Annotated in this window: 58 protein-coding genes, 1 tRNA gene and 1 pseudogene (2 of these 60 only partly in view); 37 read left to right on the top strand and 23 right to left on the bottom strand. The window is 63.2% G+C overall.

All coding sequences use genetic code 11. The annotated features are described in order from the left end of the window. From JJC00_RS04760 to JJC00_RS04750, 3 genes are all read right to left on the bottom strand, one after another. Positions 1-543 carry the 5' portion of an ABC transporter permease gene (locus tag JJC00_RS04760; protein ID WP_200471589.1) on the bottom strand. Its footprint begins 417 nt before the window's first position, so only the first 543 of its 960 coding nucleotides appear in the window; its start codon is at positions 541-543; the stop codon falls past the left edge of the window. Positions 544-572: 29 nt separating this feature from the next. Further along, on the bottom strand, positions 573-2363 hold the full coding sequence (locus tag JJC00_RS04755; protein WP_200471588.1) for a peptide ABC transporter substrate-binding protein: 1791 nt from the start codon (positions 2361-2363) through the stop codon (positions 573-575). 260 nt (positions 2364-2623) lie between these two features. Beyond that, positions 2624-4042, bottom strand: coding sequence for a M20 family metallopeptidase (locus JJC00_RS04750; protein WP_200473979.1), 1419 nt, complete (start codon positions 4040-4042; stop codon positions 2624-2626). Positions 4043-4328: 286 nt separating this feature from the next. On the opposite strand from JJC00_RS04750, the gene JJC00_RS04745 reads away from it, so the two are divergent. From JJC00_RS04745 to JJC00_RS04735, 3 genes are all read left to right on the top strand, one after another. Beyond that, a complete protein-coding gene (locus JJC00_RS04745; protein ID WP_200471587.1) occupies positions 4329-5300 on the top strand; it encodes a S1C family serine protease in 972 nt (323 codons plus the stop codon). A gap of 21 nt (positions 5301-5321) precedes the next feature. Then, positions 5322-6392, top strand: coding sequence for a phospholipase (locus JJC00_RS04740; RefSeq protein ID WP_200471586.1), 1071 nt, complete (start codon positions 5322-5324; stop codon positions 6390-6392). 82 nt (positions 6393-6474) lie between these two features. Then, positions 6475-6681 carry a hypothetical protein gene (locus JJC00_RS04735; protein ID WP_027530639.1) on the top strand — a complete coding sequence of 69 codons (207 nt, stop codon included), beginning with the start codon at positions 6475-6477 and terminating at the stop codon, positions 6679-6681. An 84-nt stretch (positions 6682-6765) separates the two neighbouring features. Here the strand turns inward: JJC00_RS04735 and JJC00_RS04730 are convergent, their stop codons facing one another. After that, complete coding sequence (locus JJC00_RS04730; RefSeq protein WP_200471585.1) at positions 6766-7425, bottom strand: DsbA family protein; 660 nt, start codon at positions 7423-7425, stop codon at positions 6766-6768. 183 nt (positions 7426-7608) lie between these two features. Next, a complete protein-coding gene (locus tag JJC00_RS04725) occupies positions 7609-8085 on the bottom strand; it encodes a PaaI family thioesterase (RefSeq protein ID WP_200471584.1) in 477 nt (158 codons plus the stop codon). Positions 8086-8194: 109 nt separating this feature from the next. Here JJC00_RS04725 and JJC00_RS04720 point away from each other — a divergent pair, with 109 nt between their 5' ends. Then, positions 8195-8743 carry a TetR/AcrR family transcriptional regulator gene (locus JJC00_RS04720; RefSeq protein WP_200471583.1) on the top strand — a complete coding sequence of 183 codons (549 nt, stop codon included), beginning with the start codon at positions 8195-8197 and terminating at the stop codon, positions 8741-8743. A gap of 48 nt (positions 8744-8791) precedes the next feature. Here the strand turns inward: JJC00_RS04720 and JJC00_RS04715 are convergent, their stop codons facing one another. Next, complete coding sequence (locus tag JJC00_RS04715) at positions 8792-9289, bottom strand: hypothetical protein (RefSeq protein ID WP_188104093.1); 498 nt, start codon at positions 9287-9289, stop codon at positions 8792-8794. A gap of 187 nt (positions 9290-9476) precedes the next feature. Here JJC00_RS04715 and JJC00_RS04710 point away from each other — a divergent pair, with 187 nt between their 5' ends. Beyond that, positions 9477-9752 (top strand): PsiF family protein, encoded by a 276-nt coding sequence (locus tag JJC00_RS04710; protein ID WP_200471582.1) that lies wholly within the window; start codon positions 9477-9479, stop codon positions 9750-9752. A gap of 100 nt (positions 9753-9852) precedes the next feature. Then, positions 9853-10938: an AbrB family transcriptional regulator gene (locus JJC00_RS04705; RefSeq protein WP_200471581.1), complete on the top strand. Its 1086-nt coding sequence runs from the start codon at positions 9853-9855 to the stop codon at positions 10936-10938. Here JJC00_RS04705 and JJC00_RS04700 read toward each other — a convergent pair. After that, the gene (locus JJC00_RS04700) at positions 10935-11564 is read right to left on the bottom strand and encodes a pyridoxamine 5'-phosphate oxidase family protein (protein ID WP_200471580.1); all 630 of its coding nucleotides are present in this window, start codon (positions 11562-11564) and stop codon (positions 10935-10937) included. The genes JJC00_RS04705 and JJC00_RS04700 overlap by 4 nt on opposite strands. Positions 11565-11688: 124 nt before the next feature. Here JJC00_RS04700 and JJC00_RS04695 point away from each other — a divergent pair, with 124 nt between their 5' ends. Continuing rightward, a complete protein-coding gene (locus tag JJC00_RS04695; RefSeq protein ID WP_200471579.1) occupies positions 11689-12573 on the top strand; it encodes a LysR family transcriptional regulator in 885 nt (294 codons plus the stop codon). Here JJC00_RS04695 and JJC00_RS04690 read toward each other — a convergent pair. Beyond that, positions 12530-12985 carry a PaaI family thioesterase gene (locus JJC00_RS04690; protein ID WP_200471578.1) on the bottom strand — a complete coding sequence of 152 codons (456 nt, stop codon included), beginning with the start codon at positions 12983-12985 and terminating at the stop codon, positions 12530-12532. The two genes, JJC00_RS04695 and JJC00_RS04690, sit on opposite strands and share 44 nt — an antisense overlap. 217 nt (positions 12986-13202) lie before the next feature. Next, complete coding sequence (gene pobA / locus JJC00_RS04685; RefSeq protein WP_200471577.1) at positions 13203-14372, bottom strand: 4-hydroxybenzoate 3-monooxygenase; 1170 nt, start codon at positions 14370-14372, stop codon at positions 13203-13205. A gap of 255 nt (positions 14373-14627) precedes the next feature. On the opposite strand from pobA, the gene JJC00_RS04680 reads away from it, so the two are divergent. The 11 genes from JJC00_RS04680 to JJC00_RS04630 all read left to right on the top strand — a co-directional run bounded on the left by JJC00_RS04680 (position 14628) and on the right by JJC00_RS04630 (position 24086). Continuing rightward, positions 14628-15644, top strand: coding sequence for a TRAP transporter substrate-binding protein (locus JJC00_RS04680; protein WP_200471576.1), 1017 nt, complete (start codon positions 14628-14630; stop codon positions 15642-15644). A 227-nt stretch (positions 15645-15871) separates the two neighbouring features. After that, positions 15872-16381 (top strand): TRAP transporter small permease, encoded by a 510-nt coding sequence (locus JJC00_RS04675; RefSeq protein WP_200473978.1) that lies wholly within the window; start codon positions 15872-15874, stop codon positions 16379-16381. A gap of 2 nt (positions 16382-16383) precedes the next feature. Further along, on the top strand, positions 16384-17703 hold the full coding sequence (locus JJC00_RS04670) for a TRAP transporter large permease (protein WP_200471575.1): 1320 nt from the start codon (positions 16384-16386) through the stop codon (positions 17701-17703). 12 nt (positions 17704-17715) lie between these two features. Continuing rightward, entirely contained in the window at positions 17716-18177 is a 462-nt protein-coding gene (locus JJC00_RS04665; protein ID WP_200471574.1) for a DUF3237 domain-containing protein, read from the top strand. 44 nt (positions 18178-18221) lie between these two features. Next, entirely contained in the window at positions 18222-18410 is a 189-nt protein-coding gene (locus JJC00_RS04660) for a type II toxin-antitoxin system HicA family toxin (RefSeq protein ID WP_200471573.1), read from the top strand. A gap of 5 nt (positions 18411-18415) precedes the next feature. Next, entirely contained in the window at positions 18416-18814 is a 399-nt protein-coding gene (locus JJC00_RS04655; protein ID WP_200473977.1) for a type II toxin-antitoxin system HicB family antitoxin, read from the top strand. Between the two features lie 125 nt (positions 18815-18939). Further along, the gene (locus JJC00_RS04650; protein ID WP_200471572.1) at positions 18940-19749 is read left to right on the top strand and encodes a crotonase/enoyl-CoA hydratase family protein; all 810 of its coding nucleotides are present in this window, start codon (positions 18940-18942) and stop codon (positions 19747-19749) included. Continuing rightward, the gene (locus tag JJC00_RS04645) at positions 19746-21629 is read left to right on the top strand and encodes a feruloyl-CoA synthase (RefSeq protein WP_200471571.1); all 1884 of its coding nucleotides are present in this window, start codon (positions 19746-19748) and stop codon (positions 21627-21629) included. The genes JJC00_RS04650 and JJC00_RS04645 overlap by 4 nt, the downstream gene beginning before the upstream one ends. Positions 21630-21651: 22 nt before the next feature. After that, a complete protein-coding gene (locus tag JJC00_RS04640) occupies positions 21652-22413 on the top strand; it encodes an SDR family NAD(P)-dependent oxidoreductase (RefSeq protein ID WP_200471570.1) in 762 nt (253 codons plus the stop codon). 11 nt (positions 22414-22424) lie between these two features. Then, positions 22425-22844 (top strand): acyl-CoA thioesterase, encoded by a 420-nt coding sequence (locus tag JJC00_RS04635; protein WP_200471569.1) that lies wholly within the window; start codon positions 22425-22427, stop codon positions 22842-22844. A 90-nt stretch (positions 22845-22934) separates the two neighbouring features. Beyond that, positions 22935-24086 carry an ABC transporter substrate-binding protein gene (locus JJC00_RS04630; protein ID WP_200471568.1) on the top strand — a complete coding sequence of 384 codons (1152 nt, stop codon included), beginning with the start codon at positions 22935-22937 and terminating at the stop codon, positions 24084-24086. 77 nt (positions 24087-24163) lie between these two features. On the opposite strand, the gene JJC00_RS04625 is transcribed toward JJC00_RS04630, so the two are convergent. Next, entirely contained in the window at positions 24164-24892 is a 729-nt protein-coding gene (locus JJC00_RS04625; protein ID WP_200471567.1) for a glutathione S-transferase family protein, read from the bottom strand. 38 nt (positions 24893-24930) lie between these two features. Then, complete coding sequence (locus JJC00_RS04620) at positions 24931-25206, bottom strand: hypothetical protein (RefSeq protein WP_200471566.1); 276 nt, start codon at positions 25204-25206, stop codon at positions 24931-24933. Positions 25207-25318: 112 nt separating this feature from the next. Between JJC00_RS04620 and JJC00_RS04615 the strand changes: the two genes are divergently transcribed. Together JJC00_RS04615 and JJC00_RS04610 are read left to right on the top strand one after the other, a co-directional pair. Next, positions 25319-26017: a helix-turn-helix transcriptional regulator gene (locus JJC00_RS04615; protein WP_027530661.1), complete on the top strand. Its 699-nt coding sequence runs from the start codon at positions 25319-25321 to the stop codon at positions 26015-26017. Positions 26018-26033: 16 nt separating this feature from the next. Then, positions 26034-26348: a YkgJ family cysteine cluster protein gene (locus JJC00_RS04610; RefSeq protein WP_200471565.1), complete on the top strand. Its 315-nt coding sequence runs from the start codon at positions 26034-26036 to the stop codon at positions 26346-26348. Here JJC00_RS04610 and JJC00_RS04605 read toward each other — a convergent pair. Further along, positions 26345-26743: a hypothetical protein gene (locus JJC00_RS04605; RefSeq protein WP_200471564.1), complete on the bottom strand. Its 399-nt coding sequence runs from the start codon at positions 26741-26743 to the stop codon at positions 26345-26347. The two genes, JJC00_RS04610 and JJC00_RS04605, sit on opposite strands and share 4 nt — an antisense overlap. Before the next feature lie 143 nt (positions 26744-26886). Then, entirely contained in the window at positions 26887-27234 is a 348-nt protein-coding gene (locus JJC00_RS04600; RefSeq protein WP_246774329.1) for a DUF3307 domain-containing protein, read from the bottom strand. A gap of 404 nt (positions 27235-27638) precedes the next feature. Here JJC00_RS04600 and JJC00_RS04595 point away from each other — a divergent pair, with 404 nt between their 5' ends. From JJC00_RS04595 to JJC00_RS04580, 4 genes are all read left to right on the top strand, one after another. Next, positions 27639-29087 carry a TAXI family TRAP transporter solute-binding subunit gene (locus JJC00_RS04595; protein ID WP_200471562.1) on the top strand — a complete coding sequence of 483 codons (1449 nt, stop codon included), beginning with the start codon at positions 27639-27641 and terminating at the stop codon, positions 29085-29087. Between the two features lie 120 nt (positions 29088-29207). Further along, positions 29208-29426, top strand: a complete 219-nt coding sequence (locus JJC00_RS04590; protein ID WP_200471561.1) for a hypothetical protein — start codon at positions 29208-29210, stop codon at positions 29424-29426. 131 nt (positions 29427-29557) lie between these two features. After that, positions 29558-30667 carry a cyclic nucleotide-gated ion channel gene (locus JJC00_RS04585; RefSeq protein ID WP_200471560.1) on the top strand — a complete coding sequence of 370 codons (1110 nt, stop codon included), beginning with the start codon at positions 29558-29560 and terminating at the stop codon, positions 30665-30667. A gap of 12 nt (positions 30668-30679) precedes the next feature. Beyond that, positions 30680-31465, top strand: a complete 786-nt coding sequence (locus tag JJC00_RS04580; RefSeq protein ID WP_200471559.1) for an enoyl-CoA hydratase/isomerase family protein — start codon at positions 30680-30682, stop codon at positions 31463-31465. A gap of 65 nt (positions 31466-31530) precedes the next feature. Here the strand turns inward: JJC00_RS04580 and JJC00_RS04575 are convergent, their stop codons facing one another. Then, positions 31531-32184 carry a glutathione S-transferase family protein gene (locus JJC00_RS04575; protein WP_200471558.1) on the bottom strand — a complete coding sequence of 218 codons (654 nt, stop codon included), beginning with the start codon at positions 32182-32184 and terminating at the stop codon, positions 31531-31533. Between the two features lie 87 nt (positions 32185-32271). Here JJC00_RS04575 and JJC00_RS04570 point away from each other — a divergent pair, with 87 nt between their 5' ends. Further along, entirely contained in the window at positions 32272-33252 is a 981-nt protein-coding gene (locus JJC00_RS04570; RefSeq protein ID WP_200471557.1) for a helix-turn-helix transcriptional regulator, read from the top strand. Positions 33253-33389: 137 nt separating this feature from the next. Next, complete coding sequence (locus JJC00_RS04565) at positions 33390-33623, top strand: hypothetical protein (protein WP_200471556.1); 234 nt, start codon at positions 33390-33392, stop codon at positions 33621-33623. A gap of 57 nt (positions 33624-33680) precedes the next feature. Here the strand turns inward: JJC00_RS04565 and JJC00_RS04560 are convergent. Both JJC00_RS04560 and JJC00_RS04555 read right to left on the bottom strand, forming a co-directional pair. Next, positions 33681-34310 (bottom strand): annotated as a pseudogene (locus JJC00_RS04560) (fatty acid desaturase); the annotation flags it as partial. A 119-nt stretch (positions 34311-34429) separates the two neighbouring features. Continuing rightward, a complete protein-coding gene (locus JJC00_RS04555) occupies positions 34430-35233 on the bottom strand; it encodes an MBL fold metallo-hydrolase (protein WP_200471555.1) in 804 nt (267 codons plus the stop codon). A 178-nt stretch (positions 35234-35411) separates the two neighbouring features. Between JJC00_RS04555 and JJC00_RS04550 the strand changes: the two genes are divergently transcribed. Next, positions 35412-36611, top strand: coding sequence for an MFS transporter (locus JJC00_RS04550; RefSeq protein ID WP_200471554.1), 1200 nt, complete (start codon positions 35412-35414; stop codon positions 36609-36611). 23 nt (positions 36612-36634) lie between these two features. Here the strand turns inward: JJC00_RS04550 and JJC00_RS04545 are convergent, their stop codons facing one another. Next, the gene (locus JJC00_RS04545; RefSeq protein WP_200471553.1) at positions 36635-38230 is read right to left on the bottom strand and encodes an acyl-CoA synthetase; all 1596 of its coding nucleotides are present in this window, start codon (positions 38228-38230) and stop codon (positions 36635-36637) included. A gap of 730 nt (positions 38231-38960) precedes the next feature. Here JJC00_RS04545 and JJC00_RS04540 point away from each other — a divergent pair. The 5 genes from JJC00_RS04540 (at position 38961) to JJC00_RS04520 (ending at position 45779) form a co-directional block, all read left to right on the top strand. After that, positions 38961-39932, top strand: a complete 972-nt coding sequence (locus tag JJC00_RS04540; RefSeq protein WP_200471552.1) for an ABC transporter permease — start codon at positions 38961-38963, stop codon at positions 39930-39932. Positions 39933-39972: 40 nt separating this feature from the next. Beyond that, entirely contained in the window at positions 39973-40989 is a 1017-nt protein-coding gene (locus tag JJC00_RS04535) for a sugar ABC transporter substrate-binding protein (protein WP_200471551.1), read from the top strand. Positions 40990-41068: 79 nt separating this feature from the next. Then, complete coding sequence (locus JJC00_RS04530; protein WP_200471550.1) at positions 41069-43192, top strand: ABC transporter permease; 2124 nt, start codon at positions 41069-41071, stop codon at positions 43190-43192. After that, positions 43189-44286 (top strand): hypothetical protein, encoded by a 1098-nt coding sequence (locus tag JJC00_RS04525; RefSeq protein WP_200471549.1) that lies wholly within the window; start codon positions 43189-43191, stop codon positions 44284-44286. Before JJC00_RS04530 ends, JJC00_RS04525 begins: the two co-directional genes overlap by 4 nt. After that, a complete protein-coding gene (locus JJC00_RS04520) occupies positions 44283-45779 on the top strand; it encodes a sugar ABC transporter ATP-binding protein (RefSeq protein WP_200471548.1) in 1497 nt (498 codons plus the stop codon). The genes JJC00_RS04525 and JJC00_RS04520 overlap by 4 nt, the downstream gene beginning before the upstream one ends. A 9-nt stretch (positions 45780-45788) precedes the next feature. Here JJC00_RS04520 and JJC00_RS04515 read toward each other — a convergent pair whose 3' ends face one another. The 3 genes from JJC00_RS04515 to JJC00_RS04505 all read right to left on the bottom strand — a co-directional run bounded on the left by JJC00_RS04515 (position 45789) and on the right by JJC00_RS04505 (position 47954). Next, positions 45789-46277 (bottom strand): DUF2059 domain-containing protein, encoded by a 489-nt coding sequence (locus JJC00_RS04515; protein ID WP_200471547.1) that lies wholly within the window; start codon positions 46275-46277, stop codon positions 45789-45791. Between the two features lie 12 nt (positions 46278-46289). Further along, complete coding sequence (locus JJC00_RS04510) at positions 46290-47492, bottom strand: OpgC domain-containing protein (protein ID WP_200471546.1); 1203 nt, start codon at positions 47490-47492, stop codon at positions 46290-46292. A 273-nt stretch (positions 47493-47765) separates the two neighbouring features. Beyond that, positions 47766-47954 (bottom strand): hypothetical protein, encoded by a 189-nt coding sequence (locus JJC00_RS04505; protein ID WP_200471545.1) that lies wholly within the window; start codon positions 47952-47954, stop codon positions 47766-47768. Between the two features lie 283 nt (positions 47955-48237). Here JJC00_RS04505 and JJC00_RS04500 point away from each other — a divergent pair, with 283 nt between their 5' ends. Continuing rightward, the gene (locus JJC00_RS04500) at positions 48238-48795 is read left to right on the top strand and encodes a hypothetical protein (RefSeq protein WP_246774085.1); all 558 of its coding nucleotides are present in this window, start codon (positions 48238-48240) and stop codon (positions 48793-48795) included. A 213-nt stretch (positions 48796-49008) separates the two neighbouring features. Then, positions 49009-50046, top strand: a complete 1038-nt coding sequence (locus JJC00_RS04495) for a thermonuclease family protein (RefSeq protein ID WP_200471544.1) — start codon at positions 49009-49011, stop codon at positions 50044-50046. A 97-nt stretch (positions 50047-50143) separates the two neighbouring features. Here the strand turns inward: JJC00_RS04495 and JJC00_RS04490 are convergent, their stop codons facing one another. The 3 genes from JJC00_RS04490 to JJC00_RS04480 form a co-directional block, all read right to left on the bottom strand. After that, positions 50144-50446 (bottom strand): HepT-like ribonuclease domain-containing protein, encoded by a 303-nt coding sequence (locus JJC00_RS04490; RefSeq protein WP_200473976.1) that lies wholly within the window; start codon positions 50444-50446, stop codon positions 50144-50146. A gap of 42 nt (positions 50447-50488) precedes the next feature. Next, a complete protein-coding gene (locus tag JJC00_RS04485) occupies positions 50489-50800 on the bottom strand; it encodes a nucleotidyltransferase family protein (protein WP_200471543.1) in 312 nt (103 codons plus the stop codon). 188 nt (positions 50801-50988) lie between these two features. Beyond that, positions 50989-51065, bottom strand: a tRNA-Val gene (locus JJC00_RS04480). A gap of 210 nt (positions 51066-51275) precedes the next feature. Between JJC00_RS04480 and JJC00_RS04475 the strand changes: the two genes are divergently transcribed. The 3 genes from JJC00_RS04475 to JJC00_RS04465 all read left to right on the top strand — a co-directional run. Further along, positions 51276-51794, top strand: coding sequence for a DUF6650 family protein (locus JJC00_RS04475; protein ID WP_200471542.1), 519 nt, complete (start codon positions 51276-51278; stop codon positions 51792-51794). Positions 51795-52191: 397 nt separating this feature from the next. Beyond that, entirely contained in the window at positions 52192-54156 is a 1965-nt protein-coding gene (gene goxA, locus JJC00_RS04470) for a CTQ-dependent glycine oxidase GoxA (RefSeq protein WP_200471541.1), read from the top strand. Between the two features lie 34 nt (positions 54157-54190). Beyond that, positions 54191-54235, top strand: partial view of an NAD(P)/FAD-dependent oxidoreductase gene (locus JJC00_RS04465; RefSeq protein ID WP_210347354.1) — the start only. Its footprint extends 1032 nt past the window's final position; only the first 45 of its 1077 coding nucleotides appear in the window; it begins with the start codon at positions 54191-54193; its stop codon lies off the right edge, out of view.

The raw sequence follows: 54235 nt of genomic DNA, 5'->3' as shown, positions 1-54235 counted from the left end.
TTCCAGCGCATAGTGGATGCCGGTGGCCTTGATGTCGGTCGTGTAGACGAAGGGCAGCCAGTCCAGCGTGACCGAGAAGATCAGGATGAACAGGATGCCGGTGAAGAAGGTCGGCAGCGAGAAGCCGACGAAGGCGAGCGTGTTCGCGATTCGGTCGAACAGCGAATAGGGCTTCGTCGCCGCATAAACGCCGACGGGAATCGCGATGAGGAGCGCCAGAATCTGCGCCGAGCCGATCACGTAGAGCGTGGTCGGCAAGCGTTGGAGGATGAGCGTATCGACGTTCATCCGGCTGACAAAGGAAAAGCCCCAGTCGCCATGCAGCATGGCGTTGAGCCAGTGCAGATAGCGAAGGTAGATCGGATCGTCGAGGCCGAACCTGGCCCGAAGCGCGGCTTGCACTTCGGGCGGCACGTTCGGGTTGGTCGCAAGCTCGCTAAAGGGATCGCCTGGCGCAAGCGCCAGGACGACGAACAGGACGAGCGAGATTCCGAGCAGGCTCGGAATCGCGATCATCAGACGACGCAGGACGTACTGACTCATGAGCGAAGAATCCGCTTAAACGTCCGTGCTCAGCCCTCCCGATACCAGTCCTGGATATTGTCGGTTTGGTTGGCCCAGCCTGACAGCGCCGGCCGGAGCGAGTTGCTGCTGGCCTCCACCGCGAGACGGTGCATCACGGGAATGAAGACCGTGTCCTGCCACATCAGATCGTTGCCCTTGATGTAGAGCGCCGCCCGCTTGACCGGATCGATCTCGACATCGGCGGCGTCGATCGCCGCATCGAACTCCTTGTTGATCCAGCGCGGGAAGTTCTGCCCCTGCCACTTGTTCTCCTTGGTGGCCACATTGCGCGAATGGTAGCGGCGCATGTGGAGGCCCGGGTCGGGCTGCGTCATCGGGATCTGGAACATCTCGATATCGGCGTAGAACTTGGAATAGGTATCGGGGTTGGCGACGTCGGATGAGAAGAACACCGAGGCGACCACCGATTTCAGCTCGACGTCGATGCCGGCCTTCTGGCAGGCCTGCTTGACGATCGCCTGGGTCTTCTGGCGCGGGCCATTGATCGAGGTCTGGTAAACGAACTTCAGCTTCTTGCCGTCCTTCTCGCGAATGCCGTCGGCACCGGCCTTCCACCCGGCCTGCTCGAGCAGCGCGATCGCCTTCTCGACGCTGAACTCCCACTTGGTGTTCTTGGACACGAAGTCGTCGGGACCATTGAGGTAGTTCGCGGTGGTGCGGCCGGCGCGCCCGTAGATCGCCTTCTTGATGGAGTCGCGATCAACCAGCAGCGCGAGCGCCTTGCGGACCGCGGGATCCGACAGGGTCGGATGCTTGGTCTTCATCGACGAACGCTCACCATCGACCTCGGTATTGGGATCAGTGAAGTTGATGGCGATGAACTCGATGTCGCCGCCCACGGCGTAGAGGGTCTTGCCCTTGCCGCCCTTCTCCAGGCGCAGCAGGACCTCGTCCTCCACCTGCATGTTCCAGGCGAAATCATATTCGCCGGTCTGGATGACGGCGCGCGCCGCCGAGACCGCGTCACCGCCGCCCTTCATTTCGATGGTGTCGAAGTACGGCCGGTTGGCCATATGATAGTCGGGATTGATCTCGCCGCGCACGAGATCGCCGGGCTTGAACTCGACGAATTTGTAGGGGCCGGTGCCGACCGGCTTCAGATTGTTCGGCGCCTCGCGGGATTTGCTTCCCTTGTACCCGGCGAACAGATGCTTTGGAATGATGCAGCCGTAAGCGCCAACGAAGGCATTGGCCCAGAACGGCGTCGGCTCTTTGAACGCGATGCGGATCGTGAGGTCATCGACCTTCTCGACGGTGAGACCGCTGTAGGTGCTGATCGAGACGCATGCGGTGGCGGCGTCGCTGGCATATTCCCAGTTGAACACGAGATCGTCGGCGGTGACGGGCTTGCCGTCGTGCCATTTAATGCCGGGCTTGAGCTTCCAGGTTACCGTCTTCGCATCGGCGGACAGGCCGCCATTCTTGATCGACGGAATTTCGGCGGCGAGGATCGGATTGAGATGACCGTCGACGTCCCAGCTTGCGAGCGGCTCGTAGAACAGGCGCGATCCGTCCTGATCCTTGGTGCCGGTGGCGAAATGCGGATTGAGCAGCGTCGGTCCCTGCCACCACAACAGCTTGAGCGGGCCGCCACCACCGCGCTTGGTCGGCGGATACGGGTTCGGGCTCTGCGCCATGGCGACGCCGCCGATGGCGAGGATCTGGTTTGCCATGGGCGCGGTGAGGCCGACGGCGGCCAGGCGCTGGATGAAGGCGCGGCGATCCATCCGCCCGTCCTTCACGTCACCGATCATCGAACGCAGTTCTTTATCCAGCATGGTTGTCCCCGTCTGGTTCCCGTATGGATGCAGGCGGCCGCGGGACGGCCGCCGGGTTTTGGCTGGCGGTAGATGGCACACTGAATAGGCCGCGCGTCAACTGCGACCGTGTGTGTGCAAACGGTGTTCTGGCTGTCTGTTGAGCAAAACTTCGCTCTGCAGCCCAACGGTTCGGCATTCCAGCGACAAAATCCGCTGGAAACCAAGTTGCACTGCGAAAAATTTGTTCGCAGGATCAGACGAAGTATCGAGACGGAATTCTACGCCACGGACATATCGAGCGGCGGCTCGACGTGATCCGGCAGCGGGCAGACGTAAGGCGTCTTGGTCGTACGCTTCGTCAGGTCAGCCTTCGCGGCCTTGATCAGTTCCGGTTCTATCAACGCCTTGATGCCGAGGCCTGCCATGGCCTTGGCCGCCTGCACCATCGCCTTATGGGCATGCGGGCTCTTGCCCTGCGCGACCACCTGCCAGGTGTGGAAAGGCGTGCCAATTGCAACCGTCGGTGCGTGAACTTGCACGGTCGGAACCACCCAGCTCACATCGCCGACATCGGTCGAGCCGACCAGCGGGTTGCGCTTGGCGTCGAGCGGCACCAGGAAGTCGGCCAGCGGTCGATCGGTCGGCTCCATGCCGATCGCGTAATAGACCGACGCGATAGCCTTGTCGCTCAGCGTGCCGCGAATCTGGCTGGCAAAGCTCTTGTCTGCATCGTCGAAATGCGGCGGTCCGAGATCTTCCATGATCCGATGCAGCGCCTGCTCCAGCGGCGTGTTCGGCAGGATGTTGGAGACCGCGGAGATAATCTTCATCTCGACCTTGGTCTCGGTCATCAAGGCCGCCCCGTCTGCGATCTTGCTGACGCGCCCGACCAGCTCGTTCATGCCGGGGAGATCACGGGCGCGAATGGAATAGCGCACGCGGGCATGGGCCTGCACCACGTTGGGTGCAATGCCGCCGGTATCGAGCAGCGCGTAGTGCACGCGCGCATCGCTCGGCATGTGCTCGCGCATGTAGTTCACGCCGACATTCATCAGCTCCACTGCGTCGAGCGCGGAGCGGCCGAGATGGGGCGAAGCCGCCGCGTGCGAGGCGCGGCCGGTGAAGATGAAGTCGGCACGGGTGTTGGCGAGCGACGGCGTCACCGCGACTTCCCAGAAACTATGCGGATGCCAGGTGATGGCGATATCGGCGTCCTCGAACGCGCCGGAGCGCACCATGAAGGCCTTGGCCGCGCCGCCCTCTTCCGCCGGGCAGCCGTAATAGCGCACGCGGCCGGACACCTTGTTCTCGGCGAGCCAGTCCTTCACTGCGGTTGCGGCAAGAAGTGCGGCGGAGCCGAGCAGATTGTGACCGCAACCATGGCCGTGACCACCGGTCTCGACCGGACGATGCTCGGCAATTCCGGCCTCCTGGCTCAGGCCCGGCAGGGCGTCATATTCACCCATGAAGGCGATGACCGGACCGCCCTCGCCCCATTCGCCCATCACCGCGGTCGGAATGCCCGCCACCTTCTCGGTGATGCGGAAACCCTGGTGACGCAGCTCGGTGAGATGCTCGGCGGCGGAACGCGCCTCGGTGTAGCAGACTTCGGGCATTCCCCAGATCTTGTCGCTGAGGTCAATGAAACGTCCCTTGATCGTGTCGATGCCACGCCAGATGTCGCTGCGATTGTCCATGGTTTGGTCCGTGATCCCTTGGTCGAACGAAGCGGCAATGGTTAGCAGCTTCATTGAACCCCGCCTAGCATCTCGCGGGACACCAGCCATGCGACCGATGCCGGATTGAGCAGCCGTCGACCGGCTTTAGGCGAACAATTCCTGTCATCTTCGGAAATCGGTGGCGCGACATCTGGAATAGTTGCGGTCAAGCCTTTCAAGATGGCCTCCTCCGGCCTAAATTATGCTTGCTTCGCGCGTTGTTCCGCAGCCATGGCGGAGCGATGCTCTCAGCCAGGAGAACTCCATGCCCGCCTTGACCGAATGGAGAGTGCCGCCGGCCAATCAGCCGCGTGCGAGCGATTACGGCTTCGATCTCGAACGCGCGCTCGCCTCCGTCGTCGGCCTGCACGCCATCATCCCGCCGGACGCCTCCAGTGCCGAAACGCTCGGCACCGAGCGTGCCGGCAACGGCGTCGTCATCGATGACGGGCTGGTGCTCACCATCGGCTATCTCATTACCGAAGCGGAATCTGTCTGGCTTCACCTCGGCGACGGGCGGGTGGTGGAGGGGCATGTGCTCGGCTTCGATACCGTCACCGGCTTCGGCCTGGTGCAGGCGCTCGGCCGGCTCGACATCGCGCCGCTGCCGCTCGGCTCGTCGGCGGACACCCGGCTCGGCGACCGCGTCGTGGTCGGTGGCGCCGGGGGGCGCACGCGATCGGTCGCGAGCCAGATCGTCGCAAAGCAGGAATTCGCCGGTTATTGGGAGTATCTGCTCGACGAGGCCTTGTTCACCTATCCCGCCCACCCGAACTGGGGCGGCACCGGACTGATCAACGCGCGCGGCGAATTGATCGGCATCGGCTCGCTCCAGCTCAAGCGTGAACGCGACGATAAGGACGAGCATGTCAACATGATCGTGCCGATCGATCTACTGAAGCCGATCCTCGACGACCTCCGCAAGTTCGGCCGCGTCAACAAGCCGGCGCGGCCGTGGCTCGGGCTGTATTCGACCGAGATCGACGACCGCTTGGTGGTGATCGGGATCTCTGCCAACGGTCCCGCCGCGCGCGCGGAGCTCAAGACCGGCGACGTCATTCTTGCCGTGGATGGCGACGAGGTCACGAGCCAGACGGCGTTCTACAAGAAGATGTGGGGGCTCGGCGCTGCCGGCGTCGACGTACCGCTCACCGTGCATCATGAAGGCGTCACCTTCGACGTCACGGTCACATCGACCGACCGCTTCAAGCTGTTGAAGGCGCCGCAGCTGCACTAATTCCACATAGAGGAAGCAGCAATGACCGAGGCCGTCGTCGACGACATCGTGGCCATGCTGCCGCCGTTGCTCAACGCGCTGGAAGCGCTTGGATATTTCGGACGGCATTTGCATCCGCCGGCCTTCGGCTCGGTCATGAATGCAATCGGCGCGCCGGACGAAGCGCTACAGTCGGCACATGCAGCGATCGGCGCATGGCCGGAGCAGTTCGCCGGATTGCGTGAGCGGCTCGATCTTGCCTGCAATGAGACGCTCGCCGCCTTTGCCGGCATCCGCGACGTCGAGCGCGGCAATGGCGATCTCGTCGCGGTGTTCCGTGCGCTTCGCCATGTGCCGCGCGCGCAGGAGGCGCTTTATCCGCTGTCGCTGCAATTTCCGCCGGTCAGCAACTTCTTCCTCAACACCGCCAATCGCGAGAATGCAGAGCTGCTATCACGGTTGGAGATCGGCGCAAGTGAGCACACCGGCATCTTCCACGATCACAACGAGCCCGGCAGCCGCGGCGGCTTCTCGGTTTATGTGCCCGAGTACTACACACCCGATCGCACCTGGCCTCTGGTGATGGCGCTGCATGGCGGCAGCGGCAACGGACGCGGCTTTCTGTGGAGCTGGCTGCGCGATTCCCGCAGCCTTGGCGCGATCCTGGTGGCGCCGACCGCGACCGGACAGACCTGGGCGCTGATGGGCGATGACACCGACACGCCCAACCTGATGCGCATGCTCGAAACCGTGTGCCGCCGCTGGACGATTGACGCCTCACGCATGCTGCTGACCGGCATGAGCGATGGCGGCACCTTCTGCTACGTCAGTGGCCTCGATGGCGCCTCGCCCTTCACTCATCTCGCACCGGTGTCGGCGACCTTCCATCCGCTGATGGCGGAGATGGCCGACGCCACGCGTCTGCAGGGCCTGCCGATCTTCATCACCCACGGCAAGCTCGACTGGATGTTTCCGGTGCAGACCGCGCGGCAGACGCAAGCGGCACTTGCCGCCGCGGGCGCCGATGTCACCTACCGCGAGATCGACGATCTCAGCCACACCTATCCGCGCGAGATCAACGCGGAGCTGCTGCAATGGCTGAATGGAGGGTGAACGAACTGTCCTTACCTGCGCCGCACAGTCGCGGAACCATCGCTTTGGGCCGACGTTATCCGCCCGTCACCGGAGGTTCGCCATGCAGACTTTTTTCGGAATGATTTTAGGCGCGCTGCTGCTCGGCTGCGGTGTCTATGTCTATGACTCCATGCAGACGTCGTCCGTCGCCAATGGCGAGGTCGCGACTGCCAATCGCACCATCGTGAACTGGGATGTCGCGAAGGCCGACTGGAATGCGCTGCAAGATCGCGCGCACAAGGGCTGGGTCCGGATTTCGTCGAAGTAACTTCGATCGACCAGACATGAACAAGGCGCCGTCGCGAGTCCGCGGTGGCGCCTTTGTCTTGGCCAGTGTCAGCGCAACGATACGTCAGTTCATCTTGGCCTTGCGGGCGTCGGCGATGACTTGCTCGAACTCGGCCATGCTGAGCACACCCGGCACGCGGTACTTGCCGACAATGAACGACGGCGTGCCGCGGAAGCCGAAAGCTTCGGCCTGCTCGTTGTTGCGCTTGAGGATACCGTCGATGTCCTTGGCGTGCGCGGTGAGGTCGCTCTTGAGGCGGTCCATGTCGACGCCGGCAGCCGCGAGCAGCTCGTTGATGCGCGACTCGGTCAGGCGCGAGCTGACGCCCATCATGGCGTCATGGGCCTGGTGGTACTTGTCCTGGAATTTCGCGGCGAGCGCGATCCGGGCCGCCGTCACCGAGACGGGCCCGAGGATCGGCCAGTCCTTCAAAACCAGCCGGACCTTGCCGTCGTCCTGGATGACCTGGCGCAACTCCGGTTCGAGCTTGCGGCAATAGGGGCAATTGTAGTCGGACCACTCGATGATGCTGATATTGCCATCGGGATTGCCGGCAACGGGAACGGCGGGATCGCGCAGCACCTTGGCTTCGGTCAGCACTTCGTCATCATCGGTGGCCGCGCGCGTCACGGTAATCCCGCCAGCCGCGAGGGCGCCCGCTCCGATCAACGTCAGCGCGGCGCGCCGAGTCGGCACAAGGCCTTTAGTCCTGAATCCAGCCATATCTCGTCCCGTTTCGGTCCCATCGCAGCAGTTACGGCTCAGGACCAGGAATTGTTACAGGTCATATAGAGTGTCGCGGCCGTGATGTCATCGCACCCAGCGTGACCACCGAGGGGACAGCAACGAAGTCGCCAGAGCGTTCAGGCTCATGGCGATGCCGGAGACTGTTGCTCCAGCAAGCAGCTAGGCGCGGGATGCACGCTGTTCGTGCGAAGCCGCAACACGGGGCAGCATTGCCATCAGCGTGCCGGTCATCGTCGCAATCAGCGTGGTCTTGCCCTCGTGCTCGGCAAACGCCTTCGCCTCGCAGAAGGTCAGCGTACGGCCAGGCTTGACAACGTCGGCCTTGAACACAATACGCTCGCCGCGGGCGGGGGCGAGCAGCGTCGTCTTGAACTCGACCGTGAGGATATCGGCCTCGGTCGGCATCAGCGTAAAGGCGGCGACGCCGCAGGCGTTGTCGAGCCCGGCGGTAATGATGCCGGCATGGACAAAACCATTCTGCTGCGTCAATTCTGGCGAGTGCAGCATGGCCAGCTCGGCTTCGCCGGGCGCGAGGCGGACGATCACAATGCCAAGCGTGCGCATCGCCGGCTGTCTCTCGAACATCGCGATGGCCGCCGCACGATAGCCCGGGTTTTTCGGCTCGAACGCAGCCATCGCACTTCCCCTGCCCTGCCCCTGCCCTGCGATCCTGATACGGTAGCGTATCAAGCGCGAGACGCGTTAGCAATACGGCACCGTATCAAGAACCGGTGAGGCTTCCTTCATGAACGACGGCAAGGGCGATGTCTGGGTCGAGGCGGGGTTTACCGAGCTCGCCCGCGCTGGTGTCGAGGGGGTGCGGGTGGAGGTGCTCGCCAAGAATCTGGGCGTCACCAAGGGCGGCTTCTACCGCCGCTTCGCCGATCGCGCCGCGCTGCTCGATGCGATGCTTGTGCACTGGCGCGAGGGACGCTCGGCATCAATCGCACAGCAGACCAGCCTCGACGGGCAAGCGCCCCGCGAGCGGCTGAAGGCGGTGATCCAGCTCTATTCCGAGCGGCTCAATCCGGAGGGCATGGCCATCGAGCTCGCGATCCGGCAGTGGGCGCGCTCCGACGAGAGCGCCGCTGCGGCGGTGGCGAGCGTGGATGCGGCGCGGCTCAAGCACGTTGCCGAGCTCTATCGCGCGACCGGCCTCGAGGCCGAGGAGGCCGAGGCGCAGGCTTTCCTGTTCTACTGCTTCATCTTCGGCCAGAGCCTGTTGTTCGTCGAGCGTGGCCCGCGCAAGCGGTCGCAGCTCGTGGCGAAATCGGCCGATAAATTGCTGGGCTAACGCAAGAGGCCGGAGCTCGGGCTCCGGCCTCGGCGTCATCTTGAAACCTCAGGCGGCGCCCTTCAGCTTCTTGTTGCATTCGCTGTAATAGCCGCCGCCCTTCTCGATCCACTTCATGCCGCCATTGCCGTTGGTGGTCTTGTTGGCGTTGTACTGGTCGACGCAGGTATGGAGGCGAGCCTTACCGGCGGTCTCCTTGGCATATTTCGGATCGACCGCGTTCGGGAAGATCGCAGGGCCGGCCGGCAGGGTCGGCGCCGGAGCGGCAGCGGGGGCTGCCTCCTTCTTGGCCTGCTTCGGCTCGGCAGCAGGCGGAGGCGCAGCCGGGGCAGCCGCAGTCGGCGCCGCGGCGGGCGTTGCATCGGCGCCGCACTGGGCCTTGCGGAAGTCATTCCACTTCATGGTGCCGAGCGAGCCGTCCTTCTTGGCTGCCTGGTATTTCGCGCTGCACTCCTGCGAGGTCAGCGCCTGGGCCGGCGCGCTCGCCACCAGCGCGGCTACGCCCGACACCGCAATCGCACACAACAATTTGGCTTGAATGGTCATCCTTGGTCTCCCTCAGGGAAGCAAAACGAGGACCGCTATCCTAGCGTGCTCGAGACATCCGACAAGGAAGTGATGGCGCCCGGCGCCAAAATATAGTGATAGCAGTGGCCAGGATTATTCATGTGGCGTTCAGCAAGGTGGGCCGACGTTCGCGATCCTCCGCCATTCTCGCAAGAAGAGCCACACCATGACCCTCGCCTCCCGTCTCGCCGTCGTTGCGATCGCCTCCCTCTTCGCCGCCGGCACCGCCTTCGCGCAGACCGCCGCGCCGGCCGCCAAGACCGATGCTGCTGCCACCACCGACAAGAAGGCGCCGAAGGAGCATTCGGCCGAGTCGCTCGAATGCTCCAAGCAGGCGGATACCAAGGGCCTGCATGGCAAGGAGCGCAAGAAATTCCGCTCCGAGTGCATCAAGACCGCCAAGGGCGGAATGGCTGCTCCGGCCGCCGCCGACAAGAAGTAAATCCGTCACAAATCTTCCCTCGCTTTTGGCGGGAGGTGCACGCATTGCGGCATGACGTAGCCGCAATTGTGCGGCTCCCGCCGATTTGCGATAAGGCGGCGTGAAGCAAATCACCGCCTCCCTTCCGTTCGAATGGCCGAGCCGTGCCAAGGTTTTGAGCACTGTGGAGACGCTCGTCATCGGCGCCGCCGGTGGACTTGCGTTCCTGGCCGTAGGCCTTCCGGGCGGCTTGATCTCGGGGTCGATGATCGCGGTCGGGATCGCCGCGATTGCCGGGCGCCGGCTTTCAGTGCCGCCGCTCCTGACCCAGACCGTGCTGGTGCTGCTCGGCATTTCACTTGGCTCCGTCGTCTCGCGCCATCTGATCCAGCAGGTCAGCGCCTATCCGCTGACCATCGGGCTCCTGGCGCTCGCCACTTTCTGCTCGACCTTCGGATCGAGCTATTACCTCCAGCGCATCCATGGCTGGGACCGCACCTCGGCCTTCCTCGCCGGCAGCCCCGGCGCGCTGTCACAGATCACGATTTTGGCGGTCGAGCGCGGCGCCGACCTGCCGGGCATCGCGGTGGTGCAGACCATGCGCGTCATCATTCTCACCGCGGCACTGCCGATGGTGCTGGCGATTGCGGGCGTCGCGCCCTCCGTCGCGCCGTCGCTGACGACGGCGATTGCCTCGCCGCTCGATCTTCTGGAGCTGGTCGCAGCTTCGCTGGCGGCATCGCTCCTGTTGCGGCTGATCAAGTTTCCGGCGAGCTGGATGTTCGGCGCGATGATCGCCTCCAGCGTGCTGCATGGCGCGGGCTGGGTCGAGGGCGGACTCCCGAACTGGGTGCGCGGCGTCGCGCTGGTCGGCATCGGCGCGCTGATCGGCAGCCGCTTTGCCCGAATGCGGATCAAGACGCTCGCCGGCCACATCAACGCCGCGCTGGGCTCGTTCGCCGTGGCGATCGCCGTTTCCTCGATCTTCGTCGGCATCGTCGCGCTCACCACACAGGTAAAATTCTCCGACGTCGTCGTTGCGTTTGCACCCGGCGCGATGGACGCGATGCTGGCGCTGGCGCTGACGCTGCACATCGACCCGATCTTCGTCGGCGCCCATCACCTCTCGCGCTTCGTGTTCGTCACGATCGCGACGCCGGGCATCGTGCATCTGTTCGGCCGCACCCAGGACGACGTCGACGATTAAGCCTTTTCTTCCGTCCCTTGCCCCTTCAGCGCCGCGAGCTGCGCCTCCAGATCCGCAATCCGCTGGTCTCTTGCTGCTAATGCCGCTGCGACATCCGGAGCGTCGAACTTCTGCGGGATGTGCTGCGGGCAGTTGGTGTCCCAGGCAGCGATCTTGAACACGATCACCTGCTCGGGCCGCGCGCGATAGCCTTTCGGCATCAGCGAATCCGTCAGCGCATCGTCGTCCTCGACCACGCGTGCCTCGCCCCAGATCTTCACCCGGCGGCGATGAGCATAGTCCATCACGAAGATGTAGGCCTTGGGATTCTCGGAGAGATTGCCTTGCGTCAGATATTGCTGGTTGCCGGCATAGTCGGCAAAGGCGAGCGTCTGCTTGTCCAGCACCTTCAGAAAGCCCTTCGGACCACCACGGTGCTGGATATAGGGCTGGCCGTCCGCCGAGGCAGTGGAGAAATAGAAGCTGTTGGCATCGGCGAGGAAGGCCTCGAGGTTTTCATCGACCTCGGTGCGCCAGCCGCGCTGCTCGACCCGGCCATAAGCCTCTCGCGAACCCTTGCGCGCCTGGATCGCCTTCACCGCGGGGGTAAAAGCGACGTCGCTGCCATAGGTATGGGCTGCGGTCATCGGACCATCTCCTGAAAATTCCGGCGCTTCTCTGCGTCTTTTCGTCGATTGAAATGGCCCCTCCGGCGATCAAAACAATCGGCCCCCTTGACACTTCATCGTTGCAATATATGCAATAATTACGATGGACCGTCTCGAAGCCATGCATGTCTTCGTCACCGTCGCCGATCTGCGCGGCTTTGCGCCGGCGGCACGAAAACTGCGGCTGTCGCCATCAGCTGTAACCCGATTGATCGCGGCACTTGAGGAGCATCTCGGCGCCCGGTTGCTGCAGCGGACCACGCGGCAGGTGAGGTTGACCGACGTCGGCACGCGCTATCTGGAGCGCGCCCGGCGGATCCTCGCCGATGTCGAGGAGGCCGACGGCTCGGCGCGGGAGGAGCGCAATCGGCCGGCCGGACGGCTGGTGGTGTCGGCCCCGGTCGGCTTCGGCCGGCTGCATGTCGGCCCGGTCATGACCGAATATCTCAAGCGCTACCCAGAGGTCGCCTGCGAACTCAGACTGTCGGACAACCTCGTCAACCTCGTGGAGGACGCCGTCGATGCCGCCGTCCGCATCGGCCACCTCGCCGACTCCTCGCTGGTCGCACGCCAGGTCGGCGAGATGCGGCGGATCACGGTGGCGACATCAAGCTATTTGAAGCGCCACGGCGAGCCGAGGACGCCTGAGGCACTGACCAGCCACCAGACCATCCTGTTCGGACCCGCGACGGCGTGGCGCTTCGCGCAGGACGGCCGCGACATCGAGGTGACGCCGTCGCCGCGCTTCACCAGCAACAGCGCCGACGCCGCCCTGCAATATGCTGAGGCCGGCGGCGGCATCACGCGCGTGCTGGCCTATCAGGCTGCCGAGGGCCTGAAGCGCGGGCGGCTGAAAATCCTGCTGGCGAAATACGAGCAGCCGGCGCTGCCGATTCACATCGTCTATCCGACCTCGCGCCTGCTCTCGGCCAAGGTGCGCGCGTTCATCGATCTCGTGGTGGAGACGGCGGATTGGAAGTTTGGGTAGGCTTCGACACCACCCGGAACGTGCCGCTGGCCCGCGCGATCACGACACTGTCGGCCTTGATCAGGCTCTGCGCGAAGCAGATTGTCTTCCCGGTCTCGATCACGTCGCTCTCGATCGAGCACCACTGGCCGATTTCGGCGGAGCCGACGAAATCGATCGACAGCGAGACCGTCACGAACGAGGTAGTCCAGTTCGTCGCCTGCGCGCAGCTATAGCCCATGGCGTTGTCGGCGAGTGCGGTGATCAGGCCGCCATGTATCAGGCCGCGGCCATTGGTGTGCGGCCGCGCCAGCCGCAGGCCGACGATGACGGCCCTCTCCGTTTTCTTTGCGTAGATCGGCTCCCAGGGTTCGGTGAGGGGGCTCTTGCGGGACAACCGCTCGAAGCCGTCGGGGATGGTGGTGTCGGTCATGCGGGTCTCGCGTCTATTGCAATGATTGTCGCCATTGAACGCGATGGACGTGACGGACGCATCAATTACAAAGTTTTAAACGGGATTTGCGCGGGTGTTTGAAATGCGTGCTTTCGTCATTGCGAGGAGCGCAGCGACGAAGCAATCCAGACTGTCTCCGCGGAGACATTCCTGGATTGCTTCGCTTCGCTCGCAATGACGGTGTGGAGGCACCGCTCTAAAACGGCAACCCCACATAATTTTCCGACAGCGACGTCATCGCGGCCTGCGATTGCGTGACGTAGTCGAGCTCGGCAACCTGGATGCGCGCGCCGATGCTGCCGTTGTCAGGGAATTTGTGCAGCATCGAGGTCATCCACCAGGAGAAGCGCACGGCCTTCCAGACCCGGGCCAGCGCCTTGGCCGAATAGGCGTCGATGCCGGCGCTCGATTTCTCGTCATAGAACTCGCGGAGCGCGCACGACAGATAATGCGCATCGCTTGCGGCCAGGTTCAACCCCTTGGCGCCGGTCGGCGGCACAATGTGGGCGGCATCTCCGCACAGAAACAATTTGCCGAAGCGCATCGGTTCGGCGACGAAGCTGCGCAACGGTGCGATGCTCTTCTCGATCGAGGGACCGGTGATCAGGCTGTCCGCCGCCTCCTGGTCGAGTCGGCTCTTCAATTCGTCCCAGAAGCGATCGTCCGGCCATTGATCAACATGGTCGTCGAGCGAACACTGCACGTAGTGCCGGCTGCGCTTCATCGAGCGCATGGTGCAAAGCGCAAAGCCTCGTGCATGGTTGGAATAGACCAGTTCGTGGCTGACCGGCGGCGTCTCGGACAGAATGCCGAGCCAGCCGAACGGATAGACCCGCTCGAACTCCTCGATCGCCGAGGCCGGGACGCTGGCGCGGCTGACGCCGTGAAAGCCGTCGCATCCGGCGATGAAGTCGCAGTCGAGCGTATGAGTCACGCCGTCCTTCACCCAGGTTACGCGCGGGTGACTGCCGTCGAAATCGTGCGGCTTTACATCCTTGGCTTCGTAGACGGTGGTGAGGCCGGCGGCATTCCGCGCATTCATCAGGTCGAGCGTGACCTCGGTCTGGCCGTAGATCATGACCGTCTTGCCGGTCGCACCCTTCATGTCGATGCGATGACGGCGGCCTGCGAAGGCGAGCTCGATGCCTTCATGCACCAGGCCTTCGGCATGCGCCCGGGCGCCGGCGCCGATCTGGTCGAGCAACCCGACCGTTCCCTCCTCCAGGAGGCCTGCACGGATGCGCCCGAGGACGTAGTCCGGGCTCTGCCGCTCCAGAATGAAATTCTCGATGCCGTATTGGTGCAGAAGTTGCCCAAGCAACAATCCAGCCGGCCCGGCTCCGATGATTGCGACTTTTGTCCGCAATACTTGCTCCTCCCGATCCTGTAGGCTTTCGTCGCGGCTCGCTTGTCGCGGTCGTCCGCGCGCGATAATTATATCATATAACGGTTGGGCAAAAGGGGCCCGGGCAGCGACAAATCCATGCAACATGGCTGACGTAGATGACGCGGCGGCACGTCGCGGCAGTTCCGGCTTGAACGGGCCAGCCATTTAGATAACATGTTAATTAATGAGACCGGGCCATCGAAGCCCGCCGTCACAAAGAGGGAGAGACGCGTGATGAGGAAAGCCTGTCTGGCTTTGCTGCTGGCAGCAAGCGTGACGCCTGCGTTCGCGCAGGACAAGACCGTTGACCTGAAGGTCTCGCACTGGGTGCCGGCGTCGCACCCCCTACAGAAATCTTTGGAAGACTGGGTGGCCGCGGTGAACAAGGATTCCGGCGGCACCATCACGGGCAAGGTGTTTCCGGCCCAACAGCTCGGCAAGGCGTTTGACCATTACGACATGGCGCGCGACGGCATCGCCGACGTCACTTACGTCAATCCCGGCTATCAGCCCGGCCGCTTTCCGATCATCGGTGCCGGCGAATTGCCGTTCCTGATCTCGGACGCCAAGGGCGGTTCGGAGGGCCTGGATGCCTGGTATCGCAAATATGCCGCGAAGGAGATGAAGGACGTCAAATACTGCCTCGCCTTCGTCCACTCGCCCTCCTCCTTCCACTCCCGCACCAAGAAGATCGTGATGCCGGAGGACGTGAAGGGCATGAAGATTCGCCCGGCTCACGCCACCATGGCGAATTTCGTCACCGCACTCGGCGGCACCAACGTACAGTCCTCGGCACCTGAAGTGCGCGACATCATCGAGCGCGGCGTCGCCGACGGCGTCACCTTCCCCTGGGGCTCGCTGGTGCTGTTCGGCATCGACAAGGTGACGAAGTACGACATGGAAGCGCCGCTCTACACGACGACGTTCGTGTTCGTGATGAACAAGGACAAGTACGATTCGATGTCCGACAAGCAGAAGGCCGCGATCGACAAGAACTGCTCGACCGAAATGGCCGGCGTGGTCGGCGAACACTGGGGCAAGTTCGAGGATGCCGGCATCGACAAGGTGAAGGCGGAAGAAGGTCACGAGGTCTACAAGCTGACACCGGACCAGACCGCCGCCTGGAAGAAGGCGGCCGAGCCGCTGGTCAAGACCTGGGGCGATGGCGCCAAGAAGGCCGGTATCGATCCCGACGCCGCGCTGGCGGATTTGAAGGCGTCGCTGAAGAAATACAACGCGCTCGCGGAGTGACGCCGCGACGCGATCGGTCCTTCCTCCCCCTCTCCCCGTCCTTACGGGGAGAGGGTTGGGGGTGAAGGGCTGCTTCCACAGAGATGGTGACAGCTCGACTCGCCGAGAGTCCCCCTCACCCGAATTCGAGCTGCGCTCGAATTCGACCTCTCCCCGCAAGCGGGGCGAGGTGAAGTCCGCGGCGAGACCGAGATCAAACAATGAGCTCACACGACGACACACTTCCCATGAAGCGCTCCTGGATGGACCGCATCATCGACACGATCGAATGGATCGCAGCCGCCTTCGTCGGCATCGTCGCGCTGGACATCTTCGTGTCGGTCCTGCTGCGCAACACGCTGAACTATTCGATTCCCGATAGCTTCGACATCGGCCGCATGTTGCTCGGCATCCTTATTTTCTGGGGCATCGCGGCGACCTCGTATCGCGGCACGCACATCACCGTCGACCTGGTCTGGGGCAACGTCACCCCGCGCTACCAGCGCTGGATCGACGTGTTCGCAACGCTGGTGCTGCTGTTCGTCGTCACCGTGCAGACCTGGACGCTGTTCGACAAGGTGCGCGGCACCTACGGGGACAACGTCCAGACCTTCGACATGCACATGCCGACATGGCCGTTCTTCGCGATCGCCTGGATCGGCGACGTCTCGGCCGTGCTGCTGATCGCGATCCGCACTTACCGATTGATCTTCCATCCCGAAGAGATGCATGACCCCAAGCTGAAGGCGACGGAGTAATCATGAGCACCGATGCCGTCGCCGTTCTCGGCTTCGTTTCCCTGTTCGCGCTGATGTTGTTGCGCGTGCCCGTCGGCATGGCCATGGGTCTCGTCGGCGTCTCTGGCTTCTCCTATCTGGTCGGCGCAACGCCGGCGCTGAAGCTGGTCGGCCAGACCTCGATGCGCACGGTCACCGACTACACCTTCGGCGTCATCCCGATGTTTCTGCTGATGGGCTCCTTCGTCAGCAATTCCGGCATGAGCCGCGAGCTGTTCCGCGCCGCCAACGGCTTTGTCGGGCACTTACGCGGCGGCCTCGGCATTGCCACCGTCGGCGCCTGCGGCGGCTTTGCCGCGATCTGTGGCTCGTCGGTCGCAACCGCGGCGACCTTCTCCGCGGTCGCCTACCCCGAGATGCGCCGCTTCGGCTATCCGCAATCCTTTGCGACCGGTGTGATTGCGGCCGGCGGCACGCTGGGTGCGATGCTGCCGCCCTCCACCGTGCTTGCCGTCTACGGCATCATCACCGAGCAGGACATCGGAAAACTCTTCATCGCCGGCATCATTCCGGGCCTGCTGGCGATGACCATGTACATGATCACGATCTTTCTGATCGGCTATTTCCGCCCCGACTTCCTGCCCAAGGGCAAGGTACTGCCATGGCGCGAGCGCTTCGCGGGCCTGAAAGACATCTGGGCGCCCGTGCTGCTGTTCGTGTTCGTGATCGGCGGCCTCTACGGCCTGCCGTTCCTGCCGCGCTTCACGCCGACGGAGGCCGGCGGCGTCGGCGCTGCCGGCGCCTTCATCATCGGCATCGTCACGGGACGGCTCGATCGCGAGAAGGTGCTGGCTTCGCTGCTCCAGGCGACCCGCACGGCAGCGGCCGTGTTCACCGTACTGATCGGCGCGCTGATCTTCGGCTATTTCCTCACGGTGACGCAGACACCGCAGAAGGTGACGGAGTTCCTCACTGGTCTGGGCCTCGGCCCCTACGGCGTGCTGGCGCTGATTATGGTGATGTATCTCGTGCTCGGCTGCCTGATGGACGCTATGGCGATGATCATCCTGACCGTGCCGATCATCTTCCCCGTCATCACGCATCTCGGCTTCGATCCGGTCTGGTTTGGTGTCATCATCGTGATGACCGTCGAGCTCGGCCTGATCCATCCGCCTGTGGGCATGAACGTCTTTGTCATCAAGAGCGTGGTGAAGGATGTCTCCTTCGCCACCATCTTCAAGGGCGTCATCCCGTTCGTGGCAACCGATCTCGTGCGCCTCGTGATCCTGATCGCCTTCCCGTTGCTGGCGACGTGGCTGCCGACGCGGATGATGGCGCACTGAGAGAGGCGAACGATGATCGCACCGATGCTTGAGACAAAATACGTCTTCACCATCACCGCAAAAATCGGCGACGTCGTCACCGCCGGCGAGACCGGCATCGGCGTCCGCCGCATCATCCCGATCATCGGCGGCGAGGTGAAGGGTGCGGTGACCGGCAAGGTGGTGACGTTCGGCGCCGACTTCCAGACCATCCGCCCGAGCGAGCTGATCGATCTCGAGGCGAAATACGCCTTCGAGACCGACGACGGCGCCGTCGTCTATGTCGAGAACAAGGGCATGCGCTTCGGCCCGGTCGAGCTCTTGCAAAAGCTCAAGCGTGGCGAGCCGGTCGATCCCAAGCTGATCTATTTCCGCACCGTGCCGAAATTCGAGACGGGGCACGAAAAGTACCGCTGGCTGATGGAGCGCATTTTTGTGGGCTCGGCGGCGCGGCATGGGGACCGCGTGGTGATCGACGTGCATCAGGTGATGTGAGCCGCTCGTTGACAAATGCATTCCGATGTGTATAAATACACACTATGAATAGCCGAGAGATTATCTCGGCCTTACAAAGGGATGGCTGGGTCCAAGTGGCTCAAAAAGGCAGCCACGTCCAATTCAAGCACCCGACGAAAACGGGCCGCGTCACCGTCCCTCATCCGAAGCGCGACATCCCGCTCGGGACGCTGAAGAGTATCGAAAAGCAATCAGACCTGAAGTTGAGGTGAGCGTCATGCGTCATTACATCGGTCTGATCCATAAGGATGCCGACAGCGATTTCGGGGTATCGTTTCCCGATCTGCCAGGCGTCGTGACCGCGGGCACCACGCTCGACGATGCACGCGACATGGCCGAAGAGGCGCTGGCGCTTCATCTTGAAGGCATGGCGGAAGATGGAGAAGCGATTCCCGAGCCTTCGTCGCTCGAGGAGATCATGTCGGATCCGAAGAACCGATCGGGCGTTGCCATTCTGGTTTCGGTGAAGAATGACCAGCCAAAAATCGTGCGCGTCAATGTCACCTTGCCCGGTGACGTCCTTGAGCAGATCGACAAATACGCCGAGACGCACGGGTACACGCGTTCCGGTCTACTCACTCAGGCCGCCAAGAAGATGATTACGGAAACGGCCTGAGCAGTTCTCGCACCCCATCGGTCTATTTCGCGTGTCGGCGCGGCCTTCGCAAACATCATTACGAAGGCCCATATTGACTCCTCCAGAATTCGTTATACAACATAACTATTCTGATAAGGACGCAAATGACACAGGGAAACGCCGAGACCGCTGCCCCGGGCGCCTCCGGGCTGCTTCAGATCGAGAGGGTGGACCGGGTTTTGACCGTGGGTCTGAACCGGCCGGCCAAGCGCAATGCCCTCAACGACGGCATCATCCTTGAAATCGGCGAATGCTTTGCGTCCCTGCCCGAGGACATCGGCGCGGTCGTCATTCACGGCATCGGCGATCATTTCTCCAGCGGCCTCGACCTCTCAGAGCTTCAGGATCACGACGCCACGGGCGGCCTGTTGCATTCGCAGATGTGGCACCGGGTGTTCGACCGTATCCAGTACAGCCGCGTGCCCGTGATCGCGGCGCTGAAGGGCGCAGTGATCGGCGGGGGGCTCGAGCTTGCCTGCTCCGCCCACATTCGCGTCGCCGAGCCCACAACCTACTTCGCGCTGCCTGAGGGTCAGCGCGGTATCTTCGTCGGCGGCGGCGGCTCAGTGCGGCTTCCGAGGCTGATCGGCGTCGCGCGTATGATGGACATGATGCTGACCGGGCGCGTCTATAGCGCGACCGAGGGCGCGTCCTACGGCTTTGCGCAATATGTCACCGAAGCCGGCAACGGCCTCACCAAGGCGCTGGAACTCGCAACCAAGATCGCCTCCAACGCGCCGCTGACCAATTTCGCGGTGCTGCAGGCGCTGCCGATGATCGCCGAAGCCAATCCGCAGACTGGTCTCCTGATGGAATCGCTGATGGCCACCGTTGCACAGAGCGACAAAGAGGCAAAACGCAGGATCCGCGAATTCCTCGAGCACAAGACCGCCAAGGTAAAGCCGAAGCCATGAGTACGGAGCCGTCCTCTTCCAGCACAGAGCGCGGCGCGAGCAATTCTCCGCTGCGGCCGATCTCGTTCGGCGATCCCGTCATCGACATCGAGCGTCGCGCCGATGGCACGATCTATTTGCGGCCGAAGCGGCCGCTCGGCGACTATCCCGTCCGCATCACCGATCGCCTGCATCACTGGGCGACGACTACCCCGGATCGCGTGTTCATGGCGGAGCGCGAAGGCGGCCGGGGCTGGCGCAAAATCACCTATGCCGAGCTGCTCCCGGCGAGCCGGCACATCGCATCAAGCCTGATCCAACGCGGCCTGTCGGCGGAGCGGCCGGTCGTCATCCTCTCCGGCAATTCGATCGATCATGCGCTGCTGGCGTTCGGCGCATTCTATGCGGGCATTCCGTTCTGTCCGGTATCGCCGGCCTATTCGCTGGTCTCAAAGGATTACGGCAAGCTCTCTTACCTGCTGAAGCTGCTGACGCCCGGCCTGGTCTTCGCCGAGGACGCTGACAAGTTCGCGGATGCGCTTGCCGCCAACGTCTCGCTCGGCACCGAGATCGCCGCGTCCTATGGCCATGTGCCCGGCCGCGACGTCACCTTGCTCGCCGATCTCATGGCAACGCCGATCCGCAGCGATCTCGACGCGGTGCACGGCAAGATCGGCCCCGACACGATCGCAAAATTTCTGCTGACGTCGGGCTCGACCGGAAATCCCAAGGCTGTCATCAACACCCAGCGCATGATCTGCGCCAACCAGGTGATGCTGCGCGAGACGCTCGCCTTCCTCAAGGACGAACCGCCCGTCATCATCGACTGGCTGCCCTGGAATCACACCTTTGGCGGCAACCACAATATCGGGCTGACGCTCTACAATGGCGGCTCGATGTATCTCGACGCCGGCAAGCCGATGCCGGGCGGCATCGAGGAGACCGTGCGCAATCTCCAGGAGATCTCGCCGACGGTCTATTTCAACGTGCCCAAGGGCTATGAATCGCTGCTGCCTTATTTGCGCGACGACCCAGGCCTGCGTGCAAAGTTCTTCGACCGGCTGCACGCGATGTTCTTCTCGGGCGCGGCGCTGTCACCCTTCGTCTGGAACAGCCTCGACGAGCTCGCCGTGAAGGAAAAAGGCTATCGCGTGCCGATGCTGACCGGCCTCGGCGCGACCGAGACCGCGCCGTTCTTCATGTCGGTCAATCCGCGTACCAGCCGCTCGGGCCACGTCGGACTGCCGGTCTCGGGGAATGACGCAAAACTGGTGCCCAACAACGGCAAGATGGAAGTTCGTGCCAAGGGCCCGAACGTGATGCCCGGCTATTGGCGCCAGCCCGACATCACCGCGAAATCCTTCGACGAGGAAGGATTTTACAAGATGGGCGACGCGCTCAAGCCCGCCGATCCCGATGATCTCAACGCCGGCTTCGATTTCGACGGCCGCGTCAGCGAGGATTTCAAGCTCGCGAGCGGCACCTGGGTCAGCGTCGGTCCGCTGCGTGCGCGCTTCGTCGCTGCCTGTGCGCCGCTGGTACGCGACGTGGTCATCGCCGGCATCAACCGCGACGAGGTCTCCGCCCTGGTGCTTCTCGATCTCGACGGCTGCCGCCTGGTCAACCCGACGCTGCCGGCCGACAATCTCACCGTCACCGCCCGCGACCAGCTGGTCCGTGAAGCTTTCCGCGAGCGCCTGATCCAGTTCCTTTCTTCGGCCACCGGCTCCTCGACGCGGATCACGCGCGCCATCCTGCTGGATGCGCCGCTGTCGATCGACAAGGGCGAGGTCACCGACAAGGGCTCGATCAACCAGCGTGTCGTGCTCGAGCATCGCGGCGCGCTGATCGAGGAGCTCTACGCTGCCAATCCATCGGACCGTGTGATATCGGTCGGCTAAGAATTCATCGAAGGAGAACGCCATGTTGTTGAAGGATCAGGCAGCCATCGTCACCGGCGGCGCATCGGGACTGGGCGCCGCCACCGCGCGAAAGCTGGCGGCGCAGGGCGCCAGGGTCGCGGTGTGCGATCTCAATGCCAAGCTCGCCGAGACCGTTGCCGCCGAGATCAAGGGCGTGGCCGTGACCTGCGACGTCTCCGATGCGGCCTCCGCCGAAGCCGCGATCGCGCAGGCGACCAAGGCCCATGGCCCGGCCCGCGTGCTGGTCAACTGCGCCGGCATCGGCGTGGCGAAGCGCGTCGTCGGCCGCGACGGCCCGATGGCGCTCGCCGATTTCGACAAGGTGATCAAGGTCAATTTGATCGGCACCTTCAACATGCTGCGCCTCGCCGCGACCGAGATGTCCAAGCTCGAGCCGCAGGCGACCGGCGAGCGCGGCGTCATCATCAACACGGCGTCCGTCGCCGCCTATGACGGCCAGATCGGCCAATCGGCTTATTCGGCGTCCAAGGGCGGCATCGTCGGCATGACGCTGCCGATCGCCCGCGAGCTCGCCCAGTTCGGCGTTCGCGTGCTGACGATCGCGCCCGGCCTGTTCCTGACGCCCCTGCTGGCCAATCTGCCGCAAGAAGCGCAGGACTCGCTTGCCGCTGCCATTCCCTTCCCGCGCCGGCTCGGCCATGCCGACGAGTTCGCCGCGCTCGCCCTGCACATGGTCGAGAATTCCTACCTCAACGGCGAAGTGGTGCGCCTTGACGGCTCGCTGCGCATGGCGCCCAAGTAAGAGCATCACGCATGTTCGTGAACCGGCGCGACGTCCAGATCCAGTGGGGCGACTGCGACCCCGCCAACATCGTCTACTACCCGCGCTATTTCGCGATGTTCGACGATTCGACGTCGACCCTGTTCGAGGTCGCCGGTTTCTCCAAGCAGGATCTGGTCCGCAAATACGGCCTGGTGGGCATCCCCATGGTCGATACGCGGTCCAAGTTCTACATCCCCTCGACCTATGGCGACTGGATCACCATCGAAACGAAGATCGAGAGCATCAAGCGCTCGAGCTTCGAGGTGAAGCACAATGTCTACAAGGGCGAGGCACTTGCTATCGAAGGTTTTGAGACCCGCGTCCTGGTCGGCCGCGATCCCGTTAACCCCGACAAGCTGAAATCGGCACCATTCCCTCCGGAAATGGTAGCCAAATTCACAGGAAGCTAGGTCCGGAGCTAAATCGCCGCATCGCCAAAAGACGGGGCTGAATTCATCCCCGATTTCTGCTTTCAAAGAAAAACGTCAAGGGAGGAATCAATGAAACGCTTTTACCTGACCGCTGCCATCGCGGCGGCCACGCTGGCGCTGCCGGCCCTGCCCGGGCTGGCCCAGACCAACGAAATCACCATCGGCATCAGCGTGACCACCACAGGTCCTGCCGCCGCCCTCGGCATTCCCGAGCGCAATGCGCTGGAATTCGTGCCGAAGGAAATCGGCGGCGTGCCGCTGAAGGTGATCGTGCTCGACGACGGCGGCGACCCGACGACGGCAACCACGAACGCACGCCGCTTCGTCACGGAGTCCAAGGCCGACATCATCATGGGCTCCTCGACGACACCGCCATCCATCGCGATCTCCAACGTCGCCAACGAAGCCGGCATTCCGCATTTCGGCCTTGCGCCGTTCCCGATCACGCCCGAGCGTGCCAAGTGGTCGGTGTCGATGCCGCAACCGATTCCGATCATGGGCAAGGTGCTCTATGAGCACATGAAGGCCCACAACGTGAAGACGGTCGGCTATATCGGCTATTCCGACTCCTACGGCGACCTCTGGTTCAACGACTTCAAGGCCCAGGGCGTGCCGATGGGCATGACCATGGTCGACGAGGAGCGCTTCGCGCGGCCCGACACGTCTGTCACCGGACAGGTTCTGAAGCTCGTCGCAGCCAATCCCGACGCGATCCTGATCGGCGCCTCCGGTACCGCAGCCGCATTGCCGCAGACCGAGTTGCGCGAGCGCGGTTATCAGGGCCTGATCTACCAGACCCACGGCGCCGCCAGCATGGACTTCATCCGCATCGCCGGCAAAGCTGCCGAAGGCGTGCTGATGGCGTCCGGTCCCGTCATGGATCCCGAGGACCAGCCGGACGAGGCCGCGACCAAGAAGCCGGGTCTAGCACTCAACGCCGCCTATGAAGGCAAGTACGGCCCGAACAGCCGCAGCCAGTTCGCCGGTCACTCGTATGACGCTTTCGAGGTCCTGAAGCGCATCATTCCGACCGCATTGAAGACGGCGAAGCCCGGCACGCCGGAATTCCGCGAGGCCATCCGCCAAGCCTGGCTGACCGAAAGGGAGATCCCGGCGAGCCAAGGCGTCTACAACTTCACCGAAAAGGATCGCTACGGTCTCGACGACCGCTCGCGCATCCTGCTCACGGTCAAGAACGGCAAATACACGCTCGCGAAGTAAGCGGCGATAGTTTCCGAGATGGCGAGAGCCGGCCCGATGGGCCGGCTCTTTTCTTTTGCGCTTTCCGGGCGATTGCGTCAGGCCGCTTGCCGCAGTGGCGTCCAGGCGAACTCTGGATAGTAGCTATCCATCATCCGGTCGACATAGGCGGTGAGGTTCGGAAATCCTTCCGCACGCTCGCGCAGCCGGGATTCGAAGAACGGTGTGAGAATTCCGGCGAGCGCGCCGAACGCGGTCGCGTCGACCCCGCTGGGCTTGTTGCCCATCAGATAGGATTTGTCGCCAAGCTGCACCGACAGCGCGAACAGCGAGCGAACCGCGAGTTCGACGTCGTCATCGGGAGCGTGGCGGCCGAGGCCAGAGAGCAGGTAATTCTCGGCGACACGGAACTGGGCGTCCTCGCGCAGCTTCTCGCGGCTGTGCTCGGGCGCCCCGTCGAAGAAATGCGCAGGACCCTTGGCGAAATTGGCAGCATCGACCCAGCGCGCGCCGACCAGCGACCAATAGACGTGGTGCTCGATCATGCGCTCGAACGCCCAGGCCTGGGCGCGTTCGTGCAGGGAAAGGCCGGCGTCGAAGTCGAAGCCGTAGCGGCGCTCGATATGGGCGCGGATGAAAGTGGAATCGGCCACCGCCTCGCCGCCGTCATCGATGAAAGGCAGCTGCCCCTTCGGTGAAGCCGGCGGCATCGCGCGCTCCTTCCGGTAGGGCAGTCCCGCCATCTTGAGCTGCACCTCGGTCTTGGTGACAAAGGGGCTGATTTCCGGCAGGCCGAAGCCGGTGCCAAAGCCATAAAGCGTGATCATTGGAGCTCTCCTGAACCTGCCGAAAGAGTTGACGGAACCTAGTGCCGGGCTGCTGCCACCATGGTGGCAGCAGCCGTGATATCTTCTGCGAAACGGGCCCCCCGCCAGGCGCGGCCCATGACATGGCGGACCAGCGCGTCCGCAGCCTGGATCAGCGAGCGTGTCAGCATGGTCGCGAGCGCCACGCGGAGGTCGACGACGGTGAGATCGAAAAGGGTGAGGCGGCTGAAGGCCCAGGCATACAGCGAGGCATGCAACGAGGCCTGGCTCCGCCACAACGGACCGGCCGGACCGAAATGGGTTGGAATGATCATGGACAAATCCTCTTCAGTCGATGTGTTGTCCCGGTATAGAACTCCCCTGCTGCCAGCATCCTGTCAGCAGCCACGCACCTTTTTCTGATCCGTCCCCGATGAGAGAATTGCCATGAGACGCGCCGACCGGCTGTTTCAGATCATCCAGGTGCTGAGGCGCACCCGCAAGCCGCTGACGGCGGACGCGATTGCGGCCGAGCTCGAGACTTCGAAGCGAACGATCTATCGCGACATCGCAACGCTGATGGGCCAGCGCGTGCCGATCCGTGGCGAAGCCGGCATGGGCTACATTCTCGAGAAGGGTTTCGACCTGCCACCCCTAATGCTGACACCCGACGAGATCGAGGCGGCGGTGCTGGGCGCGCAATGGGTCGCGGGCCATGCCGATTCCACGCTGGCGCGCGCGGCTGAAGATCTGATGGCCAAGATCGCCGACACCGTGCCCGAGCGCCTGCGTCCCTTCGTGCTGGAGCCTGCGAGCCGCGCGCGGCCGAGCTGGAACAGGGAGCCGGACCGCCTGGACATGGCGCGCACGCGCACCCAGATTCACGAGGGCAAGAAGATCATGCTGCGCTATCGCGACGAGCAGGGCCGCCCCAGCGAGCGCATGATCTGGCCGATCTCGGTCGGCTATCTCGAAGCCGTGCGCCTGCTCGCGGCCTGGTGCGAGCTGCGTAGCGATTTTCGCAGCTTCCGCACCGACCGTGTCGTGGATGCGACCTATCTCGACGAAAGATATCCGGAGCGGCGCGACGTGTTGCGCGCCAAATGGCGGCAGAGCCTGGTCTGGGGTCCGCCCAAAGATACCTGAAGGACACGTGACGACGATGGAAGAAATCGATCTGTCGAGCTGTTGCCAGAGCTGCGGCGCCTGCTGCGGCTACTCGCAGAACTGGCCGCGCTTCTCGATCGAGAGCGACGAGGAGCTTGCAGCTATTCCGGAGACGCTCGTCAACGCGCGTCAATCCGGCATGCGCTGCGAGGGCGATCGCTGTTCGGCGTTGCAGGGCGAGATCGGCAAGGTGACCGCATGCGGCATCTATGCGGTCCGGCCGGAGGTGTGCCGCACCTGCATGCCCGGCGACGCCGAATGCGCGATGGCGCGGCGGAAGTTCGGGCTGCCCGTAATTGTGACCGCTTAAGCCGGAACCGCTTCGCTGATCTCGTCGTCGATCTCGTCGTCCAGCGGTGCGAGGACCGAGAGCGGCTTGGTCGACAGCGTGATCGGCTTGCGGCCACCCGACAGCGACGGGGACGCTTTGGCCGAGCCCCCGCGCGACAGCGCATAGAGCGTCGAGCCGACACGGCCGCCGTTCTCGATCAGGTTGCGCTCGCTGCAGCTGGCTGCGATCGCGACGGCCAGCGAATGAAGATGGCTGCGGCGATAGCAGAACAGCGCCAGCCTGGCGCGCGCGTCAGGGGAAACACTCTCAACCAGCCTCGGCAGGCCACTCTCGCTGGCGCGGTACATCTCGCCAAGGAGCTCGTCGCGAACCGGGCAGAAATCGCTTTCATAAGCGTCGCGGCTTGAAAACATTGCAGTTCTCCCTCGTGTGGGGAAGATGCAGCGCAATTCTCTAATGAAAGGTTAACCACCCGGAACGGTAGTCACCCGGGGTCCTTGCGCCCTGGACGCGAATAAGTCGGCCCAGACGGGCCGAGGATCGGAAACAACCGACCTCAGTTCGCCGCCATGAAGATGGAGAGGCCGAAGCCGGTCAGGTGGTGCAGCGCCTGGTCGACGCCGATCAGGGTCCAGAACCAGGGGTGCTCCTGATTGACGCCGAAATTCGCCGAGACCAGTCCCTTGGCGCGGTCGATCGTGATGTGAATAAAGAAGTCGATCAGCGCCACGAACCAGAACTTCGGCGCCACGATCAGGATCAGCGGCAACGCAACCGCAAGGTGAATCAGGCAATGCACCAGAAGCGGCAAAGCCCAGCCGTGCTTCTGGTCCTTGCCATGCGCCATCCAGGCGGTCTGCAGCACGAAATCGGCAATGATGTGCTTGAAGGTGAGCAGCAACATCCAGCCAATGAGCGCTTCGACCGGAACCGCCGATGACAGGGGTGGAAACGACAAAGCTGACGCCCTCGTTGACTCGAAAAGAAAAAATGGAGCGTTCAGCGCAACTTCTTTTTGGACCCGCCAGAACATCGGGACCGCTGATTTATGACATCTCCCGCGACGGAATGCAGCCGGGGGAAACTGGAAAATCGCCAACTGTGGCTAAACGGTGATAGCATGACCAAACGACGCGGATCGGTCGGGTAAGGTTACCTTCGGCGCGGAATTTGCATTCTTTTGCTGGAGCGCTATCATCCTCAGGTAGAGGATTATCGTTCTTTTTTCAGACGCTTACGAAATTTTCGAGCGTGCCGCCGGCGATCGTCGTGCCGCGCGCCACCCAGAAATAAGGCCAGAGTGCTGCCATGAGTGCTGAAGGCCCGACCTCGTCAGCCGAGCTCCCGCCGCGACGGCGTCCCAAGGTGATCAAGACCAATCAGCAGCAGGTCCTGCTCTATGTCGTGCTGACCCTGCTGCTGTCGCTTGCCACCGTCTGGGCCGGCCGCGCCTGGTTGCACAATTCGGAGACGCTGACCTTTGCCGTCGGCGCTCCCAACAGCGACGAAGCCCTGTTCGCGACCAAGCTCGCCACACTGCTGAAGAACAACGCCTCGCGCTTCCGGATCAAGATCGTCAACAGCGCCGACAACGCCAAGGCGCTCGCGCAGTTCGATCGCAAGCAGGCCGATCTTGCCGTCCTGCGCACCGACGCCAAGGTGCCGCTGCGGGCGCGCACGCTCGCGATCCTCGAGCACGATCTCGTGCTCCTGCTCGGCCCCGGCAACAAGAAGATCAAGTCGCTCGTCGAGCTCAAGAAGAAGAAGGTCGCCATTCTCGCCGAGAATGATTCCTCTCTCGCCTTCGTCCGCAGCATCCTCGACATTCCCGCCGACAGCCCCGACGCCGCGAAAATCCAGATGGCGCCGCCGGGTGCGACGCTGGACAAGCTGTTCGCGCCGGCCAACGGCTTCAGCGCGGTGATTGCCGTCGTCCACGCCTCCAGGGCCGTGCGCGACAAGGCTTATGAGCAGGTCGCCAAGCGCGGCGGCTTCACGCTCAATGCAATCGACGACGCCAAGGCGCTGGCGCGTAAATTCCCCGGCATTTCCGACGAGACGCTGACGGCCGGCACGCTGTCGGCGTCGCCCGAGATTCCCGACGACGATCTCGACACGATCGGCCTCGAATGGCTGCTGGTCGCGCAGTCCAAGATGTCGGCGACCACCGCTGGCGACATCGCGCGCATCGTCTACGAGAACAAGTCCGCGCTCGGGCTCGACAACGGCTTTGCAACCCATATCGAACCGGCCTCCGTCGAGAAGGACGCTTACGTGATGGCGCATCAGGGCGCCGCCGATTACATCAACGACGACACCAAGTCGTTCATGGATAAGTACAGCGACATGATGTATCTGGGCGCCGCCGCGCTCAGCGTCATCGGCTCGATCTTCGCCGCGATCTACGCCAAGATCACGAGGATCGCGCCGGAGAAGGCTGGCGAGCTTTCGACCGCTGTCCTCGACGTCGGCGAGCGCATCGAGCACGCTCATTCGCTGGACCAGCTCGAATGCCTGCAGGACGAGCTCGAGAGCATCTTGCGCGGCGCCGTGGTCGGCCTCAGAGACGGTACGATCAGTACCGACGGGCTCGATACCTTCAAGCTCGGCTATGAATTTGTGCGCGACGAGATCGAGATGCGCCGCGACTACCTGAAACGCCATTGCGGCGAGGCCGACCAGGTCGCGAGCCCTGCCGCTCTGCCCCTACCGGACGACAGCAATGTCGTGGTGGTGAAGACAGCTCAGAGTGCCTGACCTATCGATTCGCGGCTCGGGGCCCGGGGCCTTCGCCTTTTGAGGCGAATCGCGGCCCGCCCGCTGGAACGGTTTTGCCTCTGCAACCGTTGGCCTCCTTGTACAACCGGAGAACGCACCATGCGTATGCTCCTTCTCATCATCTTGCTGGGAATGCTGGTTGCGGTTGGTTATTTCGCCTACTCCGCGATGGCGGTCGGGGGCGCCCCGATTCCGACGGAAGGTTATGTGGCACTGGCGCTGGGAGCGGGGTTTTCCGTGATCGTCGGCATCGGCCTCATGATGCTGTTGTTCCTGAGCAGCCGCCGCGGCTACGACGAACCTCCACATTTCAAATAGCAAGCAGGCCCGGTCCTGCATCAGGCGCCGTACTGAACGCCCCGTCGTTGACGGCTCCGGTGCGGGCGGGCACTTTGGCGCTGAGGTCCCAGCCCGGGACCGCAAGAACCAGCACCGAGCCGCCACTCCGCATGTCCAAGCCGATGTTTCCTGCTCTGGCCCAGTTTATGGCCGCGACCGCCGGCCGCAACATGACCAAGGTGGCCTATGTGGCCGTGACCGTCGGCGTGGTCAGCATGGCGCTGCTGACGCTCGATCCGGCCTATGAAACGGCCCACCGCTGGGTCGATTTCCTGTTGTGGGCCTGTCTCGTCTATTTCGTGTTCGAATGGCTGGTCCGACTGCGCCACATGACGCGGCAGGGGCGGCTCGCCCTCTACATGTCCTCCTCCGCCGGGCTGGTCGACGCCTTGGGGGCGCTGGCCGTGCCGGTCGCGCTGATCTTCGGCGCCGAGCCCAAGACGGCTTGGCTGCTGAGCGTGCTCTGGGTGCTGAAGGTGGTGCCGGGTATTCCCGGCCTGCGCCAGCTCAGACGTGTGCTGGTGCTGGAATCGGGGCCGCTGGTCAGCGTGCTCGTGATCTTCCTGATGGTGGTGTTCCTCGCTTCCGTCGCCGAATATTTCCTGGAGCGGGACGTGCAGCCGCAGACGTTTGGCAGCGTCCCTGCCGCGCTGTGGTGGGCGGTCGTCACGCTGACCACGACAGGCTATGGCGACGTCGTGCCGGTCACGCCGCTCGGTCGCATGATCGCTGCGCTGGTGATGATCTCCGGCCTCGGCGTGTTCGGCCTCTGGACCGGTATTCTGGCGACCGGGTTCGCGGCGGAAACGCGGCGTGACAACTTCCTCAAGACCTGGGAATCCGTCAGCAAAGTGCCATTCTTCGCGGCGCTGGGCCCGGCGGCCATCGCCGACGTCACCCACATGCTGCGCACCATGGAGCTGCCGGCGCGCACCATGATCATCCGCAAGGGCGCGCAGGGCGACTGCATGTATTTCATCGCCGCCGGTGCGGTCGAGGTCGACCTCCCCGGCAAGAAGGTCCAGCTCGGCGAGGGCGCCTTCTTCGGCGAGATGGCGCTGCTCGGCAACAACATGCGCGGCGCCAATGTCTCGACCACGAAAGTATCGCGGCTGCTGGTGCTCGACCTCGTCGACTTCCGCGTGCTGATGGCGCGGCACCCGGACCTCGCCGAGACCATCGACGCCGAGGCGAAGCGCCGCACGCTCGAAAACAAGTAAATGGAGACAAGAATGTCGGACACAGCCGACGCGGCAAGTCCCCCCGTGCTCGAAATCGCTGGTGCACGCGCCACCATCCGCTTGAACCGGCCCAAGCATCTCAACCGGCTCCAGGCCGAAGATCTCGGCGAATTGACAAAGCTGTTCGACCGGATCGAGGCCGATCCTGATATCCGCGTGCTGGTCCTGACCGGCACGGGACGCGCCTTCTCCGCGGGCTACGATCTCAATTCGGTCGCCGAGCGGGCAGTGAGCGCCAACGAGCAGCAGAGCGCGGGCTCGGCCTTCGAAGTCGTCGTCAACCGGCTGGAGGATCTTGGCGTGCCGACGATCTGCCGGCTTAATGGCGGCGTCTATGGCGGCTCGACCGACCTCGCGCTCGCCTGCGATTTCCGCATCGGCGTCGACACCGCGGAAATGTTCATGCCGGCGGCGCGGCTCGGGCTGCACTATTACAGGAGCGGCATCAAACGCTACGTAACGCGGCTCGGCGTCGACAACGCCAAGAAGCTGTTTCTCACTGCACAGAAGATCAGTGCGCCGGAGATGCTGCGGATCGGCTATCTCACCGCCATGGTGCCGGTGGAGACACTCGACGAGGAAGTCGACAAGCTCGCCAACATTCTCGCCGGCAATGCCCCGAACGCGATGCGCGGCATGAAACGCGCAATCAACGAATTCGCCCGCGGCGAGCTGGATGAGCGCGCTGCCGACCAGCGCCACCGCGACAGCATGCGCGGCGACGAGATCAAGGAGGGCATCAAGGCGTTCGCGGAGAAGCGGCCGCCGCGGTTTTGAGGCGAGGTCGGACCACACACCCTCAGTGTCGTCCCGGCGAAGGCCCCACTTTCGCCGGGATGACACTAAGAGCTGGCCCCACCCACAGCCGCCGCATGCTGTGCCGCCATCTCATCATCCGCCGCATTGATGCGTTGGAATGCCGGCCGCGAGGTGATGCGCTCGCAATAGCGGACGAACACATCCTTCTTCGGCACGATGCCGAACATCATGGTCCAGTTGAACGCGACGCCCCACAGGATATCGGCGGCGGTCATCCGCTCGCCGAGCAGATAGGGCCCCTCCGACAGCTGCGCCTCGAACGCACCCAGCATGGTGTCGTAATCGGCGTAGGGCGACTGCGTGATCGGCGCAGGTTCGCGCTGCATGAACTTGTCGATCAGCGCGGGCTCGAAGGAGGAGCCGTAATAGGCGGTCCAGCGCAAATAGGGACCGCGCAGCGGATCGTTGAGCGCGGGCGTCAGGCCGGCTTGCGGAAACAGGTCGGCGAGATAGATGTAAATGGCGACCTGTTCGGTCACGAGTGCCTCGCCATGCCGGATCGCCGGCACTTTGCCGAGCGGATTGATGGCGAGATAGGGAGGCCTCCGCTGCTCGCCGGCCTTCATGTTGAGGACGTGAAGGTCATAGGGCGCGCCGAGCTCCTCCAGCAACACCCGCGTGCCGGTGGCGCGGCTCTGCGGCGAATAATACAGCGTGATGCGGTTCGGATCGGTCATGGCGGATCTCCCTTGGGCCGGTTTGCGATGGGCGCATCTCTAGCCGACCATACCTGACATCCTGTGTCAGGTATGGTTTAAGGGATCATGCGCGCGAGCCGGATGTTGTCGATCCTCACCACTCTCCAGGCCAAGGGGCAGGTCACTGCGCCCGCGCTTGCAGAGGCCTGCGAAGTCTCGGTGCGCACGATCTATCGCGACATCGACGCGCTCGCGGCATCCGGCGTCCCCGTCTATGCCGACCGCGGTGCGGAGGGTGGCTACCGCCTGCTCGACGGCTATCGCGTGCGCCTCAACGGGCTATCGCAGAGCGAAGCGGGCGCGCTGTTCCTGGCGGGATTGCCGGGCCCGGCGGCGGCGCTGGGGCTGGATGCCGCAATGATCGCCGCACAGAGCAAGCTGATGGCGGCACTGCCCGCAAACTTGCGCGAAGACGCCGGCCGGATGCAGGAGCGCTTTCATCTGGATGCGCCGGGCTGGTTCGGCGAGGCAGAAGAGCCAAAGCATCTGCGCGCGATTGCCGGCGCGGCCCTCCGCGGGACACTCATCAAAATCCGCTATCAGAGCTGGCGCGCCGAGAAGCAGCGCCGTGTCGCTCCGCTCGGCCTCGTGCTGAAGGGCGGCAGTTGGTATCTCGCAGGCCAAGTCGACGGCAGCGTGCGCACCTATCGCATCGCGCGCGTGCTCGACTGCACGGCACTCGACGACCGCTTCGATCGTCCCGCCGATTTCGACCTCGCCGCCTATTGGCAGGATGCGACGCTGCGGCTCGAGACCGAGATGCACCCGAACGTCGCGATCGTACGGCTGTCGCCAATCGGGGTAAAACTGCTCGATGCGCTGAGCCAGCCTTACGTCAGGGCGCGCACGCAGATCGAAGAGACGACTGATGCCGACGGTTGGCGCATCGCAAGGGTGCCCACCGGGAAGACCTCGTGGCATGCCGCAGCCGAATTGCTGCGGCTGGGGTCCGAGGTCGAGGTGTTGGAGCCCGCCGATCTCCGCGAGAAGATGGCCGAGATGACGCAGGCGATGGCCGCGCGCTATCGCGCGGCGCGGAAAGCCTGACGGCGGCGCATCTCGCCGCAACTGACGAAACAATCCTGAAACACGATTCTTGCCTCATCGCGTGAACGCATTCACGCGTCGACCCGACCGAGATGCAGGGACACAACAACGGCTTCGCGCCACACTGGAGAATGAAAATGTTTCGCAAGCTTGCTCTTGGTCTGATCGCCGCCGGTTCGCTCGGCGCTGCCGCTCTCGCGCCCACCGCCGCGTCGGCCCACGGCTTCCACCATTACTGGGGCCCCGGCTGGGGCTTTGGCGGCATCTACGTCAACACCGGCGTCAACAACTGCTACCAGGAGCGCGTCGTCCAGACCCGTCACGGCATGCGCGTCCGCGTCGTGAATGTCTGCGCCTACGGCATCTACTGATACCGTGCCCTCACGACAAAGCTCCGGTCGTGCTGCGGCCGGAGCTTTGCGTTGAGCTTAAGCGCTCTTCCGCTGCCGGCGAAACCAGGCCCAGGTCTCGCGCGTCGTTCTGATGTAACCGCGGCCGCGATAGACGATCTCGCCGTCGACGATACCGTTCAGCTTCGGCAGTGCATGAAACGGGATCGAGGGATAGGCGTGGTGCTCGACGTGGTAGGGCATGTTCCACGCAATCCATTTGACGATGGCGCCGGTATAGGTGGTGCGGGTGTTCTGGAACGCGCTGCGAGTATGCTCGCAACCGGTATGCTCGGCATAGAGATAGGGTCGCAGAAAGAATTGCCCGATGATCAGCGGCACGATCCAGACCCACAGAAGCAACGCGGACGAGAACCACAGCGACAATGCGAGCAACAACGCATAGGACGCAACATAGGCCCGCGCTTCGGCCACGATAGTGCCGCGCTTGTTCTCGGGGATCCAAGGGACAACCACTTTGCCGGTGATGGCATGGCCGAGCATCAGCCGGAGGCGGCCGGCGACCTGGAGCAGTCCGCTATAGGCGATCGCGAGCTGCGTGTCGGATGCCGGTTTGACGCCGACGATCAGCTCCGGGTCCTTGTCCGGATCCTGGGTGTAGCGATGATGGTCCCAGTGGAACAAGCAGTAATATTCGTATGGCAAGCCGCGCGGCAACGATGCATCGATCGTGCCGGACCAGCAAACGCATCGTTGCGTCTAATAACTGTACCAATAGTACATTTATTTTTACCAGAGACAACGGAGATTTCTGATTGTCGCCTGGCTTAGGCAATGGCCGCGATGTATCGGTCCACCGATGCCGCAAAGGCAGCCTTGGCGCCCGAAGCGATGTTGCGGTCCCACCAAGCGCCATAGATGCGGTCGAAGGGGAGCGGCTCCACAGCGGCTGCAATCCGCCGCACCGCGGCGGCGTTGAGCGGCATGTAGTTCGGATAGGAATACATGAAGCTGAGGAAGCGGCGGTCCATCGTCACTTGCGCGATATCGCCAGTGAGCAGCGCGCCCTTGCCCTCCACGCCGCGCGAATAGTGCAGCATGGTGCCGCCTGCGAAATGGCCGCCGGTGCGCAACAGCAGAACATCGTCCGAGATACGATGTTGATCGCCGGTCCAGTGCACGATCGAGGGGTGTGGACGCGTCACCCATTGCTGGTCGGCAGCGTGAAGATACACCGGCACACCGCCGAACGCTTCGCTCCAGTCGGCAAGCGCGCCATAGTAATGCGGGTGCGAGATCGCGATCGCCGTCAATCCGCCGAGTGATTTGACATGCGCGATCGCCTCTGAGGTTGCCAGCGGGATGCAGTCCCACATCACGCACCCCTTGCCATCTGGGACCAGCAGCGCGCGCTGGCCGATCGCGAAGCTCGGCTCAAGCGCGATACCGGTGATGCCGAGATCGTCGCGCCAGACGAGGCGGTGACGTTCGGCGAGCGTCTCGCGGGTCAGGAAGGTCTGCCCGTTCCAGTTCACATATTGCCGCTCGTCCTCGCAGATCGGACAGGACGCCGGTGGCTGTCCGCTGTCCGGGAATTGCGCGCCGCAGGTTTCGCAGGTCCAGAGAGGCATGGCCGTGATCCAGAAAGGAGAACAGGATACCTGTGAGGTGACATCGCCGCCCTCCAATCGCAAGTCCGGAGGAACCAACGCGATTGGCACATGTTACTTTTCGGTCCGCCCCGGCACAATTGGCCGGCCGTCTCCGCTTGCACGAGACCCCTTTAGTAGCATCACGTTCAGCGTCTCGATGACATCGCGCCCTTCCTCACCCCGTCTCTGGCCTCTCTACGCCGTCAACTTCTTCATGGCCGACATGCAGTCGGGCATCGGGCCGTTCGTCGGCGTGTTCCTTCACGAGCGCGGCTGGGCGACCGGATTGATCGGCACCGCGCTGACGATCGGCAATGTCGCGGGCATGCTGGTCACGACACCGATCGGCGGCTTCATCGATTCCAGTCGCAACAAGCGGCTATGGGTCATCATTCCCGGAATCTGCGTGGTGCTTGCCTCCGCCATCATCCTGATCTCGCAGAATTTCTGGGCAGTCACCTTCTCGCAAGTGGCGCAATCGCTGGCGAGCGCTGCGATCGTGCCGGCGGTCACCGGCATCTCGCTCGGCATCGCCAAGCAAAAGGGTTTCAATGCGTTGAACGGACGCAACCAGGCCTTCAACCACGCCGGCAACATGGTGGGCGCGGCGCTGTCGGGCTATCTCGGCTACAAATTCGGCTACGTCTGGGTGTTCGTTCTGGCTGCCCTCTTCGGCGCCGTCGCCGTCGCTTGCGTCCTGATGATTCCGGCCAAGGCCATCGATGATCGCCAAGCTCGCGGCAGCCAGGAAGACGAGAGGAACAATCCGCCGGCAGGTCTCTCCGTTCTCTTCAAGCACAAGCCGCTGCTGGTGCTGGCGCTGGCATTGGCCATCTTCCATCTCGGCAACGCCGCCATCGTGCCACTCTATGGCCTTGCTGCGGTGAGCGCAGGCCAGGCCAATGGTCCAAGCTTCGTCGCGACCATCGTCATCATTGCGCAGGGCGTGATGATCGTGACGTCCCTGATCGGCATGCAGGTCGCGGGCAAGCGCAACTACTGGCCGGTGATCCTGGTCTCCTTCATGATGTTGCCCATTCGCGGCGTTCTCGCCTTCTTCGTCACCGGCTGGTGGGGCGTCGTGCCGATGCAGGTGCTCGACGGCATCGGCACCGGGCTGCAGACGGTCGCCGTTCCCGGCATGGTCGCGCGCTCGCTCGACGGCACCGGACGCATCAATCTCGGCCAGGGCGCCGTCATCACCGTGCAGGGCGTCGGTGCAAGTCTCAGTCCCGCGGTCGGCGGCTGGATCGCACAATGGATCGGCTACGGTCCGACGTTTTTGCTGCTCGGCGGCTTCGGCCTCGCCTCAATGGCGCTGTGGCTGGCGTTCGGCGCGCATGTGAAGAAGTATTGAGCCGCGTTCCCTCTCCATTCTTACTAAATCACCTTGCCGAGCGTCCCGCCGCCGACGAAGCGCTGGCGCAGCTCGCGCTTGAGCAGCTTGCCGCTGGGATTCTTCGGCAGGCTGTCGACGAAGATCACGCGCTTGGGCACCTTGAAATGCGCCATCTGGCCGGCGCAATGCTGGATGACGGCATCTTCATCCAGCTTCTCGCCGGTCTTGACCACGACGATCGCAGTCACAGCCTCGATCCAGCGCGGATCGGGCAGGCCCACGACAGCGACCTCGGAGACCTCAGGGATGCGATAGATCATCTCCTCGACCTCGCGGCTCGCGACATTCTCGCCGCCGGTCTTGATCATGTCCTTGACGCGATCAACCACGGTAACGTGGCCTTCTTCATCGACGGTGGCGAGATCGCCCGAGTGAAACCAGCCGCCGGAGAACGCGGCCGCGGTCTTCACGGGATCGTTATAATAGCCGGACAGCAGATGCGGCGAGCGGTGCACGATCTCACCGACCTCGCCAACCTTCACGTCCTCCATCGACACGTTGACGACCCGCGTCTCGACATTGAGCACGGGCTTGCCGGCCGAGCCGGCCTTGCGCACCTGGTCCTCGGGCCGCAGCACGGTCGCAAGCGGCGCGATCTCGGTCTGGCCGTAGAAATTCCAGAATTTTGCGGCCGGCAGGCGGCCCTGCAGCTCGAGCAGCACTTCCACCGGCATGATCGAGGCGCCGTAATAGCCCTTCTGCAACGTCGACAGATCGGTCTTGTCGAAATTCGGCGAGCGCAGCATCGCTATCCAGATCGTCGGCGGCGCGAAGAACGAGGTGATCTTGTGCGCCTGGATCAGCGCCAGAATATTATCGGCGGTCGGCTTCCCCGTGATCACGCCGGAGGCACCAAGATAGATTTGCGGCCCGAGAAACACGTCGAGCTGGGCGCAATGATAGAGCGGCAGCGCGTGCAGGAATTTGTCGTCCACGGTCATGCCGCCGTCGATGATGCAGCTGACATACTGCCACATCACGGCCTCATGGGTCAGCATCGCGCCCTTGGGCAGGGATTCCGTGCCGCTGGTATAGACGATCTGCGCGAGATCGCGGCTGTCGACCGACGCTTCGAGATACGAGCCGTCGGAATGAAGCAGATCGTCGAAGGTGGCGAGGCCAGCAGGCGCCGCGGCGGGATCCTCGCCCGGCAGCCAGATCATCTTCTCGACCGCGCAATCCTTCGCACTCGCGGCGCGCGCCGGCTCGACGAAGTCGGGACCGGTCGCGAGCAGCTTTGCGCCGGAGCTCTTCAGGATGAAATTGATCTCATCCGGATTGAGCATGAAGTTGATCGGCACCAGCACGGCGCCGATCCGCGCCACGGCAAAGCGCAGGGCGGCGAAGGCATGGGAATTGCGCGAGAGCACGGCGAGACGGTCGCCCTTCTTCACGCCAAGGCCGAGCAGGCCGCGGCCAAGCCGGTTGCAGATCTTATCCATCTCGGCAAAGGTCCAGCTCGCACTGCCGCAGCTCACCGCGAGCTTGGCCGGCTCGCGGCCCGCCGAGCGGCGCAGGAGATCGCCGATGGAATGCTCGCGCGCTTTCGAGATGGTGGCCGCGGTGTCGCTCGACATTTCCGTTCCCTTGGAATTTTCAATCCGCAGATGCTTGCCCGGACGCTCGTCGGGCCTGGCATGTACGCGCGCTTTATTTGACGAAAACGTAACGGGGGCACCCGTCCGCGTCAAATCGGCCGATGCAGTGGCGCCATCACGCAAGATTTGACGCCTGGTCGGAGCAAATCTAGGCTGCGCTCCAATCATAATCATAAACGGGGGAGACGTTGATGTATCAGAATACGCGTGCCGCTGTTGCGGCCGGACTATTTCTCGCATTCTTCGCTAGTACCTCTTCCGCCCTTCCGCCCAGCAGACCCCCCTCAAGATCGGCGTGAGGTGAAGAAGCCCGAGGGTCCACCACATTGCATCACGCGGAAAAATGAGCGAGCACTCCGTCAGAAAATTCTGGATCCGCCCCCTTTCTGGCGACCAGCCTCTGCGCTAGGAATGACGACAAGGGCGCAAAGTCCACGCCTGGATCAACAACAACGCCAAAACGTCCGGGATGAAGTATGGGGAGGCAGCGTGAATCTCGCTCGCCAGCGACCTTGGACGAATGCGTTCTCGACGGAAGCGCTGTGCAGGCGCATTCTGGAACGTTATCGCGCCTCCATCCGCGTGCAGCTGTCAGACAGGGTGTCGCCAGCGGCGCCTTCTCGATCGACCAGGTCGGGCTCATGGCGTCGCTGATCAGGCCGAGGCCAAAGCCGATGGCGCACCCATAGCCCGCAGCAAGGATCAGGCGATGAAGCGTTTCCGATTGAGCCAGCAGGAGATCGTTTTCGTCGTCTTCGCGCTGCTGTTCCTCGTGTTCTCGATCTTCCTGAACGGCTTCCTCACGGCAGAGAACATGCTGACGCTGCTCCAGAACGTGGCAGTGCTCGGCATCCTCGGCCTCGCCATGGCGATCGTCGTGATCGGTCGCGGTATCGACATCTCGCTGATCGCGGCCCTGGCGGTGCCACCTGGGCTCGTGCTTCAGATGGTGCAGAACGGCCATTCGCTGCCGTTCTCGCTGATGATCGCCGTGCTGCTCACGATCACCTTCGGTCTCGTCAATGGCTGGCTGATCGCCTATGCCGAGGTGCCCTCGTTGTTTGCGACACTCGCAACGGGCCTGCTGCTCGCTGGGCTAGGACAAGCTACGCTGTTCCAGCTCGACGTCGTGCAATGGAGCCCCGGCATGAACGGCTTCGAACGTCTCGGACAGGGCACCGTTCTCGGCATTCCCACCTCGATCTGGATGTTCGCGATCGCCTGCATCGTGGTCGCATTCCTGCTGCGCCAGACCCGATGGGGCGCTTATATCTATGCGATCGGCGACAATCCTTACGCCGCGCGCGTTACCGGCATTCCCTCCCGCCCGATCATTGTCCTGCAATATGTGATCACCGCCCTGATCGGCTGCTTTGCCGGCCTCGTGCTGGCGGCTTCCGTCAATTCGATGCCGACCCGCATCTTCAACTCGACGCTGATCTACGACGTGATCCTGGTCGTCGTGCTGGGCGGCATCGGGCTATCGGGCGGTCGCGGCGGCGTGCTCAACGTCATCATCGGCACGCTGCTGATCGGCACCATGCTCAACGGCATGACCATCATGGACATCTCCTACGCCGGGCAAAATCTCATCAAAGGCGTGGTGCTGCTCCTCGCCGTCATCACGGACTCCTTCCTGAATCCGCGCAACGAAGAAACGGCGCAGCAAGGCGACATCTGAACGACCGACAAGAACGACAACCATAACCAAGGAGGAAGCAATGAAACATCTTGGCAATCAGACAAAGGCAATCGTTGCCGCACTGGCTCTCGCGGCACTGACCGGACCGGCTCTCGCTCAGCAGGGCCTCGACGAGCCGTTCCAGAAGCCGTTCAAGGAAGCGCTCGCCGGCAAGACCGTGGCCTATGTGCCGGTGGCCATGAACTTCGACCTCACCGAGGGCTGGTATGCCGGGCTCAAGAAGGAGCTCGAGCCGTTCGGCGTCAAGTTCGTGATCCGCGATGCCAACTGGAACACCAATGCCGGCGCCCAGGCCGTCACCTCGCTGATCTCGGAGAAGCCTGCGGTGATGGTGGTCCACAATCCCGACGTGCAGACCTACGCCAAATTGCTGCAGCGGGCCGAGAATGAAGGCATCTACGTCATCCAGATCAACATGGGCTCGGCCTATCGCAGCTCCGCCTTCGTCGGCGCCAACTGGGTCGAGATCGGCGAACGTCAAACTGAGGCCGTGGTCAAGGCCTGCGAGGGCAAGTCAAACAAGATCGCTATCGTGCAAGGCGCACTCTCGGCCGCGGCGAGCGCCTACACGCTGAAGGGCGTCGAGAACGTTCTCGCCAAGCATCCCGAGATCAAGGTGGCGTCGAGCCAGGCCGCCGATTGGGACGCCGCCAAGGCCAAAGCGATCACGCAAACGGTGCTGAAGCAGAATCCCGATCTCTGCGGCATCGTCGGCTTCTGGGATGGCATGGACATCGGCACCGCAGCCGCAGTCAAGGAAGCAGGCCTCACCGGCAAGGTGTTTCTCGCCACCTCGGGCGGCGGCGAGCACAAGGGCGCCTGCGAGCTGGTGAAGTCGGGCGCGTTCGACCTAAACATGAGCTACGACGTGCCGACCCAGGCGGCGCAGATGGCCGGCACCATCAAATGGCTGCTGTCGTCGGGCGCGAAGCCCGGCTCGATCAAGGGTTCGGAATACACCACGCTGATTCCGATCACCAAGGAGAACGCCGACAGCCAGACGGCCTGCTGGAATCTCAGCGACCTCAAGAAATGATCCGGCGCTGACGCCCGAGATCCCCGGAACATCAAGGCCCCGGGGATCCCGCTCCCGATAGCTTTCACGCCTAGCTGGAATGCCGATGCGCGACACCATCACAAGCCTGCGTTACCGCTACTGGCCTGATCATCTCCTCGGTGAAATCCTGTCCAAGCGATGGACCGAGACAGCCATCCCGGTCATCCTTCTCCTGATCGTCGGCTTCGCGTTCAGCCGATCCATCGACAACTTCCTGTCACCGGCGAGCCTCGCCGACACCGCGCGCCAGGCCGGGGAGATCGGCTTCATCGCGCTCGGGCTTGCGCTGGTCGTCATCGTCGGCGGCATCGATCTGTCCGTCGGTTCGATCTTCGCGCTGACGGATTTCTGCGCGCTCTATCTGCTTGACGTCGCGGGCTGGCCGGTTCCGGCCGTCGCGGTCGCCACGCTGCTCTGTGGCGCGCTGCTCGGCGCCGTCAACGGCGTCCTGGTCGGATATCTGCGGCTGCGCGCCTTCATCACCACGCTGATCACGCTGATCATCTACCGCTCGGCCTACGATCTCCTGATCCAGCGCTACTCCAACGCCATCGCCTCAGCCTTCCCCGACATCCCGTCCTGGGATTTCATCGGCGCCGGTTCCGTCTTCGGCATCCCGACGGTGGCGCTGGTCTATATCGTCATCGCCATCTTCGGCCATATCTTCCTGACCCGGCTGCGGCCGGGCTGGCACATCACCGCGATCGGCGGCTCGCGCCGCTCGGCGTACAATTCGGGCATCCCCGTTCGCCGCACGATCGCGCTCTGTTACGTCGCGAGTGGCGTGCTGACCAGCATCGGCGCGCTGTTCTTCGCCTCCCGGCTCGGCACCGTCGGTGGTGACATCGGCGTCGGCCTTGAGGTGATCGTGCTGACCGCGACCGTGCTCGGCGGCATCACGCTCGGCGGCGGCAAGGGCTCGGTCGCAAAATCTGCGGTCGGGGTGCTGATCGTGCTCCTGATCACCAACGGTCTCACAACCATGAACGCGCGCGGCGGCGTCAACCGCATGGCGCTCGCCGGCATCCTGCTCGTCGCGGCAATGGTCGACATCCGCTGGCAGAAGAACCGGACCCGCATCATCAGCAAGGTCTATGTCGCGCCGACCTATCATGAGCTGCCACCGCCGCCACCGACTGAAATCGGGCAAGGCGGACCATTCGAGCAGAATGACAAGCTGCGTAACGTCGAGGCGATCGGCCTTGGCCGCATCGAGGCGCCGGAAGACGTCATCCTCGATCGCCACGACAACCTCTATGCCGGCTCACGCCACGGCGACATCATGCGCTTCCTCGCGCCCGACTACCAGAAAATGGAAGTATTCGCCCATATCGGCGGCCAGCCGCTCGGCATGGCCTTCGATCGCGAGGACAATCTCTACGTCTGCATCGGCGGTATGGGCCTCTATCGCATCAAGCCGGACGGCACGGTGGAGAAGGCGACCGACGAGACCAACCGCAGCATGCGGTCGGTCAACGACGACAGCCGGCTGCGGCTCGCCGATGACCTCGACATCACCGACGACGGCCTGATCTTCTTCTCGGAAGCGACTGTGCGCTACGAGATGGACGAGTGGCCGATCGATGGCCTGGAAGCCCGCGGCAACGGCCGCATCATCTCGTACGACACCAAGACCGGCACGACACGCACCGAGCTGCGCGGCCTCAAATTTCCCAACGGCATCTGCGTCGCCAGCGACGGCCAGTCGATCCTGTTTGCCGAAACCTTTGGCTGCTCGATCAAGCGCTACTGGTTCGCAGGCCCCAAGAAGGGCGCGGTCGAGGTGGTGATGGACAATCTGCCGGGCTACCCTGACAACATCAACCTCGCCTCCGACGGCAATTACTGGCTGGCGCTGGTGGGCATGCGCAGCCCCTCGCTCGACCTCGCCTGGAAGATGCCGGGCTTCCGCCGCCGCATGGCCAAGCGCGTGCCGGTCGACGAATGGCTGTTCCCCAACATCAATACCGGCTGCGTGGTCAAGTTCAACGAGCAGGGCAAGATCGTCGAATCGTTCTGGGATCTGCACGGCGAGAACCATCCGATGATCACATCGATGCGCGAGCATCGCGGCTATCTCTATCTGGGCGGCATCCTCAACAACCGGATCGGCCGCTACAAGCTCGACAATGCCGATCCGAACTTCGTCCAGTATGACAAGCGGTGGGGGAAGCAGTCGTGATCGCTGCGGTCAGAGACTTCGCCAACCGGTTTCTCGGGCGCGGCGACGCCACCATCACCGTGCCGTCCTTCGACGGCGCATTGAAGCCTAACCAGAAGCTGGAATCGACCGAGACCCTGCTGACATGCGAGGCGCCGGAAGACCTCGCCGTCGATGGAAGCAACGTTTTCATCGCTGACGGCCAGCGGCTGATGCGTCTGAACGGCGGCGCGGCATCGGAAGTGCGCAGCTTCGAGCGGCCGATATCGGCGCTATGTGTCCTTCCCGGCGGCGGCCTTGCCGTCGCGCTCGGGGGACGCGAGGTGCGTGTGTACGCAAGCCCCTCGGCCGAGCAACCCAGCGTGACGTTCACCGACGCCGCGTTCAACGCCCTCAATGCGCTGGCGCTCGCGGATGACAATACGCTGATTGCAACGGACGGCTCGACGACATGCGGCATCGACGAGTGGGCGCGCGACTTGCTGGAGCTCAATCGGACCGGCCGCGTGTTCAAGCTCGATCCCGGTAGCAAGAGCGTGACACGATTGGCCCAGGGGCTTTGCTATGCCTTCGGCGCCTGCGCCCATGGCAACGCCATGCTGGTCAGCGAGAGCTGGCGCCACCGCCTCGTTCTCGTCTCGGCCGGCGCATCGCCAAAGGTCGTGCTCGGCCGTCTTCCCGTCTATCCGTCGCGGCTGTCGAAAGCGTCCAGCGGCGGCTACTGGCTCACCGCATTCACCGCGCGGACCCAGCTGGTCGAATTCGTGTTGCGCGAACCCGGCTACCGGCGCCGCATGATGGCCGAGATCGATCCGGCCTATTGGGTCGCGCCGCGCCTGCGCTCCGGGCGCTCGTTCAAGGAACCCATGCAGGGCGCGCACATCAAGACCATGGGCGTCATCAAGCCGTGGGCGCCGCCGCGCTCCTACGGCCTCGTCATCCGCCTCGATGCGGACGGCCAGCCGCTCTATTCGCTGCACAGCCGGGTCGACGGCATCAATCACGGCGTCGTCGCAGCCATCGAGATGGGCGATGATCTTGTTCTGATCGCCAAGGGACCGGGCCGTGTCCTGCGATTGCCCCTTGCCGGCCTTGCCGAGGAGTTTCGCCCATGAGCGACATCGCACTCTCGCTGCGCAAGGCGACAAAGCTCTATGCCGGCGTGCCCGCCATCGACGGGGTCGACTTCGACCTCCGCCGCGGGGAGATCCACGCATTGGTCGGCGAGAACGGCGCCGGCAAGTCAACCCTCACCAAGGTGATGGCGGGCGTGGTGATGCTGACGTCGGGGACCATGACGGTCGATGGCGCCGATGTCGCACCGAAGACGCCGCTGGAGGCACGCAATCTCGGTATCGCCATGGTGTTCCAGGAGAACAGCCTGGTGCCGACCATGACGGTCGCGCAAAACCTGTTTCTCGGGCAGGAGAAGTTCTATAACCGCCTGCGCGGCATCTACATCGCCGCGCAGCAGTTTTTGCAATCGCTCAATTTCGACGTCACGCCGACCGCCACCGTCAGCGGCCTTGGCGCGGCCAAGAAGCAGATGGTCGAGATCGCGCGCGCGGTCCTGCACCGCGCCAAGGTCATCATCTTCGACGAGCCGACGGCATCGCTGACGCCGGAAGAGAAGAAGTACTTCTTCGACCTCGTCCGCGACCTCAAGAAGCGCGGCGTCTCGATCGTCTTCATCTCGCACGCCCTGGAGGAGGCCCTGCTGCTCGCCGACCGCATCACCGTGCTGCGCGACGGCAAACATGTGGTGACCGACGATGTCGCCAGGTTCGACCGTGCCGCGATCGTGCAGGCCATGGTCGGACGCGATCTCTCCAACACACTCTATGGCGCGCGGAAGAACAGCGTGCGGCCGGCTGGCGCGCGCGTGCTCACGGTGCAGAATTTGAAGATGGCGCCGATGGTGAAGAACAATTCGCTGTCGGTGTTCGCGGGGCAGATCACCGGCGTGTTCGGCCTCGTCGGCGCGGGCCGCACTGAAACCTTCAAGATCGTCGCCGGCGTGCTCAAGCGCGACTTCTTCCATGGCGGCGAGATCCTGCTGCACGACCAGCCGGTGCGCTACCGGGTGCCGGCACCGGCGGTCAAGGCCGGCATCGCCTATGTCACGGAGGACCGCAAGGTCGAGGGCTTCTTCGAAACGTCCTCGATCGCGCGCAACATTTATCTCGGCCTGCTGTCGAAGTTTCCACGAGGCCGCATGATGCTGTCGCGGCGGGAAACTGACGCAGTCGGCAGGACCTGGATCGAGAAGCTCAAGGTTCGCGCCATCGGCGACCACGGCAAGGTGGTCGAGCTGTCCGGCGGCAATCAACAGAAGGTCGTGATCGCAAAATCGCTGGTGCAGGAGCCCGACCTGATCATCTTCGACGAGCCGACCCGCGGCGTTGACGTCGGCGCCATCGTCGAGATCCACGAGCTGATCAACCGGCTTGCCGACGAAGGCAAGGCGGTCGTGGTCATCTCATCCTATTTGCCCGAGATCATGGCGCTCTCCGACCGCATCCTGGTTTCACGCCAAGGCAAGGTCGTGGAAGAGTTTTCGGCGCTGGAGGCGACGGAGGAGAAGATCATGTATGCGGCGATCCACTAAGGACGGCCGCTACAGCTTGTGCCCCTTCTGGCGCAGCGCCTCGATCAGGCGCTGCTTCAGTTGGTCGGCTGCCTTCTGGCTGGCGTCCTGGGCGATCTGCGCGGTCGCCTGCGCCAGCCCATCCGCCTGCGCCAGGAGCTTCTGTCCGGCCGGCTGGGCGTAGAACGCCTCGATCTGGCGCAGCTCGTCCAGGGTAAAGCTTGTGGCGTAGACGGCGGCGATCTGATCGACCATCGACGTGAAGAACGGCGCGTAGATCTCGGCGCCGGGCGCCGTCATCGCGTCATAGTCGCGCTCGATCTCCGGCCTGTCCTGCGCCACCACCGGCCGCTGCTTGAGCAGCAACTGCGGCAGCAGTGCACGATATTGATCGGCGATCTTCAGCGTGACAACCAGCTTGCGCGCTGTAGCCATCGCCTCCGGCGACGGCGTCTCGGCGGACGCGCTGCAGACGAGGAGCAGGAGAATGCCGGCGATCATCGACAGACGTCTGGACATGGACCTCTCCACTCAGCGGCTCGCATTGGCGGCCGGTGCGCGCTCGACGGCGGTCCCGGGTTCATCGACGTCGGTCACTTTCACGAACAGGTTCGGCACCCGCTCGGCACGATCGAGCAGCCAGGCGGCGCCGATCATGATGACGATGCCGAGGAGCGAGACCGCGAGCTGCTCCCAGACGCCCTTGGTGTATTGCGTCAAAATCCAGTGCGCGGAGAACGACAGGAAGACGCCTAGGCAGAAGATCGGCAGCGAGTGCTGGCCGCAGAGGATGACGGGACGCAGCCACACCGTATGCAGCGCCTTCCATTTGCGCGAGACGAAATGCGTCACCCAGATCGCCAGCGCCAGGAAATGCGTGAAGCGCAGCATGTCGAGGTCGGTCTTGTCGATCGGGTAGATCGCCTTGATCATCCATTTCGGGATCATGACCTCGAGCGCGTGGACGTGCCAGGTCATCACGATCAGGAGCGCAAAAACCAGCCAGGCCGCGGCCAGCGCCATCGCCGCCCTCGACCACACCCATTGGCCGATCTTGTCGATCTGGCCGATGCCGCACCAGGCGGCGAACACGAACATCAGCTGCCAGCAGAACGGGTTGAAATACCAGGTGGTGCCGGGCGGATAGGAGGCGACGTTCCAGTCGAACCAGCGCGACACCACGTAGAGCACCACGGATGCCGCGAGCGTCAGGTTCGGCCGGCGCACCAGGCACCAGACGATGAAGGGCGAGGCGAACACCAGCGTGATGTAGAGCGGCAGCACGTCGAGATTGACCGGCTTGTATTTCAGCACGATCGCCTGCCCGATCAGCTCGTCCGGATGCGCCAGGAAATTGAAGACGTTGAACTCGTGCTCGTACATCGGATTGTCAAAGCGGCGCGCGGTGCGGGCGATCTGCGCCGTGAACAGCAGGAACAGCATGATGTGGGCGACATACATTTCCGCCGCCCGGCGCCACAGCCGCTTCAGCGCGGCGAGGAACCAGCCGCCGGCGACGATCGGCCCGTAGATCCAGCCGACCAGATAACCGGAGATGAAGACGAAGAACTCGGCGGCATCGCTGAAGCCGTAATTGCGCAGCGTCAGCCAGGCCACGACGTCGTGCGGGATGTGATCGAGGAAGATCATCCACAGGCCGATGCCGCGGAAGAGATCGAGCCGCAAATCGCGCTCGACCGGCGCCAACAGTGCTGCCTGGTCCCGTATGATCATGGCCCCCGCCTCGTCCGGTGGGCGTCGCGCCGTCGCGGCGCCGATGAATTCGGATGCTAAAATAGATCAATCAAATCGTCACCTAACCCGGCGACTAGCGTGCCAACGGTAGCCGACCTTGGCGCCTGCGCAAGGGACTTGTCATCACACCGCGCGGGCCGCCTGCCGGAAAGGGCGCGAAAACAACCCCATGCACAGTAGCCAAGTCCTTGTATCACCTGCAAAATTTATTTGACCCGTCGGGCAAAAGCCCCGGACGTCGCGCACCCCAGGTCAGGTCGCCTGATCGCCCTCTGCGAGCATGCCGTTCCGCATCGCCTCGGCCTTTTGCAGCAGCGGCTTCGCGCCGCTTTCGGATGCGATCGCGATCGCGGCGCGCAAGGCGGAGAGGATGATGGTCCGGTTCGCCTCGCTCGATGCAACAGTTGCGTTTACCCGCTGGGAGCCGCGTACAGCCGACACGTAAGGCCAACTGAATTTAGCGAGCGCTGCCGACAAGTGAGAGCGCAAGCTTGCACAACGAAACGCTCTCGGCGTCGCTTTTCCGCGAAGATGCGGCGTCAGCAAGCACGCTGGCGCGAGAATCAAGTGCACGGCCGTTGTTGTTCTGGACAACTCACTCTCAGGTCGTATCATTCCAACGCCGGGCGAGCGGAAGCTTCGGATTGTAAGCCGCCAGGCTTTCGTTCCAGGCGACAAGTTTCGCTGGGCTGCGAAAAAAAACAACTTACTGAGGGAAAAGGCGATGGGTTCGAGACCTTACACCACGGCTGCATTCAGGAACTTGATGAACAGCAACTACTACCCTCTGGCGAACATGAAAAAGAGCGTGGCCAAGCTCAAGGCATCGCCTCACATCGATCTGCCGACCCTGGAATACGGCCAGTACCACCTGATACTGACGCCCGCCTCGAAGTGGCCGCAGGGCAGCGCGAAGCATTGGCACAAGGAGAAGGGTCGGGTGCGCGTCGATCTCGCGGCCCAGCCCAACACCACCCCGCTGTCCAGGGACGAACCCGACGTCGTTCCTCTGACCCGATGCGCGCTGCTCGACGCCAGCGTCCGGAAATGCTTCAATTCGGAGCCGCCGATTCCGATGAAGACCCACATCACGACGCACGAAGAGACCGACCCCGCCGCGAACACTCATGAGATCCGGCTGGAGTGGGAATACGAGGGAGACAGCAAGACGCCCACGCTGCTCTACCTGACGATGGTCTGTCCGTACAAGCCGGCGCGCGACGCTCGTCGAGCTGACGATAGTCGGTCCGTTGAAGCCAGCGAAGGGCTGAGCCTGGGCTAGATCGCGGAGCCATCATTTGATCCAGACGGCGCGGGCCGGCACTTTGCCGGCTCGCGCTTTTTTTGCTGCGTCGGTTGCAAGCGCACCAAGCCAGCACTGCTGCTGCGTGTCCCCGCATCTCCTCCGTCATGGGCCTGTCGTACGAAGATGGTCCGCTCCGTCTCATTGCGTGCGAGTCGCCTTGCGGCCGCAAAAACTCATGAGGAGCGGCCGATGCCGGTTGGATTGCTGGAAGTCGAAGGCACGATCGAGGTCAGCCAGTTCTGGCCCGAGGGACGGTCCGATGCCGACACCACGAAGGTCGTGGTGGACGTCGCCCCCGACGCGATCCGCTTCCGCAAAAACGATTCATCGCCATTCCAGCCGACCCACGTCTTCGACAATGCCAAGGTCAAAGGGCGAACCAACACGGCGCCGATCAAGAACGGCAAGCTCACCATCCGGCTCCAGGGCATCGACGCCCCCGAACTGCACTATATGCCGGCGCCGCTCTCGCCCGCCGAGAAGAAGGGCCTGCTAGATGCCAAGCGGCAGGCCTATCACGAGGTCACGCACTCCTACCGGCAATTCCTCGGCGCGACCTCGACCAAGGCGCTGCATGACTTCCTCGCCAGCACCGGCGAGGCGACGCTCGCCTGCCGGGTGTTCACCCATGTCGATGCGCCGAACGAGGTGTTCGACACCTATGGGCGGATGGTCGGCGATATCGAGGTAACGGTTGCGAACAAGACGGTCGACATCAACCGCTGGCTCGTCGAGCAGGGCTTTGCCTATCCGACGTTCTACTCTTCGATGAACGACGACGAGATCAAGGCCTTCCTTGCACTGACCAAGACCGCGCGCACGAAGAAGCTGCCGGTCTGGAAGCACCTCGCCAAAACCATTCCCGCCTTCGACTTCGACCTGCGCGAGCCCAAGAAAAACGAGACCGACGTGCTCGCGACCGACAAGGGCCCGGTGATTCTGCCAAAGCTCTTCCGCCGCTATACCAACTGGTCGGCGCGCAAGAAGGCGAAGATCACGAGCCAGAACTTCCAGAAGTTTTTGGGCGAAGGCTCCGGCGGCAAGCCTGACACCTGCTACGAGATCGACGACTTCCTGACGAACGGCGTGCACTCGGCGACGCCAAGGAATTTCGCGGAGTTCGTGGAGGGCGGGAAGACGATCAAGTTTCAGCCGGATGGGCTGGTGTTCGGGGAAGCGCCGTCGACGCTGGTGGGGGCGGATGGGAAGGTGATTACGGGGTTTTGAGGGGGCCTGAAGACCGCTAGCACTTCGATCCGTTGCCCTAAGCGCTTGTCGGTGACTAAATTGAACTGACCAAACCGATGAGCTTCAGGAACGAGGCTCATGCGTCCGGCGGCCCGAGATCAGTCAGGAGAGCCGTTACAGTGGCGCGCAAGGAAGGCAGCATGGTAGTGACGATCTCCCATACGCGTCCGTCATCAACAACAGCATAGCCGTGGATCAGGAGGTTACGGAAGCTGACGATCTTGCGCAGGTTGGGCACTCGGTCGGCAAGATCCGGAGCTTCCTTCGACAGTCGGTTCAGCGCCTCGCCGATGATCTCGAACTGCCGCTCCACTGCAGAACGGATCCGCGGGCTCGCCCGGTAATCTGAAACATCGAGGCCCGCAGTAAACTCGGTGATCGCTTCGGCGGCCTGCTGCGCGCCGCATAGAGGGCAGGCGGATCACGCGGAATAGATCAACTCTTTCGACTGGTTGATCGTTGCCCGCACATAGGGGTTTTTGAGGGCGGAAGATTCGATGAGATCGACGGGACGTCCGAGAAGCCGTTCGAGGGCTTCGGCGAAGCCGACAAATTGGTCGAGCGGCGCCAGGCCGCTATTCCTGTCGAACTCGACGAGAAAATCCGCATCACTTCTTGCCGCGTCGAAATCGGCACCACGCGCTCCGGAACCGAACAGCTCGAGCCGCACCACCCCATAGTGATCACACAGCGCCCTTAGGGCGTCCCGGTGCTTTTCGATCTCCATGTGCATATCAATCTCCTGCCGGCACGGACAGAATACATGTTGCAGATCATCCAACCAAAGCTTCGTTTGGATGTTCTTGATCCGCAAGGACAGGGCTGAAGCCAGGGCAGGCCGGTTTCCGGCTTATGGATATAGAGCCCAAGGCCCGCCCCGGAGGGCGGCATTCTAAAACCTCATACACTCAGAGGCTTATTTGGTTGCGGGGATAGGATTTGAACCTATGAGCTTCAGGTTGTGAGGCTGACGAGCTACCGGGCTGCCCTATCCCGCGTCAATGAGAAATGCTTGCATAACCTTGTACTTATATTTGGTGCACCGTAACTCCCTCATGCGCAGAGGGCTGGCGTGCTAACGTCATGGTCGCTTCGCGGTTCGCCTCTGCAAACACTTCGCGGACATAATCGATTACGTCGTCTGGAATCGCCTCTACCATAAAGGTTTGGCTGACAACCGATGGTAGCAACAGGTTGGAGTGTGGGCCATGAAATTAAAGCGCGCGAAAGTGCAATCGCAGTCCCTACTAAGCCGTCTTGGTGGAATTTCCGCCTTCGGATTTGGCGTGAGCTTCAAGGCGCCGGAGCCGGAGCGGCAGGTGGTTCGCGACGTTATCACATCGCTTGAGGACAGACGGGCGCTCTACGTTGGCGCGATCAGCGAGCAGCCCGATTATGTTATTAAATCAGTCATCGAAATGCGCCACGAATTGACGTCGGGTCTTAAGCGCGTCGGCGACGGCTCGCCGGCAAAAGAAGCATTCAGAGCGATGCGTGCCGCATGTCGCGACTTCTTGACCCATCCGGTGATGCAGGAGAGCGGGCAGCACATGCTTCATCAGCGCGGCCTTTACCAACAAGAGGAGTTCTTGCTCGGATTGGGCAAGCTTCGCTCTGTTTTTGGTCAGCAAGTCGCACTACTCGGATATCTCTACGGAATCGACATCGAGGAGCAATTGGCTTCGACGTTACCGCCAATCCCCGGAAACGAAAGTGACGACAAATAGTCGGCCCGCTTCGTCCTAAACGGCTGAAACTCCACTAGGATTAGGGTGACAGTGCTGGACTGCACCCCGTAAGTGAGACACGCTAATTGCGGTGACAGGCATTTCGAGGATGAGGCAGCACTGGAAGACCTTCGCTTCATGTGAGCCGGTCGGTCGCGCATTGCTGCGGTGAACGAAGGCGCCGACAGATCTTTTTTGCGGACCAGAAACGCCAGAAAACCACATCTTAAAGAATTCTACTTAGTGATCGCTCGACCGGCCGATCGCGCTCCCCGACATTCGATTCCATTGATACCCGCCCTCGGTCGAGGTGCTACGCGCTGGTTCGTTGATTCTGCACTCCGTTCGGGGGACTGGTCATGCGTCATCGTGGGTCATCAACCGGAGACATTCGTTCATGAAACGCCGCGACTTCCTGATCAGCGCATCCGCCGTCGGTTTTGCAGGCCCGGCACTTTTCAGGGCGGCCGTGTTGCCGGCGCTGGCGCAGGCCCAAGCACCCGCCGGGGCGTCCATCGTGCGCGCGGCGATTTTCCCGGCGATCGGCTTTTCGCGCGTCGGCAATGGCGATGAATGGTTCCTCGCGCCCGAGGTGCCGGGCCTGGTGAACGAGCCTGCGGGCGGATTCAAACAGGGACCGAACCGCATCAAGAAGCAGGTTCAGCGTTTTCGCGTGTATGGTTACGACGATCAGGGGCGCGTCGTTCGTGAGCTCGGCGAGGCCGACGGCCTGCGATGGACCGTACACGTGGCAAACAGCAAGGCGGCCTGGTACGGCTATTCGAACGCGATGGACGGCGGCGACAAAGCTCCGGGTATCCCCGGCGCGTTGCGCAATGCCGCCATCGAGCCGGCCCGCCGCGAAGACATGCTGGTCATCGACGCAGGTCCGGTCCGGATCGAAGGCGCTTCGAAGAACACCGATGGTCTTGATGCGGCCTATCGCATGGCCGGCCGGTTCTGGAAGACCTTGCCGGTGACCCTCGGTCATCTGCGTACCGATGAGGCCGGACGGCTCCTGGTATTTCCTGCCGACGGCATCTCCAATTCCGCCTTGCCGCAGAATCCGGTGCGCGACTTCACCAACAATGACGGGTGGCACGATGACTGGTGTGACGGCTGGGTGAAGGCCAGCGTCAGGGTCGGCGGCACGGACATGGCCTGCGAGCCGGCCTGGGTCGTCTGCTGCGGTCCGAAATTCGCACCGCAGATCGAGCCGATCGTCAGTCTCTACGACGCGGCACGGGAAGCGATGATCGCGTCCGGACACATGACGTCGCCGTCCGCCCCGGTGTCGTTTCGCCGGGATGTCCTTCCGATCCTGCGGCGCGCCGGCATGATGCAATGGATCGTGCAGGCCTCCTACCTCAGCAAGGCCTGGACCGATCTCGATGATCTGTCCGACCCCGTCGTGGTCCAGTCGCTAGCGGACCCCGCGGCGAAAGCGCGCCCCACGCGCGAAAAGGTCCTGGCCGCGTTCCGCAAGCCCGGCGGCGAAGACCGACGCTCAGACGCGCTGCCGCCGATGCTCGGAGATGGCGTCAACTTCCCGGGAAGCCCGACCGGCTGGCTCGCGCTGACGCCGGCCCAATACGCCATCCTGAGCCACTGGGCCAAGGGCGAATTCACCGACGACCTCAACGACGCCGCCGCCAACGCGGTCGAGAAGCTCGACGACATGCCGTTGTCGCTCCGGCCGGAGGCGCTCACGCGTGCGGCGCTGGATGCGTGCTCGGGGGGTGCGTTCCATCCCGGCGTCGAGATCACATGGCCGATCCGCCATGCCGCGCTGTATCGGACCGCGAAGGAAACGCCGCTGCCTTTCCGCATTGCGATCTCGACAAGGAAGAACCTTGTTCAGGACGTCGGATTGCAGCTCAATCCGCAAAATGTCTTCTCCGGTCATCCCGACCGGAAGGACGATGGCGCGCCGGTGGGGCCGCAGGCCCCGGGCGATCTCACGCGATGGATGGGCGTTCCCTGGCAGGGCGACGCATTCAGCTGCCAGTCCGTGCTGACGGCCGAGGGTTTCCCGACTCCGGTCTGGTGGCCTGCGCTGCTTCCCGTCGACGTCCTGCCGGAGGGTTTCTACCAACAGATGATGCGCGCCGATCTCTCGGCGGAGGAGCGGCTGCGCTTCTATCATTCGCGGGTCGCGTGGTCGCGCGGCGCGGCCGGCGTCGGCCTGCATGTCGAGGCCGGCTACACCGACGGGCTGCGGCGAATGATCGAGTTGTGGACGCAAATGGGCGTCGTCGTGCGCCGCACCGGACCGAAGGACCTCCCAGGCATTCCCAAGGACGTCTTTGTCGAAGTGCAGCGCGGCACGCTGGATATGTCCGCGATCAAAAACCGCACCTGAGCGCGTGCATCAGGTCGTGATTCTGGGCGCGGGAATGGCAGGCATGGCCTGTGCCCGCACCCTGTTGCAACGAGGATGT

Source organism: Bradyrhizobium diazoefficiens, assembly GCF_016616885.1.
Lineage (GTDB): Bacteria > Pseudomonadota > Alphaproteobacteria > Rhizobiales > Xanthobacteraceae > Bradyrhizobium > Bradyrhizobium diazoefficiens_F.
Note: the sequence above shows the minus strand (reverse complement) of the source record. Positions and strands in the feature narration are given on the sequence as shown.

What these genes read in the sequence shown, in the direction of transcription:
- JJC00_RS04735 (WP_027530639.1), top strand. Translation starts at nt 6,475, where the DNA reads ATGCAGACTTTTTTCGGAATGATTTTAGGCGCGCTGCTGCTCGGCTGC.
- JJC00_RS04550 (WP_200471554.1), top strand. Translation starts at nt 35,412, where the DNA reads ATGACATCGCGCCCTTCCTCACCCCGTCTCTGGCCTCTCTACGCCGTC.
- JJC00_RS04670 (WP_200471575.1), top strand. Translation starts at nt 16,384, where the DNA reads ATGAGCACCGATGCCGTCGCCGTTCTCGGCTTCGTTTCCCTGTTCGCG.
- JJC00_RS04675 (WP_200473978.1), top strand. Translation starts at nt 15,872, where the DNA reads ATGAAGCGCTCCTGGATGGACCGCATCATCGACACGATCGAATGGATC.
- goxA (WP_200471541.1), top strand. Translation starts at nt 52,192, where the DNA reads ATGAAACGCCGCGACTTCCTGATCAGCGCATCCGCCGTCGGTTTTGCA.
- JJC00_RS04650 (WP_200471572.1), top strand. Translation starts at nt 18,940, where the DNA reads ATGACACAGGGAAACGCCGAGACCGCTGCCCCGGGCGCCTCCGGGCTG.
- JJC00_RS04500 (WP_246774085.1), top strand. Translation starts at nt 48,238, where the DNA reads ATGGGTTCGAGACCTTACACCACGGCTGCATTCAGGAACTTGATGAAC.
- JJC00_RS04495 (WP_200471544.1), top strand. Translation starts at nt 49,009, where the DNA reads ATGCCGGTTGGATTGCTGGAAGTCGAAGGCACGATCGAGGTCAGCCAG.
- JJC00_RS04620 (WP_200471566.1), bottom strand. Translation starts at nt 25,206, where the DNA reads ATGATCATTCCAACCCATTTCGGTCCGGCCGGTCCGTTGTGGCGGAGC.
- JJC00_RS04640 (WP_200471570.1), top strand. Translation starts at nt 21,652, where the DNA reads ATGTTGTTGAAGGATCAGGCAGCCATCGTCACCGGCGGCGCATCGGGA.
- JJC00_RS04695 (WP_200471579.1), top strand. Translation starts at nt 11,689, where the DNA reads ATGGACCGTCTCGAAGCCATGCATGTCTTCGTCACCGTCGCCGATCTG.
- JJC00_RS04615 (WP_027530661.1), top strand. Translation starts at nt 25,319, where the DNA reads ATGAGACGCGCCGACCGGCTGTTTCAGATCATCCAGGTGCTGAGGCGC.
- JJC00_RS04530 (WP_200471550.1), top strand. Translation starts at nt 41,069, where the DNA reads ATGCCGATGCGCGACACCATCACAAGCCTGCGTTACCGCTACTGGCCT.
- JJC00_RS04730 (WP_200471585.1), bottom strand. Translation starts at nt 7,425, where the DNA reads ATGGCTGGATTCAGGACTAAAGGCCTTGTGCCGACTCGGCGCGCCGCG.
- JJC00_RS04570 (WP_200471557.1), top strand. Translation starts at nt 32,272, where the DNA reads ATGCGCGCGAGCCGGATGTTGTCGATCCTCACCACTCTCCAGGCCAAG.
- JJC00_RS04485 (WP_200471543.1), bottom strand. Translation starts at nt 50,800, where the DNA reads ATGCACATGGAGATCGAAAAGCACCGGGACGCCCTAAGGGCGCTGTGT.
- JJC00_RS04555 (WP_200471555.1), bottom strand. Translation starts at nt 35,233, where the DNA reads ATGCCTCTCTGGACCTGCGAAACCTGCGGCGCGCAATTCCCGGACAGC.
- JJC00_RS04635 (WP_200471569.1), top strand. Translation starts at nt 22,425, where the DNA reads ATGTTCGTGAACCGGCGCGACGTCCAGATCCAGTGGGGCGACTGCGAC.
- JJC00_RS04520 (WP_200471548.1), top strand. Translation starts at nt 44,283, where the DNA reads ATGAGCGACATCGCACTCTCGCTGCGCAAGGCGACAAAGCTCTATGCC.
- JJC00_RS04605 (WP_200471564.1), bottom strand. Translation starts at nt 26,743, where the DNA reads ATGTTTTCAAGCCGCGACGCTTATGAAAGCGATTTCTGCCCGGTTCGC.
- JJC00_RS04755 (WP_200471588.1), bottom strand. Translation starts at nt 2,363, where the DNA reads ATGCTGGATAAAGAACTGCGTTCGATGATCGGTGACGTGAAGGACGGG.
- JJC00_RS04655 (WP_200473977.1), top strand. Translation starts at nt 18,416, where the DNA reads ATGCGTCATTACATCGGTCTGATCCATAAGGATGCCGACAGCGATTTC.
- JJC00_RS04630 (WP_200471568.1), top strand. Translation starts at nt 22,935, where the DNA reads ATGAAACGCTTTTACCTGACCGCTGCCATCGCGGCGGCCACGCTGGCG.
- JJC00_RS04680 (WP_200471576.1), top strand. Translation starts at nt 14,628, where the DNA reads ATGAGGAAAGCCTGTCTGGCTTTGCTGCTGGCAGCAAGCGTGACGCCT.
- JJC00_RS04575 (WP_200471558.1), bottom strand. Translation starts at nt 32,184, where the DNA reads ATGACCGATCCGAACCGCATCACGCTGTATTATTCGCCGCAGAGCCGC.
- JJC00_RS04515 (WP_200471547.1), bottom strand. Translation starts at nt 46,277, where the DNA reads ATGTCCAGACGTCTGTCGATGATCGCCGGCATTCTCCTGCTCCTCGTC.
- JJC00_RS04590 (WP_200471561.1), top strand. Translation starts at nt 29,208, where the DNA reads ATGCGTATGCTCCTTCTCATCATCTTGCTGGGAATGCTGGTTGCGGTT.
- JJC00_RS04660 (WP_200471573.1), top strand. Translation starts at nt 18,222, where the DNA reads ATGAATAGCCGAGAGATTATCTCGGCCTTACAAAGGGATGGCTGGGTC.
- JJC00_RS04710 (WP_200471582.1), top strand. Translation starts at nt 9,477, where the DNA reads ATGACCCTCGCCTCCCGTCTCGCCGTCGTTGCGATCGCCTCCCTCTTC.
- JJC00_RS04715 (WP_188104093.1), bottom strand. Translation starts at nt 9,289, where the DNA reads ATGACCATTCAAGCCAAATTGTTGTGTGCGATTGCGGTGTCGGGCGTA.
- JJC00_RS04690 (WP_200471578.1), bottom strand. Translation starts at nt 12,985, where the DNA reads ATGACCGACACCACCATCCCCGACGGCTTCGAGCGGTTGTCCCGCAAG.
- JJC00_RS04645 (WP_200471571.1), top strand. Translation starts at nt 19,746, where the DNA reads ATGAGTACGGAGCCGTCCTCTTCCAGCACAGAGCGCGGCGCGAGCAAT.
- JJC00_RS04720 (WP_200471583.1), top strand. Translation starts at nt 8,195, where the DNA reads ATGAACGACGGCAAGGGCGATGTCTGGGTCGAGGCGGGGTTTACCGAG.
- JJC00_RS04625 (WP_200471567.1), bottom strand. Translation starts at nt 24,892, where the DNA reads ATGATCACGCTTTATGGCTTTGGCACCGGCTTCGGCCTGCCGGAAATC.
- JJC00_RS04510 (WP_200471546.1), bottom strand. Translation starts at nt 47,492, where the DNA reads ATGATCATACGGGACCAGGCAGCACTGTTGGCGCCGGTCGAGCGCGAT.
- JJC00_RS04475 (WP_200471542.1), top strand. Translation starts at nt 51,276, where the DNA reads ATGAAATTAAAGCGCGCGAAAGTGCAATCGCAGTCCCTACTAAGCCGT.
- JJC00_RS04700 (WP_200471580.1), bottom strand. Translation starts at nt 11,564, where the DNA reads ATGACCGCAGCCCATACCTATGGCAGCGACGTCGCTTTTACCCCCGCG.
- JJC00_RS04540 (WP_200471552.1), top strand. Translation starts at nt 38,961, where the DNA reads ATGAAGCGTTTCCGATTGAGCCAGCAGGAGATCGTTTTCGTCGTCTTC.
- JJC00_RS04535 (WP_200471551.1), top strand. Translation starts at nt 39,973, where the DNA reads ATGAAACATCTTGGCAATCAGACAAAGGCAATCGTTGCCGCACTGGCT.
- JJC00_RS04725 (WP_200471584.1), bottom strand. Translation starts at nt 8,085, where the DNA reads ATGGCTGCGTTCGAGCCGAAAAACCCGGGCTATCGTGCGGCGGCCATC.
- JJC00_RS04665 (WP_200471574.1), top strand. Translation starts at nt 17,716, where the DNA reads ATGATCGCACCGATGCTTGAGACAAAATACGTCTTCACCATCACCGCA.
- JJC00_RS04545 (WP_200471553.1), bottom strand. Translation starts at nt 38,230, where the DNA reads ATGTCGAGCGACACCGCGGCCACCATCTCGAAAGCGCGCGAGCATTCC.
- JJC00_RS04740 (WP_200471586.1), top strand. Translation starts at nt 5,322, where the DNA reads ATGACCGAGGCCGTCGTCGACGACATCGTGGCCATGCTGCCGCCGTTG.
- JJC00_RS04565 (WP_200471556.1), top strand. Translation starts at nt 33,390, where the DNA reads ATGTTTCGCAAGCTTGCTCTTGGTCTGATCGCCGCCGGTTCGCTCGGC.
- JJC00_RS04580 (WP_200471559.1), top strand. Translation starts at nt 30,680, where the DNA reads ATGTCGGACACAGCCGACGCGGCAAGTCCCCCCGTGCTCGAAATCGCT.
- JJC00_RS04745 (WP_200471587.1), top strand. Translation starts at nt 4,329, where the DNA reads ATGCCCGCCTTGACCGAATGGAGAGTGCCGCCGGCCAATCAGCCGCGT.
- JJC00_RS04750 (WP_200473979.1), bottom strand. Translation starts at nt 4,042, where the DNA reads ATGGACAATCGCAGCGACATCTGGCGTGGCATCGACACGATCAAGGGA.
- JJC00_RS04610 (WP_200471565.1), top strand. Translation starts at nt 26,034, where the DNA reads ATGGAAGAAATCGATCTGTCGAGCTGTTGCCAGAGCTGCGGCGCCTGC.
- JJC00_RS04595 (WP_200471562.1), top strand. Translation starts at nt 27,639, where the DNA reads ATGAGTGCTGAAGGCCCGACCTCGTCAGCCGAGCTCCCGCCGCGACGG.
- JJC00_RS04585 (WP_200471560.1), top strand. Translation starts at nt 29,558, where the DNA reads ATGTCCAAGCCGATGTTTCCTGCTCTGGCCCAGTTTATGGCCGCGACC.
- JJC00_RS04600 (WP_246774329.1), bottom strand. Translation starts at nt 27,234, where the DNA reads ATGTTGCTGCTCACCTTCAAGCACATCATTGCCGATTTCGTGCTGCAG.